Source organism: Paenibacillus sp. FSL K6-2524 (genome assembly GCF_038005525.1).
Classification (GTDB): domain Bacteria; phylum Bacillota; class Bacilli; order Paenibacillales; family Paenibacillaceae; genus Fontibacillus; species Fontibacillus anaericanus.
In genome coordinates this window covers 6,139,386-6,197,056 of the sequence record NZ_JBBOSP010000001.1, presented here as the reverse complement: position 1 = coordinate 6,197,056, position 57,671 = coordinate 6,139,386, and the positions used below count along the sequence as shown (strand labels likewise).

General features: G+C 42.5%; 57 protein-coding genes, 2 pseudogenes and 1 riboswitch (2 of these 60 cut by a window edge). Of the genes and pseudogenes, 41 read left to right on the top strand and 18 right to left on the bottom strand.

Annotated features, from left to right (window positions below; all coding sequences use genetic code 11):
* The 16 genes from NST85_RS28785 to NST85_RS28710 form a co-directional block, all read left to right on the top strand.
* Window positions 1–240 carry the 3' portion of an LCP family protein gene (locus NST85_RS28785; protein ID WP_211350066.1) on the top strand. 810 nt of this gene lie to the left of the window's left edge, so the window shows 240 of its 1,050 coding nt (coding positions 811–1,050); the start codon falls outside the window, past its left edge; it ends in the stop codon at window positions 238–240.
* 169 nt (window positions 241–409) lie between these two features.
* Window positions 410–850 (top strand): CBS domain-containing protein, encoded by a 441-nt coding sequence (locus tag NST85_RS28780; RefSeq protein ID WP_341191043.1) that lies wholly within the window; start codon window positions 410–412, stop codon window positions 848–850.
* 119 nt (window positions 851–969) lie between these two features.
* Entirely contained in the window at window positions 970–1,272 is a 303-nt protein-coding gene (locus tag NST85_RS28775; RefSeq protein WP_211350067.1) for a MazG-like family protein, read from the top strand.
* Window positions 1,273–1,279: 7 nt separating this feature from the next.
* Window positions 1,280–2,224, top strand: a complete 945-nt coding sequence (locus NST85_RS28770) for a DUF2232 domain-containing protein (protein WP_341191042.1) — start codon at window positions 1,280–1,282, stop codon at window positions 2,222–2,224.
* Window positions 2,225–2,235: 11 nt separating this feature from the next.
* Complete coding sequence (locus tag NST85_RS28765; RefSeq protein ID WP_341191041.1) at window positions 2,236–4,218, top strand: DHH family phosphoesterase; 1,983 nt, start codon at window positions 2,236–2,238, stop codon at window positions 4,216–4,218.
* On the top strand, window positions 4,215–4,658 hold the full coding sequence (rplI, locus tag NST85_RS28760; protein ID WP_127191504.1) for a 50S ribosomal protein L9: 444 nt from the start codon (window positions 4,215–4,217) through the stop codon (window positions 4,656–4,658). Before NST85_RS28765 ends, rplI begins: the two co-directional genes overlap by 4 nt.
* A 1-nt stretch (window position 4,659) precedes the next feature.
* Window positions 4,660–6,021: a replicative DNA helicase gene (gene dnaB, locus NST85_RS28755; RefSeq protein WP_127191505.1), complete on the top strand. Its 1,362-nt coding sequence runs from the start codon at window positions 4,660–4,662 to the stop codon at window positions 6,019–6,021.
* A 281-nt stretch (window positions 6,022–6,302) separates the two neighbouring features.
* Entirely contained in the window at window positions 6,303–6,452 is a 150-nt protein-coding gene (locus tag NST85_RS28750; RefSeq protein ID WP_341191040.1) for a hypothetical protein, read from the top strand.
* 300 nt (window positions 6,453–6,752) lie between these two features.
* The gene (locus NST85_RS28745; RefSeq protein ID WP_341191039.1) at window positions 6,753–8,039 is read left to right on the top strand and encodes an adenylosuccinate synthase; all 1,287 of its coding nucleotides are present in this window, start codon (window positions 6,753–6,755) and stop codon (window positions 8,037–8,039) included.
* 209 nt (window positions 8,040–8,248) lie between these two features.
* Complete coding sequence (locus NST85_RS28740; protein ID WP_341191038.1) at window positions 8,249–8,938, top strand: hypothetical protein; 690 nt, start codon at window positions 8,249–8,251, stop codon at window positions 8,936–8,938.
* Between the two features lie 243 nt (window positions 8,939–9,181).
* Entirely contained in the window at window positions 9,182–10,741 is a 1,560-nt protein-coding gene (locus NST85_RS28735) for a peptidoglycan DD-metalloendopeptidase family protein (RefSeq protein WP_341191037.1), read from the top strand.
* Window positions 10,742–10,869: 128 nt separating this feature from the next.
* A complete protein-coding gene (gene yycF, locus NST85_RS28730; RefSeq protein WP_341191184.1) occupies window positions 10,870–11,583 on the top strand; it encodes a response regulator YycF in 714 nt (237 codons plus the stop codon).
* A 1-nt stretch (window position 11,584) separates the two neighbouring features.
* Window positions 11,585–13,408: a cell wall metabolism sensor histidine kinase WalK gene (gene walK, locus NST85_RS28725; RefSeq protein WP_341191036.1), complete on the top strand. Its 1,824-nt coding sequence runs from the start codon at window positions 11,585–11,587 to the stop codon at window positions 13,406–13,408.
* Window positions 13,405–14,697, top strand: coding sequence for a YycH family regulatory protein (locus tag NST85_RS28720; protein WP_341191035.1), 1,293 nt, complete (start codon window positions 13,405–13,407; stop codon window positions 14,695–14,697). The genes walK and NST85_RS28720 overlap by 4 nt, the downstream gene beginning before the upstream one ends.
* Before the next feature lie 22 nt (window positions 14,698–14,719).
* Window positions 14,720–15,469 (top strand): two-component system regulatory protein YycI, encoded by a 750-nt coding sequence (yycI, locus tag NST85_RS28715; RefSeq protein WP_341191034.1) that lies wholly within the window; start codon window positions 14,720–14,722, stop codon window positions 15,467–15,469.
* Window positions 15,470–15,477: 8 nt separating this feature from the next.
* The gene (locus NST85_RS28710; protein ID WP_341191033.1) at window positions 15,478–16,284 is read left to right on the top strand and encodes an MBL fold metallo-hydrolase; all 807 of its coding nucleotides are present in this window, start codon (window positions 15,478–15,480) and stop codon (window positions 16,282–16,284) included.
* On the opposite strand, the gene NST85_RS28705 is transcribed toward NST85_RS28710, so the two are convergent.
* Window positions 16,253–16,462 carry a hypothetical protein gene (locus NST85_RS28705; protein ID WP_127191514.1) on the bottom strand — a complete coding sequence of 70 codons (210 nt, stop codon included), beginning with the start codon at window positions 16,460–16,462 and terminating at the stop codon, window positions 16,253–16,255. The two genes, NST85_RS28710 and NST85_RS28705, sit on opposite strands and share 32 nt — an antisense overlap.
* An 879-nt stretch (window positions 16,463–17,341) precedes the next feature.
* Between NST85_RS28705 and NST85_RS28700 the strand changes: the two genes are divergently transcribed.
* The 4 genes from NST85_RS28700 to NST85_RS28685 all read left to right on the top strand — a co-directional run bounded on the left by NST85_RS28700 (window position 17,342) and on the right by NST85_RS28685 (window position 21,366).
* Entirely contained in the window at window positions 17,342–18,592 is a 1,251-nt protein-coding gene (locus tag NST85_RS28700) for a S1C family serine protease (protein ID WP_307400268.1), read from the top strand.
* Window positions 18,593–18,782: 190 nt separating this feature from the next.
* Window positions 18,783–20,462 (top strand): glycerol-3-phosphate dehydrogenase/oxidase, encoded by a 1,680-nt coding sequence (locus tag NST85_RS28695; protein ID WP_341191183.1) that lies wholly within the window; start codon window positions 18,783–18,785, stop codon window positions 20,460–20,462.
* Between the two features lie 223 nt (window positions 20,463–20,685).
* Window positions 20,686–20,853 (top strand): CxxH/CxxC protein, encoded by a 168-nt coding sequence (locus tag NST85_RS28690; protein WP_127191516.1) that lies wholly within the window; start codon window positions 20,686–20,688, stop codon window positions 20,851–20,853.
* Between the two features lie 339 nt (window positions 20,854–21,192).
* Window positions 21,193–21,366 carry a hypothetical protein gene (locus tag NST85_RS28685; RefSeq protein WP_341191032.1) on the top strand — a complete coding sequence of 58 codons (174 nt, stop codon included), beginning with the start codon at window positions 21,193–21,195 and terminating at the stop codon, window positions 21,364–21,366.
* 189 nt (window positions 21,367–21,555) lie between these two features.
* Here the strand turns inward: NST85_RS28685 and NST85_RS28680 are convergent, their stop codons facing one another.
* A complete protein-coding gene (locus NST85_RS28680; protein WP_341191031.1) occupies window positions 21,556–21,876 on the bottom strand; it encodes a hypothetical protein in 321 nt (106 codons plus the stop codon).
* Window positions 21,877–22,588: 712 nt separating this feature from the next.
* On the opposite strand from NST85_RS28680, the gene NST85_RS28675 reads away from it, so the two are divergent.
* Window positions 22,589–23,683 (top strand): beta family protein, encoded by a 1,095-nt coding sequence (locus tag NST85_RS28675; protein WP_341191030.1) that lies wholly within the window; start codon window positions 22,589–22,591, stop codon window positions 23,681–23,683.
* Between the two features lie 23 nt (window positions 23,684–23,706).
* Here NST85_RS28675 and NST85_RS28670 read toward each other — a convergent pair whose 3' ends face one another.
* A complete protein-coding gene (locus NST85_RS28670; RefSeq protein WP_307400278.1) occupies window positions 23,707–24,513 on the bottom strand; it encodes a sce7726 family protein in 807 nt (268 codons plus the stop codon).
* Between the two features lie 128 nt (window positions 24,514–24,641).
* On the opposite strand from NST85_RS28670, the gene NST85_RS28665 reads away from it, so the two are divergent.
* From NST85_RS28665 to NST85_RS28650, 4 genes and pseudogenes are all read left to right on the top strand, one after another.
* Entirely contained in the window at window positions 24,642–24,956 is a 315-nt protein-coding gene (locus NST85_RS28665) for a type II toxin-antitoxin system RelE/ParE family toxin (protein WP_307400280.1), read from the top strand.
* Window positions 24,957–24,971: 15 nt separating this feature from the next.
* A complete protein-coding gene (locus NST85_RS28660) occupies window positions 24,972–26,045 on the top strand; it encodes an ImmA/IrrE family metallo-endopeptidase (protein WP_341191029.1) in 1,074 nt (357 codons plus the stop codon).
* A 345-nt stretch (window positions 26,046–26,390) separates the two neighbouring features.
* On the top strand, window positions 26,391–27,011 hold the full coding sequence (locus NST85_RS28655) for a hypothetical protein (RefSeq protein ID WP_341191028.1): 621 nt from the start codon (window positions 26,391–26,393) through the stop codon (window positions 27,009–27,011).
* A 401-nt stretch (window positions 27,012–27,412) separates the two neighbouring features.
* Window positions 27,413–27,595 (top strand): annotated as a pseudogene (locus tag NST85_RS28650) (IS256 family transposase); the annotation flags it as partial.
* A 205-nt stretch (window positions 27,596–27,800) separates the two neighbouring features.
* On the opposite strand, the gene NST85_RS28645 reads toward NST85_RS28650, so the two are convergent.
* Window positions 27,801–28,139 (bottom strand): helix-turn-helix domain-containing protein, encoded by a 339-nt coding sequence (locus NST85_RS28645; protein WP_307400287.1) that lies wholly within the window; start codon window positions 28,137–28,139, stop codon window positions 27,801–27,803.
* 416 nt (window positions 28,140–28,555) lie between these two features.
* Between NST85_RS28645 and NST85_RS28640 the strand changes: the two genes are divergently transcribed.
* A complete protein-coding gene (locus tag NST85_RS28640) occupies window positions 28,556–29,425 on the top strand; it encodes a DNA-binding protein (protein ID WP_341191027.1) in 870 nt (289 codons plus the stop codon).
* 328 nt (window positions 29,426–29,753) lie between these two features.
* On the opposite strand, the gene NST85_RS28635 is transcribed toward NST85_RS28640, so the two are convergent.
* Entirely contained in the window at window positions 29,754–30,356 is a 603-nt protein-coding gene (locus NST85_RS28635) for a TetR/AcrR family transcriptional regulator (protein WP_341191026.1), read from the bottom strand.
* Window positions 30,357–30,491: 135 nt separating this feature from the next.
* Here NST85_RS28635 and NST85_RS28630 point away from each other — a divergent pair, with 135 nt between their 5' ends.
* From NST85_RS28630 to rlmH, 3 genes are all read left to right on the top strand, one after another.
* Window positions 30,492–31,754: an MFS transporter gene (locus NST85_RS28630; protein ID WP_341191025.1), complete on the top strand. Its 1,263-nt coding sequence runs from the start codon at window positions 30,492–30,494 to the stop codon at window positions 31,752–31,754.
* 107 nt (window positions 31,755–31,861) lie between these two features.
* Entirely contained in the window at window positions 31,862–32,314 is a 453-nt protein-coding gene (locus tag NST85_RS28625; RefSeq protein ID WP_341191024.1) for an SRPBCC family protein, read from the top strand.
* Window positions 32,315–32,552: 238 nt separating this feature from the next.
* Entirely contained in the window at window positions 32,553–33,032 is a 480-nt protein-coding gene (gene rlmH / locus NST85_RS28620; protein ID WP_341191023.1) for a 23S rRNA (pseudouridine(1915)-N(3))-methyltransferase RlmH, read from the top strand.
* Between the two features lie 44 nt (window positions 33,033–33,076).
* On the opposite strand, the gene NST85_RS28615 is transcribed toward rlmH, so the two are convergent.
* The gene (locus tag NST85_RS28615) at window positions 33,077–33,988 is read right to left on the bottom strand and encodes a helix-turn-helix transcriptional regulator (RefSeq protein ID WP_307394820.1); all 912 of its coding nucleotides are present in this window, start codon (window positions 33,986–33,988) and stop codon (window positions 33,077–33,079) included.
* 99 nt (window positions 33,989–34,087) lie between these two features.
* Between NST85_RS28615 and NST85_RS28610 the strand changes: the two genes are divergently transcribed.
* The 3 genes from NST85_RS28610 (at window position 34,088) to NST85_RS28600 (ending at window position 36,010) form a co-directional block, all read left to right on the top strand.
* Complete coding sequence (locus NST85_RS28610; protein ID WP_076133036.1) at window positions 34,088–35,029, top strand: alpha/beta fold hydrolase; 942 nt, start codon at window positions 34,088–34,090, stop codon at window positions 35,027–35,029.
* A complete protein-coding gene (locus NST85_RS28605; protein WP_341128200.1) occupies window positions 35,005–35,595 on the top strand; it encodes a YdeI/OmpD-associated family protein in 591 nt (196 codons plus the stop codon). The genes NST85_RS28610 and NST85_RS28605 overlap by 25 nt, the downstream gene beginning before the upstream one ends.
* A gap of 226 nt (window positions 35,596–35,821) precedes the next feature.
* Complete coding sequence (locus NST85_RS28600) at window positions 35,822–36,010, top strand: alpha/beta fold hydrolase (protein ID WP_341191022.1); 189 nt, start codon at window positions 35,822–35,824, stop codon at window positions 36,008–36,010.
* Between the two features lie 142 nt (window positions 36,011–36,152).
* Here the strand turns inward: NST85_RS28600 and NST85_RS28595 are convergent, their stop codons facing one another.
* The 4 genes and pseudogenes from NST85_RS28595 to NST85_RS28580 form a co-directional block, all read right to left on the bottom strand.
* A complete protein-coding gene (locus NST85_RS28595) occupies window positions 36,153–37,028 on the bottom strand; it encodes an IS110 family transposase (protein ID WP_256716424.1) in 876 nt (291 codons plus the stop codon).
* A gap of 444 nt (window positions 37,029–37,472) precedes the next feature.
* Window positions 37,473–37,622 (bottom strand): annotated as a pseudogene (locus NST85_RS28590) (MATE family efflux transporter); the annotation flags it as partial.
* Between the two features lie 81 nt (window positions 37,623–37,703).
* Window positions 37,704–38,021 carry a hypothetical protein gene (locus NST85_RS28585; protein WP_341191021.1) on the bottom strand — a complete coding sequence of 106 codons (318 nt, stop codon included), beginning with the start codon at window positions 38,019–38,021 and terminating at the stop codon, window positions 37,704–37,706.
* Window positions 37,991–38,386 (bottom strand): hypothetical protein, encoded by a 396-nt coding sequence (locus NST85_RS28580; protein WP_341191020.1) that lies wholly within the window; start codon window positions 38,384–38,386, stop codon window positions 37,991–37,993. Before NST85_RS28580 ends, NST85_RS28585 begins: the two co-directional genes overlap by 31 nt.
* Window positions 38,387–38,696: 310 nt before the next feature.
* Here NST85_RS28580 and NST85_RS28575 point away from each other — a divergent pair, with 310 nt between their 5' ends.
* From NST85_RS28575 to NST85_RS28555, 5 genes are all read left to right on the top strand, one after another.
* Window positions 38,697–39,461: a formylglycine-generating enzyme family protein gene (locus NST85_RS28575; protein ID WP_341191019.1), complete on the top strand. Its 765-nt coding sequence runs from the start codon at window positions 38,697–38,699 to the stop codon at window positions 39,459–39,461.
* A gap of 325 nt (window positions 39,462–39,786) precedes the next feature.
* Entirely contained in the window at window positions 39,787–40,812 is a 1,026-nt protein-coding gene (locus NST85_RS28570) for an iron-siderophore ABC transporter substrate-binding protein (protein WP_341191018.1), read from the top strand.
* Window positions 40,813–40,817: 5 nt separating this feature from the next.
* Window positions 40,818–41,879 (top strand): FecCD family ABC transporter permease, encoded by a 1,062-nt coding sequence (locus tag NST85_RS28565; protein WP_341191017.1) that lies wholly within the window; start codon window positions 40,818–40,820, stop codon window positions 41,877–41,879.
* 105 nt (window positions 41,880–41,984) lie between these two features.
* The gene (locus NST85_RS28560; protein ID WP_341191016.1) at window positions 41,985–42,977 is read left to right on the top strand and encodes a FecCD family ABC transporter permease; all 993 of its coding nucleotides are present in this window, start codon (window positions 41,985–41,987) and stop codon (window positions 42,975–42,977) included.
* 81 nt (window positions 42,978–43,058) lie between these two features.
* Window positions 43,059–43,922: an ABC transporter ATP-binding protein gene (locus tag NST85_RS28555; RefSeq protein WP_445671192.1), complete on the top strand. Its 864-nt coding sequence runs from the start codon at window positions 43,059–43,061 to the stop codon at window positions 43,920–43,922.
* Between the two features lie 650 nt (window positions 43,923–44,572).
* On the opposite strand, the gene NST85_RS28550 is transcribed toward NST85_RS28555, so the two are convergent.
* A complete protein-coding gene (locus tag NST85_RS28550; RefSeq protein WP_307400301.1) occupies window positions 44,573–45,007 on the bottom strand; it encodes a pyridoxamine 5'-phosphate oxidase family protein in 435 nt (144 codons plus the stop codon).
* A 60-nt stretch (window positions 45,008–45,067) separates the two neighbouring features.
* Here NST85_RS28550 and NST85_RS28545 point away from each other — a divergent pair, with 60 nt between their 5' ends.
* Window positions 45,068–46,036: a helix-turn-helix transcriptional regulator gene (locus NST85_RS28545; RefSeq protein ID WP_341191014.1), complete on the top strand. Its 969-nt coding sequence runs from the start codon at window positions 45,068–45,070 to the stop codon at window positions 46,034–46,036.
* A 223-nt stretch (window positions 46,037–46,259) separates the two neighbouring features.
* Here NST85_RS28545 and NST85_RS28540 read toward each other — a convergent pair whose 3' ends face one another.
* The 5 genes from NST85_RS28540 to NST85_RS28520 form a co-directional block, all read right to left on the bottom strand.
* Complete coding sequence (locus NST85_RS28540; protein WP_341191013.1) at window positions 46,260–47,072, bottom strand: class II aldolase/adducin family protein; 813 nt, start codon at window positions 47,070–47,072, stop codon at window positions 46,260–46,262.
* 2 nt (window positions 47,073–47,074) lie between these two features.
* A complete protein-coding gene (locus tag NST85_RS28535) occupies window positions 47,075–48,274 on the bottom strand; it encodes a NupC/NupG family nucleoside CNT transporter (protein ID WP_341191012.1) in 1,200 nt (399 codons plus the stop codon).
* A 78-nt stretch (window positions 48,275–48,352) separates the two neighbouring features.
* The gene (gene mtnA, locus NST85_RS28530) at window positions 48,353–49,399 is read right to left on the bottom strand and encodes an S-methyl-5-thioribose-1-phosphate isomerase (RefSeq protein WP_341191182.1); all 1,047 of its coding nucleotides are present in this window, start codon (window positions 49,397–49,399) and stop codon (window positions 48,353–48,355) included.
* Window positions 49,400–49,446: 47 nt separating this feature from the next.
* Window positions 49,447–50,181: a GntR family transcriptional regulator gene (locus tag NST85_RS28525; RefSeq protein ID WP_341191011.1), complete on the bottom strand. Its 735-nt coding sequence runs from the start codon at window positions 50,179–50,181 to the stop codon at window positions 49,447–49,449.
* An 82-nt stretch (window positions 50,182–50,263) separates the two neighbouring features.
* A complete protein-coding gene (locus NST85_RS28520; protein ID WP_341191010.1) occupies window positions 50,264–50,992 on the bottom strand; it encodes a nucleoside phosphorylase in 729 nt (242 codons plus the stop codon).
* Between the two features lie 357 nt (window positions 50,993–51,349).
* Between NST85_RS28520 and NST85_RS28515 the strand changes: the two genes are divergently transcribed.
* Window positions 51,350–51,880, top strand: a complete 531-nt coding sequence (locus tag NST85_RS28515; protein ID WP_127191526.1) for a GNAT family N-acetyltransferase — start codon at window positions 51,350–51,352, stop codon at window positions 51,878–51,880.
* Between the two features lie 311 nt (window positions 51,881–52,191).
* Here NST85_RS28515 and nspC read toward each other — a convergent pair whose 3' ends face one another.
* The gene (gene nspC, locus NST85_RS28510; protein WP_341191009.1) at window positions 52,192–53,319 is read right to left on the bottom strand and encodes a carboxynorspermidine decarboxylase; all 1,128 of its coding nucleotides are present in this window, start codon (window positions 53,317–53,319) and stop codon (window positions 52,192–52,194) included.
* A gap of 1 nt (window position 53,320) precedes the next feature.
* Window positions 53,321–54,559, bottom strand: a complete 1,239-nt coding sequence (locus tag NST85_RS28505) for a saccharopine dehydrogenase family protein (RefSeq protein ID WP_127191528.1) — start codon at window positions 54,557–54,559, stop codon at window positions 53,321–53,323.
* A gap of 710 nt (window positions 54,560–55,269) precedes the next feature.
* Window positions 55,270–55,350: riboswitch (glycine riboswitch) on the top strand.
* A 151-nt stretch (window positions 55,351–55,501) separates the two neighbouring features.
* On the opposite strand from NST85_RS28505, the gene NST85_RS28500 reads away from it, so the two are divergent.
* Both NST85_RS28500 and NST85_RS28495 read left to right on the top strand, forming a co-directional pair.
* Entirely contained in the window at window positions 55,502–56,851 is a 1,350-nt protein-coding gene (locus tag NST85_RS28500; RefSeq protein WP_341191008.1) for an amino acid permease, read from the top strand.
* Between the two features lie 355 nt (window positions 56,852–57,206).
* Window positions 57,207–57,671: the beginning of an S-layer homology domain-containing protein gene (locus NST85_RS28495; protein ID WP_341191007.1), read on the top strand. Its footprint extends 1,590 nt past the window's final position; the window shows 465 of its 2,055 coding nt (coding positions 1–465); it begins with the start codon at window positions 57,207–57,209; its stop codon lies beyond the right edge, outside the window.

Genomic DNA, 57,671 nt, shown 5'->3' with positions numbered 1-57,671 from the left:
TTCAAGACCGATATGCAACCTAATTCAATTATCGAGCTAGCGAAGACCATATTGCTTGGTGGGCGTCCTGAAATTAGCGGGTTTACGATTGTTGGTGAAGGCAAACGCATGAATGGTGTTTACTACGATATTGCGAATGAAGAGGACCTAGCATTTGCCAAGCAGATGATCGAAAACTGGTCCAATCCGGATACGAAGACAGAAGAACTCATCAAACCTGAATCACGGGAACAAGAGTAAGAATGAGAGGCACTAAGGTATCATATTTTAAATAAGGGCCATTTGGCTCAGGCTTATCCTTCGGCAGTCCGGTCTCCGGCTGCCGATTTGTCGCCATTGATGGAACGATTGTTGTTTTGAAACGTTACAAATAGGGGAATCTGAAAAGGTAAGGGAGGATTTTGTTCTCATGAATATTGCGTTCTTTTTATTGCCGAAGAATGATGTCGTCGCGGTTACAATGGATTACACTTTGCGGCAAACGCTGGAGCGAATGGAATACCACCGGTACACTGCCGTTCCGATTATCGGTAAGGATGGGGTGTATGTAGGAACGGTGACGGAAGGTGATCTGCTCTGGTATATGAAAAATTCAGGCGGAAAGGTTACTTTTGAGACCGCTTCAAAGTTTCTGTTAAAGGATGTTCCACTGAAAATGGACATCAAGCCGGTACTGATCGATGAGAATATGGAAGGTCTAATTAGTTTGGCTAAGGTCCAAAACTTCGTTCCCGTTGTAGATGATATAGGGCGATTTATCGGAATTGTACGCCGTAGCCAAATTATTGAATATTGTGAGAAACTGGTCACACGAGAGCGAGAGCTTCAAGCGAATAATGAGAATAGATGAAAAATTTTTATCTATAAAGGGTTTTTATAGTACCGATTTGGTTTGCATCTCGTGGAGGAATTGCTTTATGCTATAATGAAGAATAAAGCTATTTTTGGGGAGGTTTGAAGCTGTCCGCTATGCATAAAGAAATGGATGTGGCCAAACGCGCCAAAGTGATTGAATGGCTCAAAACGGAAGTAGTCGATCACGTAGCCCGTTTATTCAAAGCATTGTGGGAAGGCAGCACGACACGGGTAAGTGACAGTCTCGCTAGTCTGATCGTCAGCAGTTATATTCTGGGGCGCAGGCTTGGTGTATCGTATCGTAATTTGGACGATACCATTCTGGAAAAATTAAAGAAACACAAACAAGAAGGACATCAACTGGAAGATTGGTACCAGGATATCTCCACACTTGAAGATCATTTGCGTAAGAGGTGAAACAATTTTGAAATCGCACTGGACATCAATCGCCTGGAGCTTCGCTTATTTGTTGCTCCTATTATCACTCGTTACTCCACTTACTGTCATTACGGCTTTTCTCCTCGTAGTTCCAGGTACATTGCTCTACACGATGCTGCCACGCAAGAAGTTTCTCGTACATATTGCGGGAGTCTGGATTGCGTTGCTTGCCATTGGCACGCTGATGGGGAACTATATATTTGGAGCGGTATTATTGCTTCAAGCTGTTTATTTCATGATACCGTCGATCGCGATGGGGCATTTATACAAGAAGCACGCTTCTGCTGTCAAGATTGTGATCACGGGAATGGGAGTTATACTGCTCGAGTTCCTATTGCTTCTAAGCATAGGTTCATTATTCTTTGATTTCAACTTGGCGTCGTCTATTGAAGATATTATGAGTACGGCAGTGACTCCGCTGCAAAATGTAACGGATACGACTCTGACGGGTGGCATGGTATGGTCCCCAGAGATGACAGAGAAATTCTCGACGTATGCAGTGCGGTTTATTCCGTTTACATTGATCCTTTGTTCGTTGTTAATTTCCTCAATTACACATGTCATTGTTAGACCAACATTAAATAGCATGGGACACGTTGTATCTAAGATGCCTCCGCTACGTGATTGGAGGCTGCCACGATCACTAATCTGGTATTATCTAATCAGCACTTTACTTATTATGTTTGCTGGACCTTCCGCGAGTGAAGGGTCTCTGGGTATGATATTGGATAACTTGATTCCGTTGCTTCAGGTTCTCTTCATTATTCAGACGGCCAGTTTTGTCTTCTTCGTGGCTTATCATAAGAAGTGGTATCCTGTGATTCCTGTATTACTCGTATTGGCGCTGCCATTTGTACCGGGATTATGGATTGCCGGGCTATTGGATATTGCATTTCCGCTGCGTGAGATGATTACTAGATCAAGACGATAGGGTGAGAAGGCATGCCTAATTTGTTACAAAAACGTTGGCACGGGTATCAGACCGTGTGGGTGTTCATGCTTCAACTCTTGCTCGTCATTCTCATCTCTTCTTATAATTGGATACTGGGTCTGATAGGTCTGTGTCTAGTTATTGGTTTGACGTATATGATGCTCATGGCGGAACGACGCTTCCGCAAGGAACTAGTTATGTATGTCACGGATTTGACGTATCGAATTAAGCGGGTAGAGGGAGAAGCGGTCGGACGTTTACCGTTTGGCATTCTGCTCTACAATGAAGATCGGACAGTGGAGTGGCATAATCGTTATGTTGGCGGGGTTTTTGGTCAGGAGTCGGTGGTTAGGAAACCGTTGTCTGAGTTGTTGCCTCCATTACCGCAATTGATCAAGGATAAGAAAGAGAGCAACAGTGCTAGGTCTACGGTAGAGATTATGTTGGACCTCCGGTATTATGAGTTAACCATCGATACAGATGAACGATTGATATATATGCATGACATAACGGAACTCGCTGTGTTACGTGAACGATATGAAGATGAGAAGGCTGCGTTTGGTATCGTGATGCTGGACAACTTAGATGAGGCAACCCAAGGGATGGATGATCAGCAACGTACGGCGTTAATCGCCCGGGTAACAACCGCAATTACAGAGTGGGGTAAGCAGTATAGAGTTTATCTGCGGCGGCTGTCTTCTGAGCGGACGCTTATGATATTGAATCAAAAGTCGCTCAGTGAGCTAGAGCAGAGCCGCTTTGTTATTCTGGATGAGGTCCGCGAGATGACAGCGGACCTCAAGGTGCCGATGACGCTTAGTATCGGCCTTGCTTTTGGAGCCGAGAGCTTCAGTGAACTGGGCGAGCTTGCGCAGTCCAGTTTGGATATGGCTCTCGGGCGGGGCGGGGACCAGGCCGCTGTGAAGGCCGGTCAACGCTTGTCGTTCTATGGCGGCAAGACGGGCGCCACAGAGAAGCGGACACGCGTCCGCGCTCGTGTTATCGCGCATGCGCTACGCGATTTGATGCAAGAAAGCGATCGTGTGATTATTATGGGTCACCGCATGCCCGATCTGGATGCGATTGGTGCATCCATCGGGGTGCTGAAGGCAGCTGACATGTATAAGGTTGAATCTTATATTGTTCTGGATGGTTCGAATCCAAGTATTGATCGCTTGATGGATCGAATCGAGAAGGAAGAAGTGTTGGCACGGCGGTTCATAACGCCGGAACAGGCGATGGCAATTATGACGGAGCATACCTTGCTTGTGCTAGTGGATACGCACAAGCCGTCGATGACGATGGAGCCCAAGCTTGTTGCTGAAGCCACGCGGATTGTAGTGGTGGATCATCATCGACGTGGTGAAGAATTCATCAATGACGCGATGCTCGTATATCTTGAACCGTATGCCTCTTCTACTTGTGAGCTAGTTACGGAACTGTTGCAATATGTTCATGAGAAGGTTGTAATCAGCCCTCTCGAAGCAACAACCTTACTGGCGGGTATCACGGTGGATACGAAGCAATTCGCACTGCATACAGGCTCACGAACCTTCGAGGCTGCGGCCTTCCTCCGAAGGGTCGGTGCAGATACGATGATGGTACAACGTCTACTGAAGGAAGATCTACAGGAATACATGGCTAAGGCGGATATTATCAAGCATGCCAGATTAATTTATGGCAATATTGCGATCGCTGTATCCGAGCCTGGCCATCCTATTCCGCAGCTGTTGATCGCCCAAGTGGCCGATACGCTGTTGAATATGACGAATGTGCTTGCTTCGTTCGTTATTAGTGAACGACCTGATGGTCTCATTGGTATCAGTGCTCGTTCACTAGGTAGCATGAATGTGCAGGTTGTGATGGAGCGACTAGGTGGTGGCGGACATTTAACAAATGCCGCAGTACAATTAGAAGGAAGCCAGGCAGAAGCAGAGAAGAGATTGCTGAAAGTACTGGATGAAATAGACAAGGAAGAGGGGTTATTCGAATGAAGGTTATATTCTTGAAAGATGTGAAGGGTCAAGGTAAAAAGGGTGAAGTCAAGGAGGTTTCTGAGGGGTATGCGCAGAACTTTTTGCTTCCACGTGGACTTGTTTCTATAGCAACAGGTGGTAATGTGAAGACGCTTGAGAATCAAACAGCGGCAGAACAGAAACGCAAAGAACAGGAGAAACAAGAAGCGATCGAATTAGGCAAGAAATTGGAAGAGATGACGATTGTCTTGAAGGCTAAAGCCGGTGCAGGTGGACGTCTTTTCGGAGCAATTACGAGTAAGCAAGTAGCAGAAGCCGTAGTAAAGGCAGGCTATAAGATCGATAAACGTAAGATTGAAATGCCAGAACCTATTCGTGGACTTGGTGTGACTCAGATTCCTGTTAAGCTTCATCCTGAAGTGAAGGCAACGATTAAGGTTCAAGTAACGGAGGAATAAGATGGCTACGGATAATTATTTCGACCGAATCCCTCCGCAGAATTTAGAGGCGGAACAGGCGGTACTAGGAGCGATTCTACTCCAGTCCGAAGCTTTGATTACAGCGATGGAAAGGGTGCGGACAGAGGATTTCTATGACAAGCCGCATCAATTAATCTATGACGCTATGGTGCAGTTAGGTGAGGATAGTCATCCGATTGATCTGGTGACACTCACTTCATTGTTGCAAGATCGGGGCGAACTGGAGGATATTGGCGGAGTAAGTTATTTGTCCAAGCTGGCTCATGCTGTACCAACGGCGGCTAATGTTGAATATTATGCACGGATCATTGAAGAGAAATCAATGCTCCGTCGTTTGATCAGGGCGGCTACGCAGATTGTTAGCGATGGGTATACCGGGGGCGAAGATGTCTCGGGGTTGCTAAGCGATGCGGAGCGGCAGATCTTAGAAATTTCAAATCGCCGATCGGGTAGTGGATTTATCGCTATTCGTGATGTGCTAATGGAAGTGTTCGAGAAGATTGAGCATCTCCATATGAATAGTGGACCAACAACGGGTATTCCTTCGGGCTTCGTTGACCTTGATAAGATGACGGCTGGTTTCCAGCGGAATGATCTCATCATCGTTGCCGCACGGCCTTCTGTCGGGAAGACGGCGTTTGCCCTTAATATTGCCCAGAACGTGGCGGTCCGTGCTAAAGAGACCGTTGCGATCTTCAGCCTAGAAATGTCAGCTCCACAGCTTGTACAACGGATGATTTGTGCCGAGGCTAATCTCGATGCGAGTATCATGCGTACGGGGGAGTTTAAGAACGATGCAGATTGGTCTAAGTTAACGATGGGCATTGCTGCCTTATCAGAGGCTGAGATTTATATCGATGATACACCAGGGATTACCGTTGCCGATATTCGCGCTAAATGTCGTCGGTTGAAGAAGGAGAAGGGACTTGGGATGATCGTCATCGATTACCTTCAATTGATTCATGGACGTGGAAAAGCGGGGGAGAATCGGCAGCAGGAAGTATCCGAGATATCCCGGACATTGAAGCAGATTGCGCGGGAACTGGAAATTCCAGTTATCGCACTGTCTCAGCTTAGCCGGGGCGTAGAGCAGCGGCAGGACAAGCGTCCGATGATGTCTGACCTTCGGGAGTCGGGTTCCATCGAGCAAGATGCCGATATCGTAGCGTTTCTATATCGGGACGATTATTATAATCAGGAGACAGAGAAGAAGAACATTATCGAGATCATTATTGCTAAGCAGCGGAATGGTCCGGTGGGTACGGTTGAGCTCGTCTTCCTCAAGAACTTTAATAAATTCGCGAATTATGAACGAGCGCATACCGATTCATTTGCGGGCTGACGGGATACCGTCAGGCCGTATTTTTTTGCCCAAAAAAACTTTTAAGGGCTTAGAATCCCTCACTGATGGAACAAATAGGCACAGCTCATATCGGCTGTTTCAGACTTTATCCTATCAGCGGGCACACCCATATCATTAAAGACGATAATATTCACGAGTCGATCCAGCGCTTCAATTACAACGACTGAAGCAGCGTCTACATCTGAAACCCTAATACTGTATTAAGTGTGGAGGTTAAGGAGAAACTCAGAATAGGGCTGATGAATGAGGGAGTAACTGGGGTGGGTAGCACTCAAGTATCTACCGAAGAGATCGTGAATGCTATGCAGGAGCAAGGGAGGCTTGCGGCAGAGCAACTTACGGAGCAACAGCGTTCAGCATTTGCAGCTGTACTTGAGCAGCAAATGCAAGAAGTGAAACAAAATGGATAAAGGACGTATGAATTTAAAAACGGAGTCTTGATTTCGGATGTCTCTTGTCACTTTAGATACTATATGACCTGCTCATATAGTAATTTCTTTGTTTCCCGAACAATCCGGTCATTAGTGTCTGGATTGTTCGTCTTTTAATTTGACTTTGAAAATGGAGACTGTTAAACTGATATTGCTGCGTTAATACATTAAATGTAAATAACGTGTTGTATGAAATGTAATGTTGATATTTAATAGGATGGCAGACCGAACAATAGCAAATGCAAATATAGGTGCAAAGGCACCAACGGGGGAATGTACATGTCAACAGTAGTCGTTGTGGGAACACAGTGGGGAGACGAAGGTAAAGGTAAAATCACGGATTTTCTGGCAGAGAGCGCAGATGTGGTGGCCCGTTATCAAGGCGGTAACAATGCCGGTCACACGATACTAATTGATGGTAAGAAGTACAAACTCAGCTTGATTCCTTCAGGTGTTTTTTATGATGATAAGAAATGCGTAATCGGTAATGGTATGGTTATCAATCCGGCAGCGCTTATTGAAGAAATCACTTATATCCATGACAATGGATTCAGTACGAAGAACCTGGTCATCAGTGACCGTGCACATGTTATCATGCCATATCATATGGTGCTTGATGCATTAGAGGAAGATCGTAAGGGACCGAATAAGATCGGTACAACTCGTAAAGGGATTGGCCCGGCTTATATGGATAAGGCGGCTCGTAACGGCATTCGGATCGCCGATTTGCTTGATGCTGAGGAGTTTGAATTGAAGCTGCGTCATTTGATGAAGGAGAAGAATCACATTATCGAACAGGTATATGGTTCAGAGCCGCTTGAAATTGAAGAAACGCTGGCACAATACTTAGAATATGCAGAGTTCATTCGTCCTTATGTAACGGATACTTCGGTTGTATTAAATGATGCAATTGATGCAGATAAAAAAGTACTGTTTGAAGGTGCACAAGGTGTAATGCTTGATATCGATCAAGGGACATATCCTTTCGTAACGTCCTCCAATCCTTCGGCTGGCGGAGTATGTATTGGATCTGGTGTGGGTCCATCGAAGATTGATCAAGTTATCGGGGTAGCTAAATCGTATACGACTCGCGTAGGCGATGGCCCATTCCCAACAGAATTGAAGGATGAAATCGGTGATTACATCCGTGAAACAGGGCATGAATATGGTACAGTAACAGGCCGTGCACGTCGAGTAGGCTGGTTTGATACTGTAGTTGTTCGTCACGCTCGCCGGGTAAGTGGTCTTACGGGTCTATCATTAAACTCGTTGGACGTGCTAACAGGTCTTGCGACAGTTAAAATTTGCACCGGCTATAAATATCGCGGTGAAGTCATTTCGCATTATCCAGCTAGTCTTAAAATGCTTGCGGAATGCGAAGCTGTCTATGAGGAAATGCCAGGTTGGTCTGAGGATATTACAGGTGTAAAGACGCTGGATGAATTGCCTGAAACTACGCGGAAATACGTAGAGCGTGTATCCGAGTTAACTGGAATTCCAATTGCCATCTTCTCTGTTGGTCGTAACCGCAGCCAAACAAATCAAGTACTACCTATCTACGAATAGAATTTAAAAATAACATAATTTAAGCCATTCAGAGTAACGTTAGCTGTTACGTTCTGAATGGCTTTTTTTATTTTTCCGGTGGATTATCATTCTAAATTTAGCTCTACTAGGTTGAATCGTTCTCTCGTCGTCCATACTGGTACTAGGGACAATAGAGTGCAACACACCACTGTCCCGTTCTATAAGGTGAGTGCCAAGGAGGAAGAAGAATGAAATATATCGGGTGGCTACTAAAGCTGTCCATTACGATAGTTGTGGTCAGTTTATTGACGGTGCTGACAACGGGCTACGTGGTAAATCACTATATCGGGTCGTTGTTAAGTAGTTATAATATTTCAATGACAAGCTCAGTACCTAGTGTTGGGCAAATTATGAAGGAAATGCTGGGCTTTGGCGGAAATAGTAAAGTCAAAGATCAGAATGATACGAATGTCGCAGACCTTGGCGGGAAAACAGAGGGTAACACCGTTGATGATCCAGCCAAGGAATCATCAAGTGATACGGATACGCCTCCAGGCGATCAGCCTAGCAGTAGAACTTCAACTTCGGATCCAGAGAATGATAATGGTGAGCCTACCAGTAGTGATCCAGAGCAGAGCGTTCCGGAGGATGCCCTCCCAGTCATGGGGGGGATTTCCTCAGGGGATTCGCAGCAGGATCAAGAGGTCATCGTTTCACCGGATGACCTGGTGGCGAAGAAAGATGAACTTGCGAGTACGGAGAAGGAAGAAGTATTTGCTATGCTAATGTCCAAACTTCCGGAGGAAGAAATGCGTAAATTAACAGAAGCGATGGAAGGTGGATTAACTGAATCTGAAATATTCACCATCGAGCAAGTGTTATCGAAATATTTGGACAAAGAAGAGTATGCTAAAATGATGAAAATTATCCAAAAATGATTGGAAGAGCTGAGAGGATCTATCCAAGAAGGCGGTAACATTCACATAAATGTAAAGAATATACCAATCGTCAAAAACCTGCAAAAAACGCTGAACCCCGCTCCCAGAGCGGGGGTTTTGCTGTTTTACCTAAGCTTGTAATCTCTTGCCTGGCTGTGGTACAGTATCATAGTGACTAAAGATTAAAATTTTGACACTATTTCAGAGTTTGATCTATATAGTAGATGTGTAAAGGAGATTTCTATGAAAGGTTTCAGAGAAAAATGCGAACGACTCTTGCAGCGGAAATGGTTTACATCGGCGAGAGAGAAGGATGGTCATCAAGAAGAGAAACTAGAGAAGAGTGAGCAGGACACCAAAGGTGTAGTTCATTTCTCCTGGTTCGGTAGATCCAGGTCTCAATTGTTTGTTATTAGTGCGATCGCCGTTGTCATGATCTCAGGGATTCTATTCTTTACTAGGCAACATTATGTTCTAGCGAACACCGTCTCATTTGTTAGAGTGTACGTCGATGGACAGGAAATAGGAACGCTAAATGATGAAAAGCAGTTAGAAGCTCTCTACAAAAATAAAGAACAACAATATAAAGAGCAATATCCAGATGTGGATCTCGTGGTGGAACGCGAAGGAATTACTACGGTCTCGGAAAGAGCTTATAAAGCAGAGGTCCAGCCGGATCAAACCCTCCAGAAGTTGGACAGTCTCGTACAGGTTCATGCCCAGGGTGTAGAGCTTCGAATCGATGACAAGTTAATTGGAGTTCTCAAAGACGAGGCCGCCGTGGCTGCGGTGTTGAGTGAGTTGAAAGGGAAGTACACGGAATCGGCCCCTCAGAGTAGAATAGCCAGTAAGGTGCAGAAGACAGGCGGGGTCAAGACAACCTCTACCCAGGCCAATGCTCCAAGCGTCACCTTAGAGTCGATTAAATTCAACGAGGAAATTTCTCAAGTCCCGCTGACTACGGAACCGAGTCAAGTTATGGATACAGAGGATGCGCTGGATCTTATTCTTCAAGGAAGTGAGAAGGCTGTTACTTATGAGGTGCAAGAAGGCGATACGATCTCTTCCATCGCCCAGCGCTTTGATGTAACTCAGAAGGAGTTATTCAGTAACAATCCGGGTGCCAAGGAGAAAAGTTTGCAAATTGGTATGGAACTGAAGGTAAAGGCAGTAAGACCAGCTTTGACAGTGAAGACGATCGAACGTGTCTCTGAAGAGATTGTTACGGAACCACAGGTGATTATTCGCAAGAGTAGTAACATGCAGGCGGGTAAATCGAAAGTGATTTCTGAAGGCGCAAGCGGATTAAAGACGATGGAATATCGTTTGACCAAAGAGAACGGTGTAGTTATTGCCGAGGAATGGTTGGGCCAGGAGGTTATAACACAGTCCAAGCCTAAGATCGTCCTTCAAGGGACAAAGATTATGGGTGTAGGAAGCGGTGAATTCGCTTGGCCGGTAGTGGATGCCAGAATGAGTAGTAGTTATGGCAAACGGTGGGGCAGAATGCATGAAGGCATAGATCTAGTCTCCTCTAAACGGAATATCCTTGCTTCGGATGAAGGGGTTGTAACGTTTGTCGGCACGAAATCCGGTTACGGTAATTGCATCATTATTGATCATAAGAATGGGTATGAAACGTTGTATGGTCACCTGAGCAAAATTAGTGTGAAAAAGGGTCAGGTTGTGGAAAAGGGAGCTGTGATTGGTATCATGGGCAACACCGGACGCTCCACAGGAACTCATCTTCATTTTGAAATTATAAAGAACGGTACCGTACAGAATCCAATGAAGTATTTGTAAAAAGATAACAGTGAGGCCAGCCCGATATGGGTTGGCCTTTTTTCTTGGACGAGTGGGAAGCGTAGCCTCAGGTATGGTAAGATAGGGAAAGAACGGCCAAGGCCTGAAGGTATGGGGTGAAGTCAAGAGTGCAAGGGAAAATTCTAGTAGTAGATGATGAACGGCCAATTGCTGATATCTTAAAGTTTAATTTGGAAAAAGAGGGATACGAAGTCATCCTGGCGTTTGACGGGATTGAAGCGGTAGAGCTTGCCTTCTCAGAACATCCGGATTTGATTCTGCTTGATTTAATGTTGCCCGGCAAGGATGGTATGGACGTATGCAGAGAAGTTCGGGCAAGACTGCAAACCCCTATTATTATGCTGACAGCTAAAGACGGGGAAATCGATAAGGTGCTAGGGTTGGAATTTGGTGCGGATGACTATGTCACGAAGCCATTTAGTACGCGCGAGTTGCTCGCTAGAGTCAAGGCGCAGATGCGACGTCAGCAGAAGCCAGTGGCTCAAGAGGGAACCGAAAATGCGCAAGGAATCAGACTGTTTGAGCTGTTCATCGATACCGATATGTATACCGTGTATAAGAATAATGAGCCGCTCGATCTGACACATAGGGAATATGAACTTGTTCACTATCTGGTTAAGAATTCAGGAAGAGTAATGACTAGAGAACACTTGTTACAAGCCGTATGGGGTTATGAATACTTCGGGGATGTGCGTACCGTTGATGTGACAATTCGTCGTTTGCGGGAGAAGATTGAGAAGGACCCAGGCAAGCCAGAATATATTTTGACACGGCGGGGATTGGGGTATATGATGCGCAGCTCCAAGGCGGGTGTATTATAGAATGAAGCTGTCTTCTTTTTTTCGTACGATCCAGGCCAAATTGATCATCATTTATGTACTGCTGATCCTGATCGCGATGCAATTGATCGGGGTCTATTTCGTGAGCGCAATGAAGACTTCATTGACTAGCAATTTCACGAAGGAATTGCAGGAGCGCGCAGAATTGCTCTCTGTACTAGCAGCACAAAACCTGGGGATTACGGGTGAAGGGGCAGAAGAATCGCTAGATAATTTGCGAGTGCTGGTTAACAATCTATTCAATATTAATGGTGCGGAAATTCAGGTACTGGATGCAAGCGGTAAGGTTCTAACGACCTCGAAACCGTCACATGCCGATTATGTAGGTACCAAGAATACACAGACCGTGGTTAGTCGTGCCTTGCAGGGCAACCGCGATAATGAAGAATATATCATTGATGTGGATGATGTTCGCAAGAAGGTATTGGCCAAGCCCGTATATAGTGGCGGAAAAATCGTTGGTGCGATCTACATTGCCGCTTCAATGAATGAACTATATGACACGATGCAGCGGATTAATAATATTTTTATATCGGGGATGTTGCTGGCCCTGGCTCTGACGGCTGTGCTTGGTGTTATTCTGGCACATACGATTACCTCACCGATTAAGGAGTTGACCAAGCGGGCAACTGCGGTGGCAGAAGGGGAATTCCATCAGACCATGCCGGTGCTGGGTAATGACGAAATTGGACAACTCAGCAAAGCTTTTAACTATATGACAAGTCGGCTACGTAATGCATTGGCACAGAATGAGGAAGAGAAAGAGAAACTGGCATCGATACTGACCAATATGAGTGATGGTGTCATTGCGACAGATGAGACGGGTCGGATCATTCTGATGAATCGTCGTGCGAGCGAGATGTTGCAAGTTGAGGAAGAGTCAGCGGGCGATACGGATATGATCACGCTATTAAACTTGTCTTCTGAGGAGCGCGAGGTTCTGACGCAAGGAATTATGCACTCTACCATTCTGGAGAATGAAACTCCGGATGGCGATACGTTTATGATTCGGGTAACATTCACGCCGATCCACAGGCGGCAGATCGGGATTATTGGCATGATTGCTGTATTGCAAGATGTGACGGAGCAAGAGAAGCTAGAAGCTTCACGGCGGGAGTTCGTGGCGAATGTATCGCATGAGCTACGGACACCGCTGACGACGATCAAGAGCTATACGGAAGCGCTAGAAGATGGTGCGATGAATGATCCCGATCTGGGCCCACGCTTTGCATCGGTTATTCAGAACCAAACGGAGCGGATGATTCGGTTGGTTACAGACTTGCTGCATCTTTCAAGACTGGATTCCAAAGAGGCATTGCTACGTAAGCAGCCGACTAGCGTGATGGAGATGCTAGAGGAAGTGGCGGATCGGTTTTCTTTTCAAATGCAAGAGCGGGGAATTAAGCCTACGATATTTATCGGTAATCGTGTGGAGACGGCTTGGGTGGACCGTGATCAAATCGATCAAGTGCTAGATAATTTAATCTCTAATGCCATGAAATATACACCTGAGGGCGGTAATATCGCCATTGAAGCTCGGGCCGCGGATGATGGTGGGATTGCTATCTCGGTGCAGGATGATGGGATCGGAATTCCGAAGCGGGATTTAGATCGTATTTTTGAACGTTTCTATCGAGTGGACAAGGCTCGATCCAGAGATATGGGTGGGACGGGCCTTGGTCTTTCCATTGCCCGGGAAATTGTAAAAGCCCATGGCGGAACGATCGCATTGCAATCAGACCATGGAAAAGGCACGAAGGTAACCTTTACGCTGCCGCAGCAGAAACAAGGGGGCGAGGGACTGTGAAAGAGACAATCAAATCGCTGTTTCTCACACTACTAGTAGTGGCCAGTATGGTGCAAAGTTATTATCTGATCTATCGATTGCCAGGCAACGACCCTATCGTTAAATCAGAGAGTGAGTATGTTGAGGCCGAAACCATGGGGATTCCAATGGAAGTAGAAAGCATGATCTTTCCAGCGCAGATGGTCATTCATATGGGAGATGATCGTCATAGTGTTTTTTACCCTGAATCTACGTTCTATAACTTAATCAATTCACGTCTCAAAGGGCGTCAATTCGACGGATTTCAGCGCTATGCCTTGGAAAATATTAATTGGGCTGATATTCGCAGTTCCCATGAGGGGATTGAGTTACAGTTTGATGGTGGAGTTCCTGTGGCACTACTTCAGAAGGTAATGCAAATCTCTCCAGATTCTTTGTTTGAAGCGGAAAGTATAAGTAAGATCCTGATTTATAACACGGAGAATGAGGATCAAGTTCGGGTATTCTTTTTCAGCAATGAGGGCGGGGTTGTGTATGAGGCAACAAAAGTTGACCTTACTGTGCAAGACGTGAAGCAGCAGATTAATTTCGGTAAGGATTGGGTTCCTTATACTTTGGTCAATGGATACTATATCCCGGATGAACCGATTGATATGGTCGAGACGGGACTTAATATTGACTTGTACACAGCTGAACAGATGCAGCGAAGTTTATTCTTCGATTTTAGTATTACCCGTTATATTCGGGAGAAAAATGGCTCGGAAATTTATACTGATAGCAAGCGAAGTTTACAGGTAAGGCAAGATCGAAATTGGATGAATTTCACCGATCCGGCAGCCGCTTCTACAGGCGATAATTCGCCTAGTAAAAATGTAGTATCAGCTGTGGATTATGTGAATTCGCATGGAGGTTGGAGCGGGAAGTACCGGCTAGAGCAAAGCGAAGGTAGGGATGACGATAAGCATCTTGCTGTATTCCGGCAGTATTACGGTGCTGCTCAATATGGGGCGTTCCCTATTATCGATTTGCCGACCTTTCACTACGGTACTATTACGCTAGAAATGCGCCAAGGTACAATTGTAGGGTACGAACGCTCCCTGCTCTATACAACGGAGGGAACTTGGAGCAAGAAAGTAGTCACCTTGCAGGGCGGGAAAGAATTGCGCGATAAAATCGCCGTCATTTCTAAAGAGGCTATCATCACAAACCTGTATCCGGCTTATATACCATCGTTAACTAAAGAGGGGTTACTTTTGCAGCCTACCTGGGTAGTTGAGTTGAGTAATGGTGCGACACGTGTGTTGAATTGAAGGTGAAAAGGGAGGTCGGGGAATGGATTGGGGTAGAGCGAAGAATGTACTCATATATGCTTTTCTGCTGCTGAATTTAGTGCTCGGTTATCAGCTATGGAATGATCTGGAGGAACAAGCGGACTCCAATCTGGACTATACCTCCCTAGAGGGAAGCACACAGATGATTATGGATGATAAAGGCATTAAGGTGCTGGCCAAGATCCCAAATGAGACACCTGAGCTGCCAAAGATTTCTTATCGTTTCGTAGATGGGAGACAGGGTGGTAAAATAACGGAGTTACCTGAGCCCGTGGACAGTAAGTTGATTTGGACGCCTAAAGAGCTTCAAAATGCACTTAAGAGCAGTCTGCCGGATATTGTTAACTATAGTTACGACGAAGTGGCGGGTAGTGAGGGGATGTTTGTTCTGCACCCTCTGGTGGAGGGACAGTGGCCACTCTTTAATATTGACCTAGTGTTATACTATAGTAATCAGAAGATTATATCTTACATGCGTGAAGATATTGAAATAAGTAGTGTGAGTGATGAGAAAGAACAACGAGTGTTATCTGCCTCCAAAGCACTAGGGAATTTGATTGAAAATTTCTTGCCAGAGGGATCCGTAGTAAAAGAGATTCAGCTAGGATACTATGGACAGGTATTCGACTCGGATGCTCATTTACCGGTGACGCCAGCTTGGCGGTTCATGCTAGAAAGCGGTAAGGAGTATTATGTTCAGGGCATCAGTGGGGACGTTATTAGTCCAAACACAGAGAAGTCAAAGGAGTAATGAAGAGTATGGGATTACGATTTACAGTGTTGTCGAGTGGGTCAACGGGGAATGCGACGATTGTCACCAATGGGGAAACGACGCTGATGGTCGATGCAGGTTTTAGTGCGAAGAGAATAGATGAACTCCTGTTGGAACGAGAAGTGACCGGTCATGAGCTGAATGGGATTCTAGTAACTCATGAACATTCCGACCATGTTAAAGGGCTGGGCCCCGTAGCAAGAAAGTATAATCTACCGATCTATGCCAATGAAAAAACATGGCGGGCCATAGACAATTCAGTTGGTAATATCTTAGCTGAGAATCGCCGCGTGTTTGGCACAGGGGAAGCGCATGATTTTGGTTCGTTACGGGTAGAATCTTTTGCGATCTCGCATGATGCCGCCGAGCCTGTTGGATATTCATTCTATGATGAAAAGTACAAACTAAGCGTCTGCACAGACCTTGGTTATGCCAGTGATAAAGTAAAACTAGCGATTGCCGACTCCGATGTACTTGTACTAGAAGCCAATCATGATATTGAAATGCTACGTATGGGTCGTTATCCATGGAACATTAAGCGCCGTATTCTCGGCGATATGGGCCATTTATCTAACGAAGCAACGGGTGAGTTGATGAGTGAATTACTTAATGGCCGTCTCAAACGGACATACCTTGCGCATCTAAGCCGGGAGCACAATATACCGGATCTTGCTAAGATGTCTGTACGCGGGGCCATGGAAGACCGCGGCTGCTTCTTCCGGGATAGCGAGTTTGAGCTGCGTGATACATTTTTTGACCGACCTACACCGTGGGATACGGTGGGGGAGCCATAAACTGATCCAATTCCAGCGCTTTCTTATCGATCTCCTCACGAGTAAGGATGCCCTTCTCTATGAGCAACTCGATTAAAGTACTGAGTGTCAGCAGATGATGATAGTGATCCTCCTTCAGATCCGCAAGCTTAGCAATAACATTGATCTCATTCATTGACGTTGAGAAATAGGAATCCATGGGTAAACCTCCTGAAATTTTTGTGTGAGCATAGAATTCGTTGGATAGACAGCGGGCAAAACTAGCATGGGAAGCGTAAACTTCTTTGAGTGGATATGGAGCAAACTAGCATGGAAATAGGTTACCAAAGTAGGTTCGAAGACTATAATTAGTGCTTGACCTATGGGTTAGTAACACGCATTATGCCTGATTCGAGCCGTCGAGCGATTTAAGGGGAAATTATCCAGCTAAGTTGTTGCGGGAGTTGGCCATTCATCTTTTAACTGGAATAACTCAAGTTAATTCAACTGAGTTCTATCGCTATTGCTTCAAAACGTTAAATCAGCGGGAGAAATTCCAGTTAAGTTACCTAGCGTAGGCATTTGAGTCACATTAGCTGGAGAAATTACTGTTATTCATTCTCACCTCGTTGAGCGAACTTCCAGTTGCTAATTGGATTGTGAGTAACTCTTTTTGTGGAATGTGGAATAGAGGGATTTGATCTGAATATTAACCAGATCTTTGCATATGCGCCTGACGCAAAGGGTGATTCCTGCGCATCGGGCTCTTTGTCATGTTCTCCCGAAATTTATCCTATTGGAAAATGTTTCAGAGCACTTTATTGTGGTAAAATAAATCTATCAATCTAGCACGACTTACTATTAGTGTAGTCCGTGATAGAGCAAAACATTCCTAAGTCATAAAAAAAATTAAAAAGCACCTCCGAAACGGCAACTTAATGACAGTTCATGGCGTTAAAGAAGTGAAGGAAACTGTGGGAATATGGGGTTGCTATCCCCGCATAAAGTTGAAAGTAACCCTTACTTTAGGGAGCATATAGATAATATATAGATCATGGGATGATATACCCGGGTAGAGTCATGGAGGGGGAGAGTTCGGATGGGACTGTTTGAAGACGATTTTTATTCTACAAAGATAACGAAACGTAGCGTCCGTACGGCAAAAGATAGTGGCTGGGGATTGCGAAGAAGCAAGCAACGAACGGGATTATCCACGCTACAGATTTCACTGATCTCCTCCGTTTTAAGTGTGATTGTTACTGTATTACTTATTAGCTTCATTTCAGGAAACCCCTTCTCTACCCGAGGTGGATCATCTGCGAGTGCAGGCGCGGGAGATCCTTATGATCGAATTAGTCAGGCGGCTTCAAAGGTTGGACCTACTGTAGTAAGTATTCTAAATCATAGTGAACTTTCGGGTGGCGATCCTGATTTGGCTGCGCTGGGTTCTGGGGTTATTTTTAAGAAACAAGATGGCAAGGCCTATATCATTACCAATGCTCATGTGATCGCTGGTGCTGAGGATCTGGAAGTTGTAACTAGCGAAGGTGAATCTAAGAAAGCAAAGGTAACAGGCCAGGATCAGATGAATGATATTGCGGTCCTGGAGATTGATGACAAAGGTATAGATACGGTCATTAATCTGGGAGATTCTAAGAAACTTAGACTCGGTGAGACGGTCATTGCCATTGGCAATCCACTCGGACTTGGCGGGACACTTACTTCAGGGATTGTCAGTTATCCGAGCCGGGTCATTCCGGTGTCTCTTAATCAAGATGGTGTGTATGATTGGGAGCAGGAAGTGATCCAGACCGATGCAGCGATCAACGAAGGAAATAGTGGCGGTGCGCTGGTTGATTTGAATGGAGAATTGATCGGAATTAATACGATGAAGATTTCCGACATGGGTGTGGAAGGACTCGGATTCGCAATACCTGTGAATGAAGTGATGAAGACGGTCGATGATTTAATGTTACACGGCAAAGTGGTGCGCCCATACCTAGGTGTATACACATTGGATCTCGATAATCCATATTCGCAATTAACCGATGAACAACGCAAGGAAATTAAGCTACCGAATGATGTCAATGATGGAGTAATCGTACTTGAGGCATATGGTCCGGCGAAGGAAGCAGGATTCAAGCTGAACGATATTATTACGCAACTTGACGAGCAGCCGATTGAATCCACGCGGGAACTGCGTAAATACTTATATGAGAGCAAGAAGATCGGCGACACGCTGAAAGTAAGCTATTATCGTAATGGCGAACTATTGACTGCAACGTTGAAGCTTACAGATAAGCCCTCGCAGGCTGAAATTGAAGATGAGCTCAATACAGAAGAGGAGTAGATCGGGACAACAAGAGCCCTTTCGAACCTTCCATACCTTTACTAAGGCAATAGCAATAATGAATTCGACTGATATAGAATGAATGACACTTGGAGATCCCCTTACATTATGGCCGTTTGAATAGACGCCCTACAGTGTAGCGGGGATCTTTTATTATTGTGGAAGAAGCGGGAGGTTGGTATTGGTGATGATGGATTGTCTATTTGCCAGTAAAGGAAGAGAGAATAGGCTTCAGCAGATGGCGTCCATGCCTCTTGATCTATTAGTGATTGGTGGGGGAATTACGGGATCGGGTATTGCCTTGGATGCAGCTGCGCGTGGAATGAAGGTTGGCTTGGTTGATATGCAGGATTTCGCAGCGGGGACCTCCAGTCGCTCAACTAAGCTGGTACATGGTGGCCTAAGGTACTTGAAACAACTAGAAATACGACTGGTGGCCGAAGTGGGTAAAGAACGAGCCATCGTGTATGAGAATGGACCTCATGTAACGACTCCAGAACGGATGCTGCTCCCTTTCTATAAAGGTGGGACATTTGGTAGTCTCAGTACTTCTCTGGGCCTTCGGGTGTATGATTTCTTGGCAGGTGTCAAAAAATTAGAACGTCGGAGGATGCTCTCAGCAACAGAGACACTAGGAAGAGAGCCCTTGTTAAATGCATCTAACCTGCTAGGTGGGGGTTCTTATGTAGAGTACCGCACGGATGACGCGAGGTTGACGATCGAAGTATTGAAGGAGGCAGTGCAACGGGGTGCGCAGGCTGTGAATTATACAAAGGTGAACCAATTTATTTATGATAATGGCAAAATGATCGGTGCGTCTTTAACAGATGTACTTAATGAGTGCACTTACGAGGTCCGGGCGCGAAAAATAGTCAATGCCGCAGGTCCTTGGGTCGATACACTACGCGAATTCGATAATTCGAAGCAGGGTAAGAGGCTCCAACTAACGAAAGGGATCCATTTGGTGATGGATCGCAGCCGTTTTCCCTTGCGGCAGGCGATTTATTTCGATACCTCTGATGGCAGAATGATGTTCGCTATTCCTAGGGACGGCAAGGCTTATATCGGCACAACGGATACGGAGTACACAGGAGATATTGCTCATCCTCAAGTGAATGCCGCTGACCAGCAGTATATATTGGATGCTCTTCGTGATATGTTCCCTGAGATTGACTTGACTGCCGATGATGTGGAGTCGAGTTGGGCAGGCGTTCGCCCCCTGATCTATGAGGAAGGAAAAGGCCCCTCAGAAATCTCCCGTAAGGATGAAATTTGGCAGTCGGCCTCGGGGCTTATTTCGATGGCAGGTGGTAAATTAACAGGCTATCGAAAAATGGCTGAAACGGTAGTTGATCGGATTGCGGTGCAATTGGAGGAAGAAGGTGTGGGTTCTTTCCTGGCCTGTGCGACAAAGGGTGTTCCAATATCGGGTGGACGAGTTGGTGGATCGGATTCTTTTAATGATTATGTGCTGAGGAAGGCTGATGAAGGCGAGAAGCGGGGAGTTTCCTGGGAATTGGCAGAGATCTGGGCCCGTAAATACGGTTCTAATGTTGGTCGATTATATGAGTGGTTCGATGTACATACTACACAGGCGGATGTTGCCTTTAATTGTGGGTTGCCGCCCGAAGTAGGTGTTCCTCTTCTGTATGCGATGAATGAGGAGATGGCGGCAACACCGGTAGATTTTTTTATACGACGTACGGGGGCGCTTCTGTTCAATATTTCTTGGGTTAGAACGTGGAAGACACCGGTAGTGGAATATATGGCACAGTATTTAGATTGGACACCTGAAGCCAAGGGCCGGTATGCAGAGGAATTGGATTTGGCGCTGCATGAGGCTGTTGTTCCAGTTAAGGTGGATGAGTAGAGGAAAACGCCGCGCGAGGATGGATGGCAATAAGAAAAGGAATCGGCTAAGCTAAATCTATTACATTCGAGCAAAAACCTTTGGTGGAGATGAATTTGGCGGGAATAACGTGAGCAAAGCGGTTCCTTTTTCGCTGGGAGTGTGGTAGAACAGATAAGTGGGAACAACTAGAGATAGGAAGTCACACTACAGAGAGACCGTAGAGAGAGGATGCTACTAGCTTATGTTTATCGTATGTAAAGATCATGTGGAATTAGCCATTGATATGTTTGTAGACGAATTCGAGGATGCTCCGGATATTGTAAAATTGGAAGACACGAAGTTTGCGAACTGGGAGCCGCCTGTGACTTGTCAGGAATGTCAGGAGAAGGCTGAGTTTTTGGTTGTTTGAGGGTAGTGAGTATGGGGACTAAGTAAATTGTTAATTGAAATAGCCCAATAAGAGTAACAACTAAATATTAAAATTTAAAAAGGCAACTTCGGATTGAAGGTTATGACGGAGTTAGCCTTTTTTGTGTTGGGATCGTTTGGTGTGGAGGATTAGTTCAACAAGGGCTGGCAAAGCGAAAATCTGAAAAACGTTCTATTCTACATATTTTCGTCAATCATATAGAATAGATTAATGTGATTTCGAAAAGGGGTAAATATATTGAAGCAATAGTCAAGAGAAATTGGGATAAACGCTCCAATTGAGCATGTATGGTCATATTTAGATGTTTCGATAGAACAGATGCAGAAGATTATGCCTCAAGTGGTGGAGAATAAACCAGTAAAAATTACTAAAGAAGTTGTAGGCAGTATATGTTGTGCCGTTCAAAAGCGCCGTCCAGATTTAGTTCAGGATACACGCGCTGGACAACTGTTGAAAGCAGGATATCACAGGCAAAAGGTTCTTTTAGATTGATTTTCATACTTGAATTCTCCTCTCAGATCATACTAAATTACGATGTAAAGTGATTGGTTCAGTATTGGGGCTTTCCTTGAAATAAGGAAAGCCCCATCCGCTGTTGAATTAGCGGATGGGGCTATGTTTAAAAAATGCTTTTCAGTCTCTTCATTGAAGGTGAGTTCGATGTCTTTTACTCTGTGCTTATCATTCAGGCTGATCTTCTTTACTATCAAGTGAAGTAAGGTCTTGATGACTATTGTCTTGTTGGCTATCCCCGTAGCGGGGATGGTTGTTAGCTTTTGCTGCTGCAAGAGCTTCAGGAGAAACATAGAATGGTTCAGTGAGTTCTGATACCCAGAACAGCGCGAACTCAATGGGGCTTCCTTCAATAGCTGGTGTGCCATCGGCCCAATCTTTTTCAAGAGTGAATTGGATACTGCCCTCGCCCATTGTTACAAACAAATCTGTGCCATCATAATAAGGCTTTACTGTATCTCCTTCCTGAAAAGTAAGAGCGACCCTCACTTGGTGTACGGGCCGCTCTTTTTTGTGGATTTGGATTTATTTTTCTGCGATTGCCAAGAAGTGAATGTCGCCTTCGGAGTTGAAGGTTGATTCAAACAGTGATAAGAATTTTCTGTGTGTTTTGTTCATTTTATTTACCTTCATGGTTAGTATTCAAAGGTATGATATAAAAATGAAATTTGGTTTATTACAAATTTTATATTTATTAGTTATAAGTTACTTTGAAATAAGAAAGGAAAACTCCAACTCAATTTCCTGATTATCTGAACTCAATTTTGTCGAAAATGCGTTTGAATTCATTCTATCCTCAATAAATACATTAGTTCTCCAATTGGTAGATTAAAGATGAATATAAGTGTAATACTTCAATTTTATTAAGGCGCTTTCAAAATAGAAAAAATTAGGTAATACATAATGTCAAAAATTGAGTTAAACATGCTTGTGTCAACACTGTTGATTATTCTGATAATGTAATTATCTGTATATAATTTCTTGTTTTGTGGTAGTATTAGACTAAGAATTCTCAGTATAAACACAAGAATGGGATAATAGACATAAAAAGTGTTGTGTTACCATTAGTTCTTTAGTTTTGTTTACATATATAATCAACAAGGGTCTCTATCAGAAATTCTAATTAGAATTGAATGTAATATAGATATTGAAAATAAAGGTGAAAAGGTGATAGTTAATTATTTCGTAGGAGGATAAAATTATGTACTGTCCTATCATGAAAAACCGTGATGAAGAGTTAAGAGTTCTTAAAGATATGAATAATTACTTTGGGGATTCAATCACTCCTATAATAGAAGTTATCAAGGATGAATATTTGATTCGCTACAAAACTGATGAAGTTACTGGTAAATATATTTTTGAAAAGAAACCAGGAAATAAAAATAGATCAAAAATAGAATTAGACCCACACGAAGAAGATATTATTACTTTAAAAGGTATTGAGGAACGACATAAGGGAAAGAAAGCCTTCGTTGACTTTTTTAGATTTAGTGAGAAAGAATACGATAATAAAGGATTTAAAGGCATTGAGTTATCGTTTAAATTAAGCAGGGACTATACTTACTACAAGCAACGTGTCCTTCAGATAGGACATTTCAAGAACTTAATTCCTGTAATTTCCATAAAAAATGGTTTTAAGGTAAGTGAAAGGGAATTACTTGAATTTATAAATGAGCTAAGGAAGGAAAACCCCTCAATAGCAATAAGAATAACAGACAATTTAATAGAGGATTATTTAGAAGTATTAGAAGATAATTTAACCATGGAAGATTATCTGATGTTAGATATTAGAAGTCAGCACGTTGATTCTAAGTTTATCGAATTAGAAGAGTTCCAAGAAATGGAGACCAAAGCAAGTAAAATCCTCCTTAATTCACCGAGATCACGAAGTTACAAGAATGGTAACTACGAGAATTTAGACTATACAAACAAAATTGATAATAAAGTAGCTGTTCTCTATAAAAATTATGGTTTCCAAGGTTTTGGCGACTTTGGCGGATTGAAGGATGATTTGCCCTCAAATTCTGGAGGAAATGGGAAGGGAGCAGCCTTAGGACTACTTTTCGTAAAAGAAGAAAATGCCTTTTATTCAATTGTTAACAATGACACCAATATGGGGGTTTCCGGATATAATTATGTGAGAACTGAAATTCTCAAGAGATTAGATTTTCTTGATAAGGAAGACAACTGTGTAGTTATAAAAAGAATAAAGGATATGAAAATCAAGTTTGGATCTTGGGCAACATGGAATAATATTACTTTATCTAGATATATTCATCAGCAGTCCCGAAAATAGTATACTCTTCACAGGTATACTCTTCACAGGTATACTATTTTCGGAGATAATAGATTCTTGAAGAACCACTGGTAATCGATCTCTAAAATATCTGAATTATTATCAACTAAAAAACCCCAACTTTCTCGGAATTTGTTTTTCAAGCAAAGCTTAAATAATTTATTTATTTCTTTATCTGTTTTGTTGTTAATTATGAAGTTGATCATTGCATCTTTGGTTTCTAAATGAGGACATTTAAAGAATGAAAATAAATCTTTTTTCGTCAACACAGACAACTGAGCTAAGGAAGAAATAAAATTTGAATTGGTTGCTGGGCGGTATTTTTTGAAAATGTATCTACCTGTTTTGGTTACGTTATAGGTATAAACACCACATTCTTTTTGAAGATGAGGCAGCATGATATTTAGGTTTTTCTCCGAGCATATGAGGTATACTTCATCGAAAACTTGGAAATAATCAGTCATTTGCTGGTTTAATCTTCTAGGAGTATCTAAATCGGTCTTTATCTCATAGGCTGTACTAATTCCGTTTATTTTACACAAATCAAGTCTGCTTTTACCAACATTCAATTCGAAGATTGAAACGTGGTTATTTGTTTTCAGAAGAACATTGTTTATGAAAGTTGATTTAATAGTAGTCTCATTCGGATAATGATGTAGAAGAAATTTGTTTAAAGATTCTCTAATTGTTAAGTCATCATCAAACTGACTAGGCAACTGACCATCAAATATCTCTAATACTTTATTTTGAACAGATGCGTTGCTGAGGAATGTTGAATACTGATTTGATAATAATTTTGCATATTCAAAATAGTTATTTTTCTTTGACATAATGCTACACTCCATTCTTAAGTAATTATAAAATTATTTTGATTGTTAGTCCACACTTCATAAATTTACCTGATACATTAACGTATCATCATTTTTCCGGTTTATTTTTATGTAAAAGGGGAATACAGATGAACATTTCTTATATGAGTACTAAGCTTGAAAAAGTACTAACCAATGAACGCTTGATAAAGCGGGAATACACGGCATTCTATAAAAAGTTGACCAACAGAATGTCTGAATTAAGGGCTGCAAACAATTTAGATGAAATTCCGCACGTTCCTCCACCAAATCGGCATAAACTAAGTGGAGATTATAATGATTGCTGGGGAATTGACGTCTCTAAAAATTATCGCATTGTACTAAGGCCTATTGGAGACTGGGAGTCGACCGACTTAACAACAATCCGTAATGTAGAAATAATAACCGTTGAAGATTATCATTAGAAAGGAGGTCTAGTAATGGGTGACGAATTTATTGTACACACAGGTTCAATCATTAAAGAGTATTTGGATGATATTGGACTTAGTCCGAAAGAATGTTGCAAACAAATCGGAATAAGTGAAGAATATTTCAATAACTTACTCAACGGAAAAAATATGATTACTGAAGAAGTAGCCAATAAGTTAGAAGAGGTTATTAAAGGTATCCCAGCTTCCTACTGGTTGAACTATGATAATAAGTATAGAGAGTTTCTTAATAGGAAAGAAATTGGATTTCAACTGTATGCCATAGATGAATTAAAAAGCTATGCAAGAAGATTCAAGTTTAACACTGTATTTGGTGGCTTAGACTGGGACCTGACAAGACAAGCGAAAGAAATGATGGAACTTCTAGGAATTTCGAGTTTTGAACAATTTGATACAACTTATTCTAATCTGAATGTGGACTTTATGGAAGATGGTGGAGAAAAAGAATCAATTGCTATTTGGCTTAATCTAGCTAGAGAAGAAGTTGAAATTCAGAATAAAGACTTATCAAATACCAATTATAGCAAAGAAGTACTTACTAAATCCTTAGATAAGTTTAAACTCCTTGCTTTAAATTATGATTATGAAAGCTCACTAAAAAGTACTAGAAAATTATTGAATCGTCTTGGTATTTATCTAGTGTTCATTGATGCAATTGATAACAGTAAAGTTCGAGGTGCCCTCACAACATATAAAGAGAATCCTGCAATTTATCTTAGTGGGAGATTTAAAACTCATGATCATATATGGTTTGCCCTAATGCATGAAATTGGTCACCTTATAAAGCACTATACCCCTAATCGACCAATTATTAGTTTTGAAGACGAGTTATTTGAATTAAGGCATACATTAGATACAAAAGAAGAAGAAGCAAATGAATTCGCTAGAGATTATTTTATCGACAAATCTGACTATAAAAAATTCGTTGATAGTAATAAATTTGACGAACAAGGTGTATATGCGTTTGCGCAAACTCAAAATGTCCTTCCGGGTATCGTTGTAGCACGATTACAACACGATGGCTACATTGGGTATGAAAAGTTAAATTTTTTAAAGAACAGATGAATTTGAATATTGCATATTAAATTTTACTGGATCACAGTAAATTAGAATCTTAAAAATACCTTCTTATGACTCAATTTCGAAATAAGAATGTATTTTTTTGTTGTTTGTAGTGAATGGTCGTTCTACTAACCTTTCTTAAGATAGATCAACGGAGAGGCTGGAATTTCGCCCTATAGATGATACGGTGAACCGTATCATAAGTAAGTGCGGTTTATAAGCCATAGGCATTGATATAACTTGCCTATATTAATTTTTGTGGTTGAAAATACCCTATCATAAGTAATGATTGATTTTATTTACTATATATGTATAAAATAAACGATTTTAAGAATGGAGAAATACAATATGTATATCATTGAAGGATACAATTATTCACTTGATGAATATGTAGGACATATTGAAAAAATCGGCAATAATAATCCTCAAGAACGAAATTATCAAGAACTTATATCTTATTTCTTGAAGAGGATATTCATAAATACAGATATTGAAGTAATAGATGTTTCTACTAATCGCAATACAAAACTACATAATCGTGATAATTACACTGGTAATGGCGGTACACCAGATTTATTGTTGGCGCGCGGATATCAATATGTAAATATTGATATTGAAGAACAAAGTATTGAATATATTGCAGCGATTGAAATAAAGGCATTTAAAAAACAGTTGAATGAATCAGAACTTATTAAGAAACATAAAAAACAATTAGAGTCGCACTTATCTAAAAATAAAAAAGTAATATTTACAGATTGTGTTACATGGTGTTTTTTTCATAATGGCAATCTTGAGCCTGAGAGAAGTTTTAATTTAAAAGGTAACCCTATTGAATGGAAAGCAGAGAAGAGGAAAGTGGATGAAGCTGTAAAAGAACCGTTAAACATTGAGTCAGATTACTTAGGAACTAAACATAAAGAGTGGAACGAGCTACAGAATTATATTAGAGAATTTGTATATAAAAAATAGAAAATAAAATTTAGTGCTACGTGTTAATAATACAAACCCTAATTATGATGAAATATCACCAATATTCCAAAGGAGATAAGATATTTAAAACCACACTTAGGTACATCACGGAGAACCTTACCACAAATAGGGCGGAATTTTTGGCCTAAACGATCACTGAAGTCTTCCTAAGGAGTAGTGAGTGTGAGGTAGTGAAGTTCTTCATGTAGGATATGGAAGGATTTCTACAGTGTAAAATGAAAAAGCTGTCCTTTGGAGAATACTGTAAAAGGTAACCTAATATTAGTAAAAGTGAAAATGTCGCGGATTGCGGCAGTTTCCTTTGTATTTAGCGTAAAATAGATTGTGTAAACTCCAAAACCTATTAAAATAGTAAATATATGAAAGGTTGGGGAGAACATATGGGATTATGGACAAAGCAGCAACTACGAGAGTTCATTAAAGAGAACAAGTTGGTATCTGCACAAGATGCCCAAAATGCATTAAAAGAGTTGTTTGCTGAGACATTGCAAGAGATGCTAGAAGGTGAGATGGATACTCACTTGGGCTACCAGAAGCATGACATGCAAAATAAACAGACGACCGGGGAGGAGCCTGTTAATAGAGTTTACACAAAAGATTTGACAGACCCGGGGATTATAAGGGGTAGATTAATGAAAGTACCTTCCTAGATCTGTATTAGTGCACTCCGTTGCATTAGTATCCGTCCCAACCCACGAAGGGCACCTAACTAGGGTGCCCTAAAAAATTCGCCGTTACTGTGAACCGTACCATAATCAACAGTTTACTCTACTCCCCCTTAAACTCCATAGCAGTAATAACATCCCTGGTTATCTTCGTAATCAGGGCTACTTCTTCTTCACTCCTAGAGCTGATTAAGGTCATATGTTCATCTATCGCTTTGTGGCGGTAAGTGTCGTTTTCAAATTGAAATAGTTCAGTAGCGGGCACTTGAAAAGCTGTAATTATTTTCTCAAGCGTCTCCAAAGAGATATTACGATCACCTCGTTCTACCCCACCAATGTAACTGTAATGAAGCGATGCGGCTTCAGCAAGTTGTTCTTGTGTCCATCCTTTTGCTTTTCTAAGTTCTCGTATCCGGCGTCCAACGAGTTCTGGTAAATTCATAACATCACCTCAACTTAAGGTTAGAAGAGGAGGATAAGTCATTACAGATAATCAAAAACAAAAATAATTATCCGTAATAAGTACTTATAAGTACAATTGTACGCTTCGATAGGTCTTTGATAGTCACTATTTTTTAGTTTATCTATTGATTATTTTCTGATATCTTGTATGGCACACGTAATCTTCAGCTATTAATCGTGAAAACATTTTTTTGACTTCTAAGTTCACATACTTTTACTTAGCGTTTTAAAGATTATTCAATCCTTTAAGGGGAGATTAGGTAGATAGCCATTAATGTATAATTAAAGTAGAAATTATATTGAAATTATTATTATATAAAAGTACTATTTATCTTGACCAACATCACAATAAACTATACAATTAGGATAAATTGGATAAAAAAGGGGTTAACCTTTATGAGGGATTTCACTCTTTATGAATCTCTACATCCTGATGTTATTGTGAAGATGTTGAAGATGGCCTTTTCATTTGAAAATTGGGATAAGTTAAGTGAAATATCTAATGTGCTGTGTATTTGTGTCCATCGGATCTACGAAGAACAGCAGGAGGGGGTACCCAGAAAGTATGTATATCTGGAACGACCACTCGTTTATTATTATGGGTTTGGTCTTCTCATGAGGGGATTGGCCCTTCTGAAGCAAGGAAAGTATGAACAGTCAGGAGAGTGTGTATCCAAGTATACTGATCTAAGTTGGATGACTCCTTTAGATGAAGAGGGCTATCAAATTGTAGAAGATTTTCGTTTCTATGCAAAAGCGAATAGATATGCTCTGGATATATTATCTGGTAGGGATGAAAGAATGGACGAATACGTGCACTTTTTGCGAGAAAATCCCGAAGAGGTGTTGCCGGGGTTAAACAATATTTTGCAATCTGCGTTCCTACATAATTTGGATGTAGATCACATTCTGCATGTTTTTGCGGAGGAGATAGGGAGGTTCGGGGATTATGAGGATTCCGTTAATGTGGCATATTACTATACATACTCATATTTTCTCGCCGTGTATTTAATCAAAAAGGGGAAATACCGGGAGTCTGTAGATTATATTATTCAATCTTTGTCGTTGTCCCATAAGCTACATAATGATCGGGAATTCAAGCAATGTATCGCATTGTTTGAGACGTATCGAGACTTCGCTTCAGATGTTCAAATAGATGAGTATAAGGTATTTCAAAAATTTATTTTAGAAGGGGCTGTTAACAATGAAAAAATGGTTGAGTTTATGGATGCTGGCGTTAATTATCATTTGTGTGGGAACGATTAGCGAACAGAGTGTAGTCATTCCGAGCAGTCATGGGGCAAATTACTAAAAGAAGTTGAGGTCTTTATAACATTCATTATCTACTGCGTACCAGAGCACTCTCAGTGGTGGAAAGTACATTAATATAGATTGTCATTATCATAGCTAATCAAAAGGAGCCTCGTGAGTAGCAACGAAGCTCCTTTTGATTTTAAAAATCTATGTATATAAAAAACCAATGTACTCATTTCAGGCATCATCACAATATACGCTTCATTATCTTGCCACGGTAGAGTCACTAAAAGAGAAACGTTGTTTGTCCTAAAACTATAATTCTCCTTCATGGTGAGCATTACCCGAGTTCGCTTAGGCACACCATTTTTAAATAATTAGCAAAGCTCTTGATATTCATCCGTATATGTCGATTATTGCCTTCGAGTTTGCTCATCATGATGCCACCCTCCATGATGGAAAGGGCGAAGGTAGCTAGAGCATCGATATCGAGGTCTGACTTGAATTCACCGCTTTGTATACCTTCGGATATAATTAATTTGAGGGATTCTAGCGTACCGGTTAGGGCTTGCTGAGCTCTTTCGCGTAAACCGGGATGACAATCATCGCTTTCAATAGCCGTGTTGAGGAGCGGGCATCCACCGATGAAGGGCGGCGCTTCAACCACGTTCTCGTACACATGTAAATAAGATAATAGCTTACCAGATGCCGTTTCTTGCTGATTAATTGCCCGGGCAAGCTGGGCTCCGACAACACTACCCGCATAGTTAAAGGCTTCATAAGCAATCTCATCTTTATTGGAAAAGTGTCGGTAGATGCCGCCTTTTTTGATGCCTGTCAACTCTGTTATCTCAGACAAGGATGAGCCCGAATAACCCTTCTGGTTAAAGAGTTCAGCGGCTTTAGCTATGATGTATTTACGGGTTTTTTCACCTTTTTCCATCGTCATCCTCCGATTTAATTGTATTTGTACATGTAGTATATCAAATGAATTTGCGCTCTTGCAAAAGAACTGTTCTATGCTATTATAAAAGATACCGATCGGTATCTTTTATAAACGGCGAAGGTGGAACGAACAATGGCCATGACATGGTTCAAGGAATCTAGGTATGCTTGGATTGGATTAGGATCGCTCTGGATTATTGGAGTTATTGGTGGATTGACTCGATTCAGCATGGCTTTTTTTCAGGTGCAAATATCTGAGGATTTACAGATTAGCCGGGGATTCATTTCGATGGCGTGGTCAACCAATTTATTAATTACAGCCTTATGTGCACCTTTGGGGGGCTGGCTCGTGGATCGTTATGGTCCTAAGAGGGTACTGTTGTTAAGTGCAGCCATGAGTACATTGGGAACTGGCGTTGTTATGTTAGGACATCATCCTATTGTTTTTTTTATTGGATATGGTGTTATCTGTGGTTTGGCTGGTATTGGGACGACGACGAATTATATGCTGCTGTTTCAATGGTTTCGTCATCATCGGGCTAAAGCAATGGCACTACTAGGGAGCGCCTCTTCTGTTGGATTAGCGGTTATTACGCCAATCTTCGTATCGGTGGGCTGGTTGACTTGGAATGATGCCTTTAAGGCTTCTTTTGCTCTAGGTGTTCTTGTGACATTGCCTATAATCTGGCTGGGAATTAAGGGACCCCAACAAGAAAATATGAAGAAAGCCCGAGTGGATAGTTCAATAGAAGTCGAAGGGGATGCTACACCAATAGGAGGTATTTCATCACCAAAGAAATTTGTTCATCTTTCTATCTTTATCGTCGTCGCTATTGCGTTGTTTACCTGCGGTCTCAACATGGGGACTGTCGAGATGAATTTGGTAGCCATACATCAATTGGCAGATGTATCACCAAACATGATCGCACTATCTATGAGTATACTTGGCATTATGGAAATCACGGGGACGCTCGCTTTTGGCTATTTCCTGGATCGATACAATAAATTAATCATGATGTCCATTTTATATGGCATACGGATTATTGGTTTTGCCTTTCTCTTTATGCACTTAGGAGTTTCACCTATTCTTTTTGCTATAGCGTTCGGGATTACCTACTTAAGTGCAGTACCGGGGGGTCTCCTTATTATCAATGAGTTTGCAAATGGTAAAGGGAAACAAACCGGTTTTCTACTTCTCTTCCATCAGGGAGGCGGTGCATTGGGCGCATTGATAGGAGGGATATTCTTCGATTATTTTCAAAATTATCAGAGCTTGATCATTGTTGACGTTATCATCTGTATCTTCGCAACGCTGGGGTATTTCGTCTTATTCACGACCCAGAGAAGGAGTCTTGGAGTTCAAAACAACAAGGCTGCTGTAAGCGAGGTACTTTGACTTAGATAAGGGCTGGCAAAGCGTAAATTTGAAATAACGTTCTATTCTATATTTTTTCGTCAATCATATAGAATAGATTAATGTGATTTCGAAAAGGGGTAAATATATTGAAGCAATGGTCAAGAGAAATTGAGATAAACTCTGCAATTGAGCATGTATGGTCATATTTAGATGGTTCGATAGAACAGATGCAGAAGATTATGCCTCAAGTGGTGGAGAATAAACCAGTCAAAATTACTGAAGGGGTCGTAGGCAGTATATACCGTCAAAAGTATAAAGAGGGTAAACGCATCGAGGAATATGATGTACATACTTTAGAGTATTCCAATAATCTGAACGATAAGAGATTGAAAATTGGATTTAGTTTGGCAAATGCCTTTGAGATTACTGCTTTATATGAATTGCATAGAATAAATGATCAGACAACAAAACTTAGATACACAGCAACAAATAAAGCATTGAAGTGGTATGTAAAGATTTTTATGATATTTGCGAATGAGAAGGTCGTTGTTAAATTTTTGGAGAAGGTTAAAAAGGTCGCTGAATCAGAGACTCAATAAGATCGTGGGAGTGCATTAACCACCCTGCATTAAAAGCTAGTTCAAAAGAGTAAGTAACACCAAAAAGGAGGGTTATTCCAAAGGCAGCAACTGCCGAAGGGGTATCCCTTTTTTGCGGATGGATTGTAATGTGAAGTGCGACAGATGATTAATTCGCATTCGTGATATAATAAGCCGGAAAATAACTTAGAAGTGAAGACGCTATATAAGGGCGTATTTATATATTTAGGAGGCAGTTATGTTTATTCAAATTATTGCGGTAGGCAAATTGAAGGAAAAGTATTTGGTTCAGGGTATAGCTGAGTATGCGAAACGGCTGACGCCTTATATTAAGTTTCAAGTCGTGGAGGTACCCGACGAGAAAGCACCGGAGACGATGAGTGAGGCGGAGGTACTGGCTGTGAAGGCACGCGAGGGCGAACGCATCCTCGCGCATGTGAAGAGCGAGGCGCATGTTATTGCGCTCGCGATTGACGGCAAGCTCTGGAGCTCGGAAGAGCTTGCCGCAGAGCTGGATCGGCTCGGAACCTACGGGACGAGCCATGTCGTGTTCATTATCGGCGGGAGCCACGGGCTCGCCGATGAGGTCATGCGCCGCGCGCAGCAGCGCATGAGCTTTGGGCGCATGACGCTGCCCCATCAGCTCATGCGACTGGTATTGACGGAGCAGGTGTACCGTGCGGTGAAGATTAATCGGGGTGAACCGTACCATAAATAGGGCGAAAAGTTGAGTTGAAGGTTGAAGCTTTAATGCTAAATATATCAGGAATAGTTCTCCATCATTTGATATAAATAATTTCGAAAGTCTTCAACATAGGTTTTGGGCTCTACAACTTTTAGATGAGTGCCGAAGCTTGCTAAAAGTTGAAATCCCATACGATTTTGTGGGACATAAATGGTTGCTAATAAAAATCCAGAACTATGGTCTTCAATACTTCTTCGACCATACCTTTCGATGATTTGATCTTTTATGCTAGGCGATATCCAGGCCTTAATCGTGACGAATTCAGGTAGATAATTTGCTTCGTGTACTTGCTCTGACCAATCGTCTCTAGGATGAAACGCGCGTTCATCCATAGTAATATGATCGATCCGAGATAACTTGAAAGTTCGATATCCCTGTCGATGTAAACAGAATCCTTTCAAGTACCAACTCGATTCGCTAAAATGCAGCTCATAGGGCTCGACCATTCTATTCGTTACAGCCCCGTCCTTATCTGTATAATCAAACGAAACCAGCCTCTTTTTTGAAATGGATTCTTGACATGTCTTTAAGGTTTCAAGAATCTCGGACCGACCTTCCCAATCATAAAACGACAGTTGAATGGAACGATTTAGAGACAATGGACTAACCATTGCCTCTATTTTTTTTATCGTTCTTTCAACTTCTTCAGTACGGAGGATTTGTTCCAATCCGCCGAGCGCAGTTAATATATTCTGTAAATCGGAGCTGCTTAAAAGGCGTTTATCAACCTTGTATTCATCCATTATGCCGTAGCCCCCTTTGACCCCATTGACAGAGTAGATCGGGATGTTCGATAAGCTCAATGTTTCCATATCGCGAAGGATCGTTCTTTTGGAGACATTGAATAGTTGTGAGAATTCCGTTGTAGAAACAACCTCTTTTTTCAGCAATATCATGATAATCGAAATGAGTCTCTCCACTTTGTCCATAATTGCCCTCTTTTTTTACATGATTTCAGAAAGGTGACACCTAGATGTCACCTTTTATCCATTATACTACAAGTATCACAAGAAGGAGGTTTTAATTCAATGTTTAATCCAACCGATTTTCCCAAGCCCACCCTTATTTCAGCCAACGGTGTGGAACTCGAAGTGTTTGAAGCAGGCCGAGAAAACGCAGGAAAACCTATTGTACTCTGCCACGGCTGGCCAGAGCATGCCTTTTCTTGGCGCCATCAGATGGACGCACTTGCCGCAGCGGGCTACCATGTCATCGTCCCCAACCAGCGGGGTTACGGCAACTCATCCCGTCCGACCGAAGTAACAGACTATGACATTGAACACTTGTCGGGTGATCTCATCGCGCTTCTCGATCACTATGGATACGAGGACGCTACCTTTGTCGGTCATGACTGGGGTGCATTCGTCGTTTGGGGACTGACCTTGTTGCATCCAAACCGCGTCAATAAAGTGATAAATCTGAGCTTGCCTTACCAAGAGCGCGGAGAAAAACCCTGGATCGAGTTCATGGAAGAAATACTTGGCGGCGATTTCTATTTCGTCCACTTCAATCGACAGCCAGGCGTCGCGGACGCCGTATTCGAAGACAATACATACAGGTTCCTTCGCAACCTGTACCGGAAGAACGAGCCTCTCAGAGCACCTGAGCCAGGTATGGCGTTGATCAATCTCGCCAGAGCAGAAACACCGCTCGGTGAGCCCGTATTGAGCGAAAGCGAGCTGGCCGTTTACGTCTCCGCTTTTGAAACATCAGGGTTCACGGGCAGCATAAATTGGTACAGGAACCTTGACCGCAACTGGCGCTTATTGGCGAAAGTGAACCCAATCATCCAGCAGCCGACCCTCATGATCTACGGCGACCGGGATGTGGTTGCGAAGTCTGAAAACCTGACAAAGTTCGTGCCCAATGTGGAAGTGGTCAATCTGGATTGCGGTCATTGGATCCAGGAAGAAAAGCCGGAAGAAACAAACCAAGCGATTTTAAAATGGCTGGAACAATGGGAGATGTAGTTTTTTTCAACAACCAAGAAGAGTTTAACGATTGGTTAGAAGAACATCATGCTGAAGCTAGTGAAATTTGGGTGGGCTATTTTGGGATAAGTACAGGGCGTGCAAGCCTTACTTGGTCTGCATCAGTAGATGCCGCTCTTTGTTTTGGGTGGATTGACGGTATACGAAAAACCATTGATAAACAAAGCTATAAGATTCGCTTTACTCCGCGCAAAGTAAATAGTGTATGGAGTGCTGTGAACGTAAAGAAGGTAAAAGCACTAATACAGCTTGGAAAGATGAGACCAGAAGGAATGCACGTCTTTAACAACAGAACCGATGCACAAGGCTATTCCTCTGAACAAAGAAACGTGGAACTTGCCAAAGAATATGAAGAACAAATCAAGGCAAATCAAACAGCCTGGCTATTCTTCACTAATTTATCACCATCCTATAAAAGAGATTCTATCTGGTGGGTAATGAGCGCCAAGAAAGAAGAAACACGATTAAGAAGGCTTGGAATATTGATCGCTTCATCTGAAGAAGGGCTAAAATTTCAACATTGCAAAAAATATATTACAGAATAAGGAAATATAAATAACAAAAGAATCGTTAAAAGGATTTTTGGTACTGCATAAATCTGGGTCTATTGTTTCCCTGATCTTTAGGAGAGAGGAGCTACTGTATTTCTCAATCAATTAGGGTTTAATTCTCATCAAAAGTCAGAACGTTTTAAATGCGAGGCATAAATCAAATCGCTAAATGAAGAAGGGATGAAACAGCTCATCCAAAATCGCAACCCCCTTCATTTTTATGGGTCAGCCGACCCTCATGATCTATGGTGACCGGGATACGGTCCAGAGGTCTGAAAACCTGACAAAGTTCGTGCCTAATGCGGAAGTGGTCAATCTGGATTGCGGTCATTGGATCCAGCAAGAAAAGCCGGAAGAAACAAACCAAGCGATTTTGAGATGGCTGGAAGAGCAGAATGATGCTGAATAGAGTCGCTTAGCAAGCAAAACTTAGAAAAACAATAAGGACACCCAAACAGGCAATGTCATTAAGTTAAGCTCAAAGGTAAGAACGGGAATAAAAATGGAATTCAAAACGGCATGGGAAAGCCCCGTGCCGTTTGTTTTTTACTTCACGCAAGGAAAAGGCGTATAACTAACAAAGCAGAAATACTGCAATAATTGAACAGGCGGAGAGAAAAGCATCGCTCTATGTTCTGTTCCAATCCAGTAAGATGCTCTTGGTACTGAAGAATGAGGGTAATAAGGACTTTCAAATTGATTAAGTGGCTTGCATACATGGTTTGCTGAAATGGGTTTTGTTTTGCCGCAACTAGCAGCCGTTGCACCCGTTGGTTAATCCAGTCCTCTGAACGCCCCCGTTTTGAAGAAAGCAGTTCTTTCATCTTAGATTTGAGTGTGTTTTCATCCGTCTGTAATACTGAATATGAGGTTGGGAATTCACTTAAAAACTGTAATGAAATACCGGAATACATAGCTCCAAAGACACCTTTGTAAGCAGGGAAAACCTGATCTAAAACAGCTTGGAATTGTAGTTTAGTTTGTACACACATCTTTGAAAGAGACTCATATTGTCTTGTAAGATAGCGCAGATTGAGAAGTTGCACACCTCTTTTCTTAAACGGTTCAAATTCTTCTTTGTAGTACAGCTCTCCCAATAGGTAAGCGTCAGCAGCATCCGTCTTTACTTTACGAAGTTGAGACTTCCTAAGCCGATTTGAGATGAGCGGATTAATAACAATATAAATATAATGATGTTCCTCTAGGAACTGAACAACGGGACTTTGATAATGACCGGTTGCTTCTAGAATAAGCAAAGGACGTTGTTGAGATGCAAATTCAACTTCTGTTAAAACTTGAAGGAAATTTGCTAAACCATCTCGAGTGTGCTCGAAGTGGAATATCCCTTGGAATGGCTTTCCGCGCTCTAGAAAGGCTTGTCCATGGCTTTCTTCTTTAGAAATATCTAGACCGATAACTGGATTCATTTCATCTCCCCTTGTAAGTGTAGATTCACCGGCATCCCCTAAGGTTGATCTTCTTGTCGCTCCATAGCATCGCTTGTTATACGGGATCTTACGTCCCAACCAGCCTCAATCATGGTCATGACAAGTAGGGGTGAACATTATAGCTCTCGGGATCAAGTCCCACGGGCAGGTACGTTCGACCAGGCTACTTTAATCCTCTATGCAAATGAAAAAAGGATCAACCAGAAAGAACTGGTTGATCTCATAATACGAACGGGCAGGAGAGTTGAAGATCAAACGCGGGGAACCGTATCACAAGTAGGGCGAAATTTCAGGCCTCATCCGCATACTCGACGGAGAAAGACGCCTCGGTGAGGAATGCTAATCGTGTGGATTTTCCCAAGGTTCCCCAAAGGCCATCCCCGATCCTGCCTTTTTGTATGTGATTTTCTATTGTGCCAAATTTTACAAATACAGTTGCAATTTGTTCCACAGCACATACAGTATGATCGCCCCGACAAGGAACGCGGCGGCATCCGCAATGACGAGCGACCAAACGACTCCGTGGAAACCACTCATTCGGTTGGCGAAATAGAGCACACGAATCAGCGTAACGCTATTCAGAAGGAACAGGGCGAGCTTCCGAGCGGGGAGCTGAATCGCCTCCTGGACGCAATGAGCGAGGCGGAAGCGGGATTATTCCCAGACGAATTCTGCGGATTGCTGTTGCTCGTTCACAGCAAGAAAGAAGTCTGAGCCACCCACGTATGGGTTCGGGATTTTATCGTCTGTAGTGCGTAGCACAACACGGACACGGTGTGTCGGAGTTAGCTTGTCCGGTTGTTGAGCAAGCTCTTTTTCTTCCCCTTGTTGGTACGGCCTTGCTGCGACGACCATGACCCAGACATTCGGTCCTTCATCCGTGTCTGTACCTTGATCGTCAAAGGTGTTTCTGAGTTTGTGAACCAGCAGTGCCTCAGTGGTCAGTTTCTGATTGCTATTTCGTTTAGCCATTGTTCTGCCTCCTTATCAAGTGTTCCTACTATTGCGAAAAAAGTGACCAAAAAATCGTTGTCTAGCATCACTACCATTCTGTATGCTTCAATGTCTTCAAGCTCAAAGATTTCTACAAACTCAAAAGTGCGGCTGAGAAGATTGTCTCCGTGTAACCCAGCGTAGTTGAGGTTGTGCAGATCGTCCCCAGATTCAAGCAGGATGATAGGGCTGTGATGGTTGAGGGTAACTATGTCTTCCTCGTCGTTGGCGAGTTCTGTTTGTAGGTGCTGGAAGTATTCACATAGATGGGCGACTAGCGTTTCAGGAATGGAGATGTTCTGAGACAGGCGGGTAATGTTGTGCTGAGTGTTAATAGTTTTCAAGGTGAATTCCTCCCGGAAAAAGAAAAAGCCCCTCGCATGGTGAAGTGGGAGCCGTAGATATATTTGCTTCATAACATAATGAAAATCAAAATTAAAGTTTCTAGCTCTACCATATGGATGAATCTGGTACAATGGTCTTGGATGTCGTTATCAATCGTGTCGCTTTCGAAGAGGGCAAAGTACCCAAGGATCTTAGTACTAGGTCACGAATATGATATATGTCTGAAAAGTCAATCCATACGGTATTGAGCTAAATGTTGGCGGCTAAAACTAAAGAAATAGAAGGAGTCCATATTGAGAGGTGGTCATCATGACAATCCAAAAGTACGGAAGCGACAGAGAGCGTCTTCTAAAAGAATTAATGAATTTGATGGTGCCAGTAAAGGGAGGAACCATTGAATTACGTGATTATGTTAATACGAATAAATGGCTTAGTTCTGATTACACGTTATCGAACCCTGGAAGTAATAAAAAAGCTATTACATGGACTGAAACGATCGAACCTTTCCATGTAATGAAGTATCCGGTAACACAGCAGTTGTATCATTTTGTCATGCATGAAGAAGAAATAGAGCCGATTGTGAATAACCTGCCAATTACGGAAGTTTCGTGGATGGATTCGCTTGCCTTTTGTAACGAATTGTCCAGAATGCTTGGCAGGACTGAATGCTACACAATCACAAATGAAAGTGAGAACACGATATATAACAAGACAGCGAATGGCTTTCGATTACTATCAGACGCTGAATGGCAATATGCGTGCAAAGCGGGAACCACGGGATATCGGTATGCAAGAATTGATCAAATTGCATGGTATCAAGAAAACTCTAATAGATCAGTTCATCAAGTAGGACAATTGCTTCCTAATCCATGGGGGCTTTTTGATATGATTGGGAACGTCTGGGAATGGTGCTGGGATCTATATGATACTGAACGATATGGGAACTATAGAGTCTTCCGGGGAGGCAGTTGGGCTGAAGTTGAGAACAACTGTGGTTCTACGAGTAGAAGGAAAAGCATGCCCGATTTCAAGATAGATGATCTTGGTTTTAGAATAGCACTTACAAAACCTTGAGAACACGACATCGAGCATGCCGAAATTGACTTAAACTCGCCGTGAGGGCCATCCTGCAAAGGATGGTCCTCAACTTGCCGTTATAGATAGCGCGGTGAACCTTATCATAAATGAAAGCATGATAAGGCGATGGAAAGATAGAGCAAATCAATTATTCTACACAAGATAAGAGACTAGCCAACATGGCTTGTATCTTATCTTTTTTGCCTTTAGACCAACCTATTCGGCTTTTGGATCTGGCAGTATCAGGCGAGCTTTGACAACAGCTCATATATTTATTAGAATGAGTGATAATGATTATCATTTATGGGAAGAGGAAACTAACATGATTAGAAGTATTAAAATGCCGAAGTTATTCGGAAGTATAGCGCTCTTTGCAGCATTAGCAATTGGAATAATAGGTTGTTCGTCGAATTCAACTGAAGGGAATGGTCAAGAATCCGGGACGCCAACTTCCCCTCCAGCCGTTTCCAACGATTATAACGTCACCATAGATACCAAATTTGGACAAGTAAATATTACGGAGCAGCCTAAGCGAATAGTCGCACTCGGTTGGGGTGATGCCGAGACAGCGTTAAGTCTTGGAGTGGAGCCGATCGGCGCAAGCGACTGGCTAGCTTTTGGCGGAGATGGAGTAGGTCCATGGCTAACAGGCGCATATAAAACAGCGCCGACCATTCTAGGAACGATGGAACTCGATTATGAGCAAATTGCGGCGCTTAAACCGGATCTCATTCTAGACGTGAAGTCTTCAGGGGACGAGACGCGCTACAAACGTCTTTCGGAAATTGCTACGACGATCGGTGTTCCCGCAAGCGGAGATAGTTATATGACTTCCGCCGAGGATCAAGTTCGAATGATCGCTAAAGCACTAGGTAAAGAACAGGAAGGTGAAGCACTGCTGAAAGAGGTAGATACTGCCTTCGAAAAGGCGGCCAAAGAAAATCCTGAATTCGCAGATAAAACCATTGTTGTAGCTGCTTACTCTTCTGAAGGTTTCGGCGCATACGTAAAGGGTGACGCTCGTATCGATTTTATGACTCGACTTGGATTCAAGACGAAGGATGCGGTAGAACAACTGGCTGAGGGCAATTTCTACATTAACGTGTCCGATGAGCAATTGGAGCTTTTGGATGCCGATGTAACGGTTGTTATGCCGATATGGGTAGATCCAAGCGAAGTGACAAACAACAAGCTGTACCAGAAAATTCCTTCTGTGGCTGATGGTAGATCGATTATTCTTGATGCCGATACTTCCAATGCATTCTCGACGGGAACAATTCCTTCCTTGTTATGGACAATCGATAACTTGACACCGAAGATTAAAGCACTGGCAGTTGCTGGGGAGTGAACACGGTGGCACCGGTAAAGCAGCCAAAGGATGAAGTAGTACAAACAAAAGCAAAGACCATTACTTTCCTGCGGATGCAACGGATTATAGGCTTCATCGTCGCGCTATTATTATTGGCGACTGTAATGCTCTTAAGCCTAATGATCGGGGCAAAACCGCTTTCCTTAAAGGTCGTTTGGGAGGCGCTGTTCTTGAACGCCGATAGTTATGATCATACGATTATTCTGGACTCCCGTTTGCCGCGTACACTAATTGCGCTCGCAGTTGGACCGGCATTCGGACTATCGGGAGCATTAATTCAGGCTTTGACGCGAAATCCATTGGCTGACCCTGGCATTCTTGGAGTGAGTGCTGGGGCAGCCTTTGCTGTTGCATTGGGCGTCGGAGTATTTTCGATAAGCACCATATCTGGCTATACATGGTTAGCCCTTGCCGGCGCATTGATTGCGACGATTATTGTGTATATCATTAGTGGAGGTGCCGGTAGAAAATCGCCGACGCCTGTACAAATTACACTAGCGGGAGTTGCACTTGGAGCGGCATTGAGTGGGATAACGACAGCACTTACAATGATGAATAGTGAGGCTTTCACGCGCATGCTGCACTGGAGCGTTGGTACATTGGAGAGAAGAAGCCTGGAGGATCTCGGGTTCGTCGTGCCTCTTCTCATCATTGGCGTGCTATTAGCTTTAGCTATAGCCCCGGCGTTAAATGCCATCGCATTTGGTGAAGATCGCGCTACATCTTTAGGGGTAAACGTGGCAATGATCCGTGGGATAGGTCTGATCGCGATCTCGCTTCTAGCGGGAGGCGCAACCGCGATAGCAGGCCCGATTGGTTTCATTGGACTAATGGTTCCCCACTGTGTACGATGGTTCGTTGGTCCAAGCCAGCCTTGGATTTTTCTATATTCTTTGGTAGTAGCCCCTGTGCTACTTATACTTGCTGATATTATTGGAAGGGTTGTTATATCCCCTTCGGAAGTCCCGGTTGGAATCATTATGGGATTTGTTGGTGCGCCTATCTTACTCATTCTTGTTCGAAGACGTACAGCGAGTAGGTTATAATGTGTAAGACCGTTCGAGGAACTTGTTTGTTTGTAAGAAGGAGTGATTTGTATATCTCCCATTAATTTTGGCAGGCGCTATATAATACTTAAAGGGTCTTGGAAGTTGCGTATCGATGTGAGAAGTATGTTGGTTACGGCCATTCTCCTTGGAGCGACCCTTGCCATTGCGTTATTTGGATTAATGGTAGGGACGCTGCAATTAAGCGTGCATGATGTGTTTGCCGCTTTGAGCGGTGAAGCGACAAAGATGACAAGAACAGTCGTAGTCGAATGGCGTTTGCCTCGCGTATTGGCGGCAATTATATTCGGTGCGGGATTAGGTGTAAGTGGAGCGATTTTTCAATCCTTGACACGCAACCCCTTAGGTTCACCTGACATTATAGGCTTTACTTCAGGTTCGTATACCGGTGCACTTATCGTAATTCTCGTTTCTAAATCGACTTCATTTGTTGGTATCGCGGCAGGCGCTTTGATCGGAGGAATTACGACCGCGATCCTCATCTATATACTTGCGTTTCGCAAAGGCACGCAGGGTTTTCGTCTTGTTATTGTCGGCATAGCGATATCGACAATCTTGAACAGCTTGAACTCGGTGCTACTTCTAAAAAGCAAAGCAGAGGTTGCCTTCACTGCAGCGGCGTGGGGTGTCGGATCGTTAAACGGGATTAGTTGGGCCCAAGCACTTCCTGGAATGCTAACTGTTGTTCTTCTACTGATGTGCGCTGCGGTGATGAGTAGACCTTTAAGAGAGATGGAGCTCGGCGAGGACGCGGCTAAGTCACACGGCATCCGAATGGAACGATCCCAACTCGCGTTGATTCTTGTAGCGGTTGTGTTGACAGCGGCTCCAACGGCAGTCATGGGACCCGTTAGCTTTGTTGCTCTGGCAGCTCCGCAAATTGCTTTAAGGTTTACCAAATCAGCGCAGAGTCTAGCGCCAGTAGCGGCGATGGGCGCCTTCTTATTGCTTGGGGCCGACATTGTGGCGCAGAGGATCATTACGGGAATGATTCTTCCCGTTGGCGTAGTAACACTATCTCTCGGTGGAATTTACCTCGTGTGGGTGCTGTTTCGGCAGGCGCGGTCGGCATCGTAACTGGAAATAAGAAGCCGAGTACATTTCTCGTCGGGGCCCTTGTGCATTGCGATATGCTGATGGAAAGAAGTTGAAATGGATATGAAGATGACAACGACAGACTTCCAAAACGAAAAAATTTCCCAATCGGGATCTAGGCTTTGGACTGAAGATATCACCATTAAATACGATGATCGGGTTATATCCCAAAACCTGTCCGTTAAGATACCGGGTGGATCGTTTACGGTGATCGTTGGACCTAATGCGTGCGGAAAATCAACCCTTCTCCGTACGCTTTCTAAATTGATCAAACCGTCCGCAGGGCAAGTTTTATTAGACGGGAAGGCAATAACGACCTATAAGTCCAAGGAAGTCGCTCGCATACTCGGCTTGTTGCCGCAATCTTCGACGGCTCCGGATGGCATTACAGTGGCGAATCTGGTTGCGCATGGTCGCTACCCCCACCAGAGTTTCATTAAACAATGGACCGAAGAAGATGAAACTGCGGTGCTATCCGCAATGCAGCTTACTTATACGAGTGAGCTTTCGCATCGTTTTGTCGACGAGCTTTCGGGGGGGCAAAGACAAAGAGTCTGGGTCGCAATGGTGCTCGCGCAACAGACGCCGTTGTTGCTTCTAGATGAGCCTACGACCTACCTGGACATCGCTCATCAAATTGAACTACTAGAGTTATTTAGTGATCTTAACCAACAAGGGCGTACAATCATTGCGGTATTGCATGATTTGAATCATGCCGCAAGATATGCCAATCACATAATCGCCATGAAAAATGGTCAAATCATTGCGCAAGGTACTCCTCACGAGATCGTTACGGAGCAACTGGTAGAAGAAGTGTTCGGTTTGAAGTGCAAAATAATTGATGATCCGATCTCACATACACCTCTTGTCATTCCTTTGGGCAGAGATCGTTCGAACAACCTGCCTGCGGACAAAGGAGAAAATTGAGCTCTTGAAAGACGCTTGCCAGCCGATTACTTGCGGCAGGGAAGGGGAGAGCGGGTAGGGTAATGGTAGTGATTAATGGAGAATACATCGCCATGGGGTGGTAACCCAGGGGATGTATTTTTTTATGCTCTCAAGGGCGCTGAATAACTTATCGATACGTACGAATGAACCGTATCATATGTAAGAGCAAGTTTTTGAAGCAGGGTAGAGGCCTAGTTTAATCGAAACGTGTTCTAAAACGTGATCCCAGCATTAATATAACCCGTAATACACAAAGGAATTTAAATAATGAAGATTTAGGCTTATAATGGGATACTATGAAGTATGAATTCGGATATTTTTGAATGAAAATGTAACAAATTCGGTGACTGGCATGGTGATTATTTGATAAAGTGGGGTAAATTAATGTTATGGAAGGCTTCCCAGTTGCTTATGATCGATATGTTGCTGAAATGAAACAATAGAAGAGTGAATTTGCCAGACCAAACACCAATTTGCATGGATCTCGCCGATCTTTGTAAAATCATAATTATTGAATGCAGAAAGAGAGCGCCATATCAGGTACTCTCTTTCTGCATTGGTTGGGGTTGCTGACAATTCCGCCTATAAAATGATAGGTTGAACATAACCACTAATAATTCTCGTTACATTTATACCTCGAAAGAAACCGGTCCGGCAGTCTCATAATCCACGATGACAAAGACATCCTTGATGTGAATTTCAAAAACATCCAATGTCTCGCCAATGGCTGAGAGCGTCTCACCATATCCGGGGATTTTTTGGATAAACAGGTCCTTAATCTCTTCTATGGTGTACCGGCTCTTATGTACAAATGCATGATTGGATCGCGCATGCGGCACGGAAGACCCGTCAGAGGGGACGGTTGTGAAGGCAATATTATTATTTTGAGCAAACTCAGCCACCTTCTGATTCTCCCTGTCTGTCGCAAAATACAGGATTCCCGGCTTGCTGGTATCATAACAGAAGTTGACAATCCTAACATTGGGTATACCTGCTACCGCTGTTGCCAGGGCAATTTGGTTGGTCTTGTCTAATGTGTGGTAAAATTCATTCTTGTAATCCACTTATAGTTCCTCCTTAGTATTTGATAGACTTAGTATAGCAATGTATCACTGACAGCATTTATGTCAGTCATAGTATATAAATTTTTTTGGGGGATGCTTATGAAGCTGGAACGAATGATCGCTATCATTATGCTGCTCTTGCAAAGAGAGATGATGGGCGGGAAAGAGCTGGCCGGGCTGTTAGAAGTTTCACTTAGAACCATTTATCGTGATATTGAATCAATTAATCAAGCAGGTATTCCGATTGTGACCAGCTCCGGTGTAGGAGGGGGAATTGGGATTATGAATGAGTATAAGATAGAAAAAGGTTTTTTTACCGTCAAGGACATTACCGCTCTACTGATGGGTCTGGGCTTTATATCCAATACATTATCCGGTGAGGAAACCACTGCTACCCTGGCCAAATTAAAAAGCTTTATCCCGGAGGATAAACAGCATGAAATTACGCTGAAAGCCAACCAAATCTCCTTTGACTTATCCGCTTGGCTGGGCAGCAATGATCTGCAGACCAAAATTGAAGTGATTCGAATAGCCTTGGAGCATTGCAGCATACTGTCTTTTATGTATCTAAGCGCTAAAGGAGACAAGGTCATGCGGACCCTGGAACCTCACCGTCTGTTATTGAAAGAAAATCACTGGTACGTGCAGGGGTATTGTTTGAACAGGCAGCAATTTCGTGTATTCAAGTTATCCCGCATATCTGAACTGGAGAGAACGGAAGAACGTTTTGCTATGCGTGATAGTCCCCCGGCTTTTTCAGAGTTCACAGATACCATGTCCAGGAAAATGCAAAAAATAAAATTGCAGCTAGACCATTCTATCCTCGACAGGATGTTGGACTATTGCGGAGAAGAGAACATTACTCCCCTCGGCAATGGCGAATTCTATGCATATCTTGATTTTATTGAAGATGATTATGGTTACGGAATCCTAATGAGTTTCGGGGATAAATGCCAATGTATTGAACCTGAGCATGTGCGCAATGAAATGAGGAGACGGCTCAATGATTCAATAAAAGCATATTATTGAAATACAAAGCAATTAATCTTCTCCTTATAAGTTACGAAAGCACTGCCTCAAGGTAGTGATGGTGGTGAATGGACGTTGTTGATCCATTGTTATTGATGATGTAGCGAACTACATTAAAAATTTTGATTGCACAACGAAGGGGCTATTCCTAAGTCTAAGGAATAGCCCCTTCGTGCTGTACTACTTAAAGCGTATATTCAGTTTCTATTCTATTATTCCGGTTTTACCACAATTTTTTGAGTACCTCTTCCGTTACTTGAGCAACAATGGATTGAATCAGTTTTTGATCCACTTGTACAGAAGAGGAATCATGGGGCTCATTGTTCGCCCCCAGCTTTAAAGCTTCTTCACGGGAGATCAGGTTACCACCGGTCTTAATCCCCATGTTCTCTCGAATCTGGATTAGCTCTGCTAAGCGCTCTGCACTTAGCTCTTCCAATTGATCTGTGAGCTTCTTCGTATGAAGAAGCGTCATGGAGTAGTGCTCAAGCGATTCCATACGATAGTAGGCCTCAATAATATCTCTTCCCCAAGTCAGTGCGCCATGATTAGCAAGCAATACCGCATTGTAATCTTTACAGTATGGTGCGATGGAATCGGGCACCTCTTGTGTGCCTGGCGCTGCGTATGGAGAAACGGGTACTTTACCCAGCAAGATAACGCCCTCTGGAGAGTAAGCATGATCCAGTGGAATACCAGCCATCGCATAAGCTGTAGCCGCTTGAGGATGCGCATGAACAACTGCTGTTATTTCTTCATTTTCCAGATATACTCGTAAATGCATCTTTAACTCAGAGGAAGGCTTTCGCGTTCCTTCTAGTACTTTGCCTGTAAGATCCACTTTAACTAGCATATCTGGTGTCATAAAGCCTTTACTCACACCTGTTGGTGTTGCCCATACTTCATTGAGCCCTACCTTGATGGAGATATTACCATCATTCGCTGCAACAAAGTTTTTGTTATATACTCGTCTTCCGATCTCACAGATCATTTCTTTAGCTTCATCATCACTTAAATAGGTTATGTTATCCAGCATAACTACCACACAAATAGTCCGACAAAAGCAGCACTTAGTAGGGACACTAATGTTCCTGAAAGGATCATCAACCATACCCCTCTGGACAAGTTATCTGCTTTTTCCTTACTTATAATACCGTTGAAACAGCCTAGAATCATTCCTACTGTAGAGAAGTTCGCAAAGGACACAAGGAAGGTAGTAAGGACCGCCTTCATATGTGGACTAAATGTATCCATAATCGGCATAATATCGATCATTACGACGAACTCATTGGTTACCAATTTGGTACCCATGTACTGTGCAGTTTGGAATGCTTCACCGAACGAGAGACCGAGAAGTAAAGAAAAAGGTGTCATGATCACACCTAGAATGCTGCTGAGTGTAAGCCAAGGCGCAATGAGCATTAGAACCTTATCAATAAGTGTCGCTAAGGATACGAATGCAATAATCATCGCTGTGATGATTAGAATCAACTTACCTGCACCAAGGATAGAATCGCCCAAGAATGAGAAGAAAGGAGGCTTATCTTCTTTTTTCATTTCAAAGATAACATCTTCTTCTTTGCTTATGGTGACCGGATTCAGGATACTTGTCACAATTATCGCGTTGATAATATTAAGTGGTACAGCAGTTAGAACATATTCTGCTGGAATCATTTGTGTATAGGCACCGATCATCGCTGCGGATACACAACTCATGGACATAAGCGAAACCGTGAATAGGCGCTGCTGGCTCATAGCCTTTAATTGTCCACCGGATACAGCTAATGCCTCTGTGTTACCAAGGAACATCATTTCAATCGCATAGAAGGATTCAAACTTGGGTTGACCTGTAAGTTTAGACAGTGCCCAGCCCAAGAATTTAATGATTTTGGGGAGGATCCCAAAATAAGTTAAGATATCAAATAACGGCACAACTAATAAGATCGGCATTAGTGCACTGAACACAACGTCCATATTTTCAACATGAACCATACTTGCAAATGCAAATCCGATACCCGAAAAAGCGGTATCGATTAACCAATTAAAGGCATTAGCAACTTGTCCAACGAACCAGCGGCCGCCCGAGAATGCAGTTAACAACCAGACCAAGACTAGGTTAAAGATAACCAGTATACTAATGGCTTTCCAATTTACATTTTTCTTATCTTTGGAGAAAAGAAACGCAATTCCGATAAAGACCAAAATACCGATGATGTTGATGAGTAGAAAGAAGTTCATATGACCCTCCGCTGTAGTTGAATATCTTCTGAAGTGATGGTGCCTAGCTGCCCAAACAGTGGTAGAGGGCTAAACTTTTTATACGAATAGTGTTTTTAAATTTTCAGAATAAGGGGCTTGAATAATTCCCTTTTCAGTAATAATCGCTGTAATCAAATCGTTTGGTGTTACATCAAAAGCAGGGTTGAACACTTTTACGCCATCTGGTGCGGTTTGTTTGCCAAAACTATGAGTAATCTCTGTAGCAGAGCGCTCTTCAATTGGGATCTCAGCTCCAGTAGATGTTTCCATATCAATTGTAGAAAGAGGGCTTGCTACGTAGAATGGAATATTGTGTTTTTGTGCGAGAACTGCAAGACCATAGGTACCAATCTTGTTCGCAGTATCTCCATTAGCCGCAATCCGGTCGCATCCTACGATAACTGCATCTACTTTACCTTGCTGCATCACCATCGCTGCCATGCTATCCGTAATCAAGGTAACATCCACACCTGCTTTCATAAGCTCCCATGTGGTCAAGCGAGCACCCTGCAATAGAGGTCTAGTCTCGTCAGCAAACACTTTAATATCCATGCCACGTTCTTTGGCAAGATAGATCGGAGCCAGTGCTGTTCCATACTTGGCTGTTGCAATTCCACCTGCATTGCAGTGAGTAAGCAGTGTCATGCCATCTTGTAGTAGAGTGAGACCATATTCTCCAATGGATGCGCAAATCTCTGCATCATCTTTCTTGATTGCATCGGCTTCGTTATGAAGAATTTGTTTGATCTCAGGGATAGATATGTTTTTGTTGTCCACCAATGTCTTCTTCATACGGCCCAGTGCCCAGAACAAGTTAACAGCAGTTGGGCGGGATGAGGCTAGATAGTTGGAGATCTCCTCATATTTCACGAAGAAAGATGCATAATCTGTTTCAGTCAATTGACTAGCACCAAGTGCAACGCCATATGCAGCTGCGATCCCTATTGCTGGAGCACCACGAACCTTAAGCTCGAAGATGGCATCCCATAAGTCCTTCACTGTTTCAATTTCTAGATATACTTCTTCTAAGGGTAATTTAGTTTGATCAAGAAGGATGATTTTTGTCCCATCGTACTTCACAGACTCTATGTGTATCATGTCCATCATTCCTTTGTATTAACAAAATATTTCAATCATCCTTCTACAGATTACTATCTTCGCCGAACGATATGAAATTTCAAGATATTGTTCACGATCAAACTTTTCCCATGAAATATTGGATCATTTGCATTGGAGTAGAAAGTTTGTTCCAAAATTTGAAGCGCGTCATGCTTTTTAATGCCTAGCTTATTGGCATCTCCCGCGGTAGCATTCTCAGCAAATAAATTGCAATGAGAGCTAAAAATTTGAATATTTTGCGCAGCACTTAGATAACTCAGGATGGATGAATTGGCATAATTGGTGAAGAAATCAGCACTTACATACTTCTCAGGAATATAAATTCGGTCCAAGGCAAACGGTTTGTTGTCTGCAGTACGAATTCGCTCAAAGGATAATAAGATCTCATCATCTTTCAAGCCAAGCAACTCTCTGATGGATTCATCACTCGAGACCTTAGGTTCTGTGATTCCAATAGTACCGACGGTGTAGTTCTGTGCCATAACCAGATCTGTCATACTGTCCAGCTTCTCGATGCCTGTCGTTAACATAGGTGTCTTGGAAATGACAAATGTACCTACGCCATGTTTACGAACGATGTATCCTTTTAGCTCTAATATCTGAAGGGCCTCCCGTAGTATGGGGCGACTAATATTTAGCTTGTCAGCGAGCTTCTGCTCCGCATCCAATTTGTCTCCAATTTTGAATACATCCGTTTCAATGAGATCTATAATAGTTCGTACCGCAATCGATGATAATGTTTCTTTTTCAATTCCAATGTTTTTCATTAATTTACCTCCTAAAGCGACTTATTTCATCTTACTATTGTTGATTAGTGAAAAACGATGCGCATTCTAGGAGGTAGAGTTTCTATAGGGTTAGCATCGTTTCCAGAGCAATATCAATCTCAGCCTGAACGGCTTCTTTAACGGAATCTTTGTGTGGGTTGTAATCATTCATATCACTAAAAGCATATCCATCGAGTGCAAAGATACCGACAGCGGAAACACCTCTTAATCTAGCAATCACATAAAGCGCTGCGAGTTCCATCTCTGCACCAAGAGCACCTGACTCTTTGTACAGCATGTGAGGGAACTGAACGGGTCCTGCATAGAATGCATCCAAGGTAACGATCGTACCTAGGCCATACTTGAAATTCGTTTTCTTTGCTTGTTCTTCTAACTTAAGCAGCATATTGAAGTCTGCAACAGCGGGCACGCCATCAGGTACCATTTGCTTCGTTAGACCTTCTGCTCGTACAGCAGAATCTGCGATAATCAAGCTTCCGGGAGGCAATTCATCCGTATATGAGCCTGCTGTGCCTACGCGAATGATTTTTTTGGCACCTGCTTTAATCAGTTCTTCGAAACAAACAGCTGCACCTGGAGAACCAACACCGTGACTTGTAACGGTTATTTTTTTGCCCTTATACCAGCCATTTATCGTGCGGTATTCTCTGGAATATGCGATTTCCTCAGCGTTATCTAATTGATCGCCAATCACTTTGGCGCGTTCGGGATCGCCCACCACAATTACATGCTCAGAAATAGCCCCAGGTTTCACTTTAATATTGGGTAATATCATTTCAGTCTTATCCACGAGGTTCACCCCAATCAGTCATTAAGAGGTCTGACCTCTTTACCATTATTCTACGCAGCAGAGAAAACGTCGTCAAATGTTATTATTAAACAGCTGAATGCCAGGTATAAGCAGAAAACTATAGAAACCAAGCGCCTATAGACTCGTTAAGGAGAACCGTATCATAAGTAGTGGTAAAGCAAAGAATGATGATAAAGGTTGAAGTGGCATTGATAAATATGCTTTTGGGTGAGTAAGCGTAGATAAATCCTATAAGCACTTGTATAATGAAACTAACTTCAAAAATGAAGGGACTGAACTATGCGCAGATGTCAATATCTTAAACCTAACTATTAAAATATAATGGAGGTAAAAGTATTGATTACAGAGTTACACACAGAACGTTTACATTTGAGGAAAATGAAGGTATCAGATTCATCTAATTTGTTTAAAATTTGGTCTGATCCAGATGTTACTAAATTTATGAATGTTAGTTGTTTTACTGATGAAAATCAAGCAAAAGAAATGATTAATCTTCTTGATGATCTTTCTCGAGACAGTAAGGCTATTCGTTTCTCCATAATTATAAAAGAGTCCAATGAAATTATTGGTTCTTGTGGTTTTAATTCCTTTGATTTTGAAAATGAAAAAGCAGAAATTGGATATGATGTTGCTAAATCATATTGGGGAAGAGGATACGCTTCAGAAGCTATCTGTTCTTTGTTAGATCACGCATTCTCATCTTTAAAGCTGAATCGAGTCGAAGCAAAGGTTGACCCCGAAAATGTGAATTCTATAAAGCTTTTACAAAAGCTCAACTTTACTTTTGAAGGAACACTTAGACAATATGAAAGAGTAGAAGGAAAGTTTAACGATCTCAATATTTATTCAAAATTAATATCAGATTGATTTGATTTTCTGCCTATTTTGAATTGTAAGCTGCATAAACGAAAACTTACTGTTACAGACAGCCTCGGGAAACCGTATCACAAGGCATTAAATTAACGGGACACGAGGGGTTTAATAAAGAGGGATCTGTTCAAAGAAGCCACTCCATTGTTCGGAGTGGCTTTATGTTTATATACAGATGTAAACGTTATGGTCAAATCGTACTTTGTGCTTAAATATGATACACCGAACCGTAACATAAGTAGTCTGGGTATGCGGCAACTCATTCGTCGTTTACGGATATAACGGGTCCGGCCGGCTTTGGTTATTTATTAAGCTAGTCTCATTTTAAAATCCTGATAGCCGAACTCGCGAACGACGCGGCAATTACCGTCTTTCTCCAACACGGCGATGGCCGGCAGTGGCATGCCGTTAAAGGTGCTGGTTTTGACCATGGAGTAGATCGCCATATCTTCAAACACTAATCTGTCGCCGTTTTTTAAGGGCTGATCGAAGGAATAGTCTCCGATGACATCGCCCGTAAGGCAGGTCGGACCGCCAAGCCGATAGGTGTATGGCTTCTCGCCGGCTTCGCCCGAATCAACAAGTGGTGGGCGATACGGCATTTCCAGCACATCCGGCATATGACATGTAGCCGACGTGTCCACGATAGCAATCTCGATGCCGTTCCTATGGATATCCAGTACGGAGGTGACCATATAGCCCGCATTAAGCGCAACAGCTTCTCCGGGTTCAAGGTAAACTTCCAAGCCATATTTAACCTGCATTCGCGAAATGCAAGCTTCGAGTCTTGGGATATCATAGTCGTCTCTTGTGATATGGTGACCGCCACCGAAATTGATCCATTCCATTTGCGGCAGCCATGGCCCAAACTTGTCTTCGACCGCATTTAGCGTGGTCTCCAAATCGTCGGAGTTCTGTTGGCAAAGGGTATGGAAGTGCAATCCTGAAACGCCCTCAAGCAGTTCCGGCCGGAAATCCTCCTGTTTCACGCCGAATCTTGACCCTGGCGAGCAGGGATCATAGATTTCGTGTCCCTCTTGCGTCGAGCATTCCGGATTGATACGTAGGCCGACTTTTCTGCCAGCTGCAAGAGCTTTTGCTTTATACTTTTCCAGCTGGGAGAAGGAATTAAAGATGATATGGTCACAAATGGCTATAATTCCGTCGATTTCATCTTCACGATAGGCAGGGGCAAAGACGTGATTTTCTTTGCCCATTTCTTCGTGACCCAGCCTTGCTTCGAATAAACCGCTAGCAGTCGTACCGCTTAAGTATTTTCCAATGAGGGGATACATGGTGGTCATGGAAAAAGCTTTTTGCGCCAGCACAATCTTGGCTCCTGTACGCTGCATAACTTCGCTTAGGATTTTTAGGTTTTTTTCGATGAGTGCTTCATCGACTACGAAACAGGGTGTCGGTAATTCCTCGAACCGCATATTAGCGAACGAGCTCCGGCTTTTTCGCTTCCTCTGGCAATGCGTCAACCAGCACAGGGTTAAAGTCTTCTACCCATGGAAGTCCCCATTTGTTTAGCTCTTCCATGAATGGATCCGGATCGAACTCTTCGATATTGAATACGCCTGGTTTATTCCATTTGCCAGTCATGACCATCGCTGCGCCGATCATGGCAGGTACGCCAGTTGTATAGGAGACGGCTTGGGAGCCCACTTCCTTATAGCACTCTTGGTGGTCACAAACATTGTAGACATAGTAAGTCTTGTCTTGGCCGTCTTTTTTTCCTTTGAAAATGCAGCCGATGTTCGTCTTGCCCACTGTACGAGGTCCAAGGGAAGCCGGATCTGGGAGTATAGCCTTTAGGAACTGAAGCGGAATGATTTGTTTGCCTTCGTATTCGATCGGTTCGATGGAAGTCATTCCTACGTTTTCAAGCGCCTTTAAGTGCATGAGATAACTTGGGCCGAAGGTCATGAAGAAACGGATGCGTTTCAGTCCTGGCATGTTTTGCGCAAGGGATTCGAGCTCTTCATGGTACAGCAGATACATATCCTTTTCGCCGACTTGAGCAAAGTTATAACCGCGTTTGATCTCCATTGGTTTCGTTTCGATCCATTCGCCATTTTCCCAGTAACGTCCGTTAGCGGATACTTCACGGATGTTGATTTCTGGGTTGAAATTGGTTGCGAAAGGATAGCCGTGATCGCCGCCGTTGCAATCCAGAATGTCGATATATTCGATTTCGTCAAAATAGTGTTTCAACGCATAGGCGGAGAATACGCCGGTTACGCCTGGGTCGAACCCGCTGCCCAAAAGAGCTGTGATCCCTGCTTTTTCAAAGCGCTCGCGGTAATCCCATTGCCATTTGTATTCGAATTTCGCCGTATCTTCCGGCTCATAGTTTGCCGTATCCATATAGTGCGTTTTGGTGGCTAGGCAAGCATCCATGATCGTCAAATCCTGGTAAGGTAGAGCCAAGTTCATAACGATATCCGGTTTGAATTCATTAATCAAAGCGATCAGCTCATCTACGTTGTCTGCATTAACCTGTGCAGTCGTAATTTTGGTTTTACCGCCGTCTAATTTCGCTTTCAGATCATCGCATTTGGATTTCGTCCGGCTAGCGATACAGATTTCTTCAAAAACCTCACTGTTTTGAACACATTTATGAATTGCTACTGCTGCTACGCCTCCGGCGCCAATGATAAGTGCTTTTCCCATTTTTCGATCTCCTCACCCAAGTAATTTTTTTGAAAAAACGCGAAAACGGCAACAAAAAAAGCAAGCGGAACACGCATCATGCGCATCACACTTGCTTCGATATAGTTAAATAATAAGACAGTCCCAATAAGCATGACTGGACAAACTTCTTGCGTGCTCGTCAGTCATAAAGTTCATAGTTTCATGGGGAAAGGCCCTTAATATTCAAATATATCATGTTAGGATCAGAGTCTATATAGCAAATAATTCACTTTTACCACTCTTATTGACCGTTTCACAAGTTGTGTGCTAAATGCACTGGTTGTAAAGTAACCAACTTATAAAATTTGAGCTTTTAACTCAATCAATAAGGCAACGAAAGTTGCCAATCGGCATTTGACCCGGCTGTCCGTATGGCCTTAACTTCTTTAGGAAGTGGTCAAAGATTATCTGCTTGGAAAGATCCTAGATATATTAAATATTAGCTTCCCAAAATTTATGCTTCTTCATAATAGCAGGCTAGGGGCTATTGAGCAAGAAAAATTTTCGAATAAACGCATATTTTTTTTCGTGGCGCTGAGAACCAATGAAGTTCAAGGTTCATTGATTGTATTTAATGTTATTGACAAGCCATGTAAGCAAGACTATTATTGAAAATCATGTGAAACATATTACATGTCTTAAAATTTAATAATTCGCAAGCTATGATTGCTATGGATCACACTATAGCAGGAGCAGCTTCTGGAGAGACTGCGGTAATTCCGCAGCGCCGAAGGGTTCACAATCTCAGGCAAAAGGACAGAAGAGTACTGAATATTTATTTATCGTGCTAATAATTATTATTAGTAGGATAGATATTATTTAATATTCTTATGAACTTAGGAGATTGGATGACATCCGATCTCTTTTTTTTGTACCAATTTTTTGAACTAATTTATTGTATTCATTAAGGGGGAACTAGGTGTGGCACAACGAGAATTAAAGCGGGAATTAGAAAATCGGCATGTTCAACTCATTGCAATTGGCGGAACCATTGGGACTGGATTGTTTTTAGGATCCGGTAAAGCGATACAACTGGCAGGACCCTCCATCATCTTTGCTTATCTAATTGTGGGTATTGCCATTTTCTTTGTTATGAGGGCGTTAGGAGAACTTTTGTTATCTAAAGCAGGGTATCAATCCTTTACAGATATTGCCGAGGACTATCTTGGGCCGCGAGCCGCGTTTGTAACCGGATGGACCTATTGGTTTTGTTGGATCATGACGGCAATGGCTGATATTATTGCTGTCGGGATCTATGTACAATATTGGTTCGATATCCCGCAATGGATCCCTGAGGTTCTTTGCTTAATCATTTTATTAGGACTCAATCTATTAACTGTCAAAAATTTTGGGGAATTGGAATTTTGGTTTGCCTTAATCAAGGTGGTCACTATTCTCGCATTAATCGCCATTGGTGTTATCTTGGTGGTGATTGGATTCAAAACCGATGCAGGAATGGTTACGGTCAAGAATATTTGGGGACATGGGGGAATGTTTCCAAACGGAATTTCAGGATTCTTACTGTCTTTCCAAATGGTTGTGTTTGCCTTTGTCGGTGTAGAATTAGTGGGTGTATCCGCAGCGGAAACATCCGATCCACAGAAAAATATCCCGTCGGCCATTAATAAAATTCCATTAAGAATTCTATTCTTCTACGTGGGTGCAATTATTGCTCTATTATGCATTAATCCTTGGACGGAGCTAAGTCCGGCAGAAAGTCCTTTTGTTAAAACATTTGCTTTAGTAGGGATTCCGATTGCCGCGGGAATTATTAACTTTGTCGTATTAACTTCAGCCGCTTCTGCTTGTAACAGCGGAATGTTCTCAACAAGCCGTATTCTATATAACTTAGGCAAGAATGATCAGGCTCCATCTGGTTTTGCCAAATTGAATAAAAATCATGTGCCCAAAAATGGGTTGCTCATATCCACGCTTGTCCTATCTGCGGGAGCTCTTTTGAGTAAACTTATTCCAGAACAGGCTTTTGGAATCGTGACAACCATTAGTGCCATTTGTTTTATTTGGGTGTGGGGTGTGGTCCTCATTTGCCATATAAAGTATAAGAAAACTCAGCCGCAATTGCATGAAAAATCAAAATTCAAAGCACCCTTTACACCATTTATTAATTATGTTGTCCTAGCTTTGTTTGCTGTCATTCTCATTATTATGCTATTTGCTGAAGAAACACGTCCGGCCCTATTGTTAACACCTTTATGGTTTATTCTATTATTTGTTTTGTATTCTTCGAATAGAAGGAAAAAGGCGAAATAGTTAAGATAACATGAGAAGACCCTCCTCGAAAAGTTATCGAGGAGGTCTTTCTTCAGCAAAATAGAAAATATGCTAACGGATTCGATAAGTCAAAAATCGAAAAATCATTAACGGATTGTATTTAAGACACAACCAAATACGTTTAAGAAGGCCATCCGAGGGGGTGGCCTTAAAGTTTGCCGTTGCGTTGTAGATAGCGCGCCACCTTTCTTCCCCTAAATATGAATCTTTTAAAAGAAATTTGAAATCTATTAAGATTTCATTAAGATACAGAATTAATTTTCTGTTAAAATATTACTGATAAATTTTTAATAATTAAAAATTTCATTTTGGGGAAGGTAGGTTAGGTTAAATCATGAACAAGAAGCTTTTTATTTGGTTTACGGCGCTGACAGTTGGTCTAACGTCCGCGTTATCGATTGGCGGTGGTGTGAGTGAGGCAAAGACCTCGGCCGATTTCAGCGATTTACAGGATTTGGACGCAGCTACAAAGGCGAAGTTTGATGCCCTGATTCAAGCAGGTATTTTCAATGGAGTCTCTGACAATAATTTCGGTCTGAATGAAGAAATGAATCGAGCCCAATTCGCAAAGGTAGCAGCGCTTATTACTGGCCTGGAGGTCAACCCAGCCCTAAAGACATCATCTTTCAGTGACGTACAGGCAACTGATGCAGCAAACGGCTATGCGCTGCCTTATATCGAGGCTCTCAAGCAAGCAGGAATCACCAACGGTGTAGGCTCTGGAGAATTTAACCCTTCGGGTACTGTGACTAAGGAGGAATTAGCAACATTTCTAGTTCGGGTATTAGGTCAGGATGCA

Coding starts and splice junctions, on each gene's coding strand:
- NST85_RS28780 (WP_341191043.1), top strand. CDS start 410: ATGAATATTGCGTTCTTTTTATTGCCGAAGAATGATGTCGTCGCGGTT.
- NST85_RS28775 (WP_211350067.1), top strand. CDS start 970: ATGCATAAAGAAATGGATGTGGCCAAACGCGCCAAAGTGATTGAATGG.
- NST85_RS28765 (WP_341191041.1), top strand. CDS start 2,236: ATGCCTAATTTGTTACAAAAACGTTGGCACGGGTATCAGACCGTGTGG.
- rplI (WP_127191504.1), top strand. CDS start 4,215: ATGAAGGTTATATTCTTGAAAGATGTGAAGGGTCAAGGTAAAAAGGGT.
- dnaB (WP_127191505.1), top strand. CDS start 4,660: ATGGCTACGGATAATTATTTCGACCGAATCCCTCCGCAGAATTTAGAG.
- NST85_RS28745 (WP_341191039.1), top strand. CDS start 6,753: ATGTCAACAGTAGTCGTTGTGGGAACACAGTGGGGAGACGAAGGTAAA.
- NST85_RS28740 (WP_341191038.1), top strand. CDS start 8,249: ATGAAATATATCGGGTGGCTACTAAAGCTGTCCATTACGATAGTTGTG.
- NST85_RS28735 (WP_341191037.1), top strand. CDS start 9,182: ATGAAAGGTTTCAGAGAAAAATGCGAACGACTCTTGCAGCGGAAATGG.
- walK (WP_341191036.1), top strand. CDS start 11,585: ATGAAGCTGTCTTCTTTTTTTCGTACGATCCAGGCCAAATTGATCATC.
- yycI (WP_341191034.1), top strand. CDS start 14,720: ATGGATTGGGGTAGAGCGAAGAATGTACTCATATATGCTTTTCTGCTG.
- NST85_RS28710 (WP_341191033.1), top strand. CDS start 15,478: ATGGGATTACGATTTACAGTGTTGTCGAGTGGGTCAACGGGGAATGCG.
- NST85_RS28705 (WP_127191514.1), bottom strand. CDS start 16,462: ATGGATTCCTATTTCTCAACGTCAATGAATGAGATCAATGTTATTGCT.
- NST85_RS28700 (WP_307400268.1), top strand. CDS start 17,342: ATGGGACTGTTTGAAGACGATTTTTATTCTACAAAGATAACGAAACGT.
- NST85_RS28695 (WP_341191183.1), top strand. CDS start 18,783: ATGGATTGTCTATTTGCCAGTAAAGGAAGAGAGAATAGGCTTCAGCAG.
- NST85_RS28690 (WP_127191516.1), top strand. CDS start 20,686: ATGTTTATCGTATGTAAAGATCATGTGGAATTAGCCATTGATATGTTT.
- NST85_RS28685 (WP_341191032.1), top strand. CDS start 21,193: ATGCAGAAGATTATGCCTCAAGTGGTGGAGAATAAACCAGTAAAAATT.
- NST85_RS28675 (WP_341191030.1), top strand. CDS start 22,589: ATGTACTGTCCTATCATGAAAAACCGTGATGAAGAGTTAAGAGTTCTT.
- NST85_RS28670 (WP_307400278.1), bottom strand. CDS start 24,513: ATGTCAAAGAAAAATAACTATTTTGAATATGCAAAATTATTATCAAAT.
- NST85_RS28665 (WP_307400280.1), top strand. CDS start 24,642: ATGAACATTTCTTATATGAGTACTAAGCTTGAAAAAGTACTAACCAAT.
- NST85_RS28660 (WP_341191029.1), top strand. CDS start 24,972: ATGGGTGACGAATTTATTGTACACACAGGTTCAATCATTAAAGAGTAT.
- NST85_RS28655 (WP_341191028.1), top strand. CDS start 26,391: ATGTATATCATTGAAGGATACAATTATTCACTTGATGAATATGTAGGA.
- NST85_RS28645 (WP_307400287.1), bottom strand. CDS start 28,139: ATGAATTTACCAGAACTCGTTGGACGCCGGATACGAGAACTTAGAAAA.
- NST85_RS28640 (WP_341191027.1), top strand. CDS start 28,556: ATGAGGGATTTCACTCTTTATGAATCTCTACATCCTGATGTTATTGTG.
- NST85_RS28635 (WP_341191026.1), bottom strand. CDS start 30,356: ATGGAAAAAGGTGAAAAAACCCGTAAATACATCATAGCTAAAGCCGCT.
- NST85_RS28630 (WP_341191025.1), top strand. CDS start 30,492: ATGGCCATGACATGGTTCAAGGAATCTAGGTATGCTTGGATTGGATTA.
- rlmH (WP_341191023.1), top strand. CDS start 32,553: ATGTTTATTCAAATTATTGCGGTAGGCAAATTGAAGGAAAAGTATTTG.
- NST85_RS28615 (WP_307394820.1), bottom strand. CDS start 33,988: ATGGACAAAGTGGAGAGACTCATTTCGATTATCATGATATTGCTGAAA.
- NST85_RS28610 (WP_076133036.1), top strand. CDS start 34,088: ATGTTTAATCCAACCGATTTTCCCAAGCCCACCCTTATTTCAGCCAAC.
- NST85_RS28605 (WP_341128200.1), top strand. CDS start 35,005: ATGGCTGGAACAATGGGAGATGTAGTTTTTTTCAACAACCAAGAAGAG.
- NST85_RS28600 (WP_341191022.1), top strand. CDS start 35,822: ATGGGTCAGCCGACCCTCATGATCTATGGTGACCGGGATACGGTCCAG.
- NST85_RS28595 (WP_256716424.1), bottom strand. CDS start 37,028: ATGAATCCAGTTATCGGTCTAGATATTTCTAAAGAAGAAAGCCATGGA.
- NST85_RS28585 (WP_341191021.1), bottom strand. CDS start 38,021: ATGGCTAAACGAAATAGCAATCAGAAACTGACCACTGAGGCACTGCTG.
- NST85_RS28575 (WP_341191019.1), top strand. CDS start 38,697: ATGACAATCCAAAAGTACGGAAGCGACAGAGAGCGTCTTCTAAAAGAA.
- NST85_RS28570 (WP_341191018.1), top strand. CDS start 39,787: ATGATTAGAAGTATTAAAATGCCGAAGTTATTCGGAAGTATAGCGCTC.
- NST85_RS28555 (WP_445671192.1), top strand. CDS start 43,059: ATGAAGATGACAACGACAGACTTCCAAAACGAAAAAATTTCCCAATCG.
- NST85_RS28545 (WP_341191014.1), top strand. CDS start 45,068: ATGTCAGTCATAGTATATAAATTTTTTTGGGGGATGCTTATGAAGCTG.
- NST85_RS28540 (WP_341191013.1), bottom strand. CDS start 47,072: ATGCTGGATAACATAACCTATTTAAGTGATGATGAAGCTAAAGAAATG.
- NST85_RS28535 (WP_341191012.1), bottom strand. CDS start 48,274: ATGAACTTCTTTCTACTCATCAACATCATCGGTATTTTGGTCTTTATC.
- mtnA (WP_341191182.1), bottom strand. CDS start 49,399: ATGGACATGATACACATAGAGTCTGTGAAGTACGATGGGACAAAAATC.
- NST85_RS28525 (WP_341191011.1), bottom strand. CDS start 50,181: ATGAAAAACATTGGAATTGAAAAAGAAACATTATCATCGATTGCGGTA.
- nspC (WP_341191009.1), bottom strand. CDS start 53,319: ATGCGGTTCGAGGAATTACCGACACCCTGTTTCGTAGTCGATGAAGCA.
- NST85_RS28505 (WP_127191528.1), bottom strand. CDS start 54,559: ATGGGAAAAGCACTTATCATTGGCGCCGGAGGCGTAGCAGCAGTAGCA.